Below are 42,247 nucleotides of genomic sequence, written 5' to 3' on the forward strand. Positions count from 1 at the left end.
ATTTGCGAAATGTAGTTTCTCTTGGAGGAGAAATGGAATGTAGCAAATAAATAAACCACCTGCTATGCGGGTGGTGGAAAGAGCTTAAGCGATGTGCAATGATAAGCTCCTTTGTTATAATAATGATGGTCTGCCAACCACATTAAAAACAAAGGAGTTGTCCGTATGAACAACAATAACAGTTTATCACATACTACATGGAATTGTACGTATCATATAGTTTTTGCACCAAAGTATAGAAGAAAGGTAGCGTATGGAAAGTTAAGAGAAGATATTCGCGATATTATTATAATGCTTTGTAAAAGAAAAGGTGTAAATATTATAGAAGGAGAAGTATGTCCAGATCATATTCATTTGCTTGTCGAAATTCCACCTAAAATGAGTGTTTCATATTTTATGGGATATCTAAAGGGAAAAAGTACATTGATGATATTTGAGAGACATGCAAATTTAAAATATAAATATGGAAATAGACATTTCTGGTGTAGAGGATATTATGTTGATGCAGTAGGAAAAAATGCAAAGAAAATAGAAGAATATATTCGAAATCAATTACAAGAAGATTTGGAATATGACCAGATGACAATCAAAGAGTATGTTGACCCGTTAACGGGTGAGCCGGCAAAGAGGCCTTATAGGCCGCAAAGCAAACCACCGGCTAAGCCGGTGATTGTGATTTATATAAAGTGTGATAAAATATATTATAATAGTTGAGTATTAAGTGTAATTAAGAAGCTATTTTCGTATTAATTAGAATGAAGAGATGTTTATATGACAACTGTAAGCACAAAGAGTGGTAGAATTATAAAAGTTGTATCCAGAGAAGAAGAGAAAAGTACATTGACAGAATCGGATAATGAAATGGACGAAAGAGCGGTTGAAGCTGTTAAGGCAGCAATAAATAAAGCTAAGATTTGCAAGAAACCTATAGCGGGTTATGACAAAGAAAAGAAACGGGCTTATGTAGAATATGCAAATGGGGAAAGAAAGTATGCAGAATAGAAAACCAATGATTCTTGTATTAGCAGGACCAAATTGCTCGGGAAAAAGTACAATAACCCCTTTTTTTGATAAAGTTGGTAAATATACTAATGCTGATGATGTTGTTGCGACTATAGGAATGAATAATATGGAAGCAGCTGTTATGGTTGACAGGATGAGATTGGTGCTGTTGGTGTAGCAGCATTAAATAAAAAAAGAAGTTGTATTTTGATAGAAATATTAAAAGAAAATATAGAAAAAATCAAGAATAGATTTGATGGTATTTTTTATCAAACAGTATTGGAGTGATAATTTTGAATTTACGGATGAATAGAAAAAAAGCGGTTCAGTATGCGAGTAATTCTCAGAAAATACGGGTGATAACAGAAGATTGGTTTAATAACAATATGTTTTGTCCTTATTGTGGAAACGAATATATTACAAAATTTAAAAATAATAGACCAGTTGCAGATTTTTTCTGTCCTTGTTGTAAGGAAGAATATGAATTAAAAAGTAAAGGAGCTTCAATTAGTAACAAGGTTAATGATGGAGCCTATAATACGATGATAGAAAGAATTATGTCGGTAAATAATCCAAACTTTTTCTTTATGCATTATAACAAAAGTAATTTTCAAGTTGAAAATCTTGTTATGGTACCCAAATATTTTTTTTCGCCAGAGGTAATAGAAAAGAGAAAACCATTGTCAGGTACAGCAATGCGTGCAGGTTGGACAGGATGTAATATTTTGTTAAGGCGAATTCCAAATGAAGGAAGGATTTATATTGTACAGAACGAGAAAGAGCTGCCTATAGAAAAGATAATTGAAAAAGTACATAGAACAGAGTTTTTACGTGGCAGTAAAATGGATGCAAGAGGGTGGACTTTAGATGTTTTGAACTGTGTTAATATGATTGGAAGCAGAGATTTTACGCTTAATCAGGTGTATAAATTTGAAGAAATGCTCGCAGTAAAGCATCCCGAAAATCATCATGTAAAGGAAAAAATAAGGCAACAATTGCAAATATTAAGAGATAATGGAATTATAGAATTTAATGGAAGGGGATATTACAGTAAGGTTTATTGATAGCGGGAGAGCAGATAGAATTTGCTTTTAAAACTATACGTGACCAGTTGATATTTACCAATAAGAGAATTATCTCTATTGATGTGCAGGGAATTACAGGGAAGAGAAAATCATACGCTACAATGCCGTATTCTAAAATTCAGTATTTTGCTATTCAGACACCGGGATTTATGGAGTTATTTCCGGATTCAGAGCTGTTTATAATGTTCAATAACAGTTTTACGGCAAAATTTGAATTTAAAGGTGCAGCAGACGTTGGAAAGATAGGCAGAATCTGTTTAGGATGTTAAGTTTCTAAACAAATCCTGCTATTTTTATTTTAAATAAATTCAAATAAATAAATTTACTACTGTTACGGCTTAGGAATATACTTGTCGTATAAATATATTTTCATTTTTTTTAAAATATTATGCCACCGACAATGTTTACAACAACGGCTGCCAGCCATGCAATAGTGCATTGCAATAATATAACAAGTAGTGCCCATTTTCCGCCAAGTTCACGTTTTATTGATGCGATGGCTGCAACGCAAGGTGTATATAAAAGGCAGAATACGAGAAGTGCCATTGCGTTAACGGGAGAGATGATTCCAAGCAGAAAGGATGTTTTCGGTATAAGCACTGAAAGTGTTGATACAACGCTTTCCTTAGCCATAAATCCGCATATAAGAGCTGTACAAATACGCCAGTCTCCAAATCCGGCAGGTGAAAAGACAGGAGCTATAACACCTGCAATTGAAGCTAGGATGCTTGATTTTGAATCGTCTACTACATTGAATCTGAAATCAAAATTTTGCAATATCCATATAATAATCGTAGCAAGGAAAATTATGGTAAACGCTTTTTGGAGAAAGTCTTTGGATTTTTCCCACAAAAGTTGTGCTACGTTTTTTATACCGGGCATACGGTAGTTTGGAAGCTCCATAACAAAAGGAACAGGCTCTCCTTTAAAGAGAGTTCGCCGGAATATTAAAGCAGCAGCAATGGCAAACAGTATACCAACAAAATAGAGCAGTATCATGACAAGAGCAGCAGTGTCCGGGAAAAATGCTGTTGCAAAAAATGCATATATAGGCAATTTTGCGGAACAGCTCATAAAAGGAGTAAGGAGTATAGTCATTTTTCGGTCACGTTCCGAAGAAAGTGTACGACTTGCCATTACACCGGGAACAGTACATCCAAAACCTATAAGCATTGGAACAATACTCCTTCCTGATAAACCTATTTTTCTCAGAAGTTTATCCATGATGAAAGCTACTCGAGCCATATATCCGCTATCTTCAAGCAGAGACAAAAATAAAAATAATGTTACTATAATAGGAAGAAAGCTTAATACGCTTCCTACGCCATTAAAAATGCCATCAATAATAAGTGAGTGAAGCACTGTGTTTACATGGAATGCTGTGAGTGCATTATCGACAGTATTTGTTAAAAATTCGATGCCTGTTTCAAGAAGATTTGAAAGCGCAGCACCTATGACATTAAATGTAAGATAAAAAACAAGTGCCATGATAATTGCAAAGCTTGGAATTGCGGTATATTTTCCGGTCAGTATTTTGTCAATATTGCGGCTTCGCGTATGTTCCTTGCTTTCGTGTGGTTTGACAACTGTTTCAGCACAGGTTTTTAATATAAAATGAAATCTCATATCGGCAATTGCTTCTGCACGGTCAAGTCCTCTGTCATCTTCCATTTGTTGTATTATCTGCTCTAATATATTTGATTCTTTTTCACTAAGGTTTAGAGCTTCTTTTATGAGAGAATCACCTTCGGCAAGTTTAGATGCTGCGAAACGAACCGGAATATGAGCTTTTTTAGTCTTATCTTCTATAAGATGCATGATACCGTGAATGCATGCGTGAACAGCACTCCCGTTATCATCAGGGGAACAGAAATCAGTTCTTATAGGTGTCTCCTGATATTTTGTTACATGGAGTGCATGATCGACAAGTTCTTCTATACCTTCGTTTTTGGCAGCGGAAATCGGAATTACAGGAACTCCGAGTAGTTTTTCAATTTCATTTATATGTATGGAGCCGCCGTTTTCTCTGACTTCATCCATCATATTTAATGCTATGACCATTGGAATATTGAGTTCAAGAAGCTGCATAGTCAGATAAAGATTTCGTTCAATATTCGAGGCATCAACAATATTTATGATTCCCTTTGGCTTGTTTTTTAAGATAAATTCTCTGGTGACAATTTCTTCACTTGTGTAGGGAGACATTGAATATATACCGGGGAGGTCTGTTATAAGGGTATTTTTGTGTCCCTTTATCATACCGTCTTTTCTATCGACTGTTACACCGGGAAAGTTGCCTACATGCTGGTTTGAACCTGTAAGCCTGTTAAAAAGTGTTGTTTTGCCGCAGTTTTGATTGCCGACTAATGCAAAGGTCAGAAGTTCATCATCAGGCAGAGGTGTACGGTGTTCACTTTTATGTTCTTTGTTGTATTCACCGAAACCGGGGTGTGGGATTGATTTGTGTGCTTTTGATTTTTTAGCTGTTTTTTCGGTTAGAATAGGTTCAATTTCAATTTTTTTTGCGTCATCAAGCCTTAAAGTTAAGTCATAGCCGTGAAGCTGCAATTCAAGCGGATCACCCATAGGTGCGAGTTTTATGAGTGATAGAGTAGTACCTTTTATAAGTCCCATATCAAGAAAGTGTTGCCGCAATGCACCTTCTCCGCCTACAGATACTATTTTTGCACTATCACCTGCTTTTAAATCGCCAAGGTTCATTTTTGTACTCATGTTATTTCCTCTTTTCTGTCAGTATAAAATACAGTAAAAAAGCTAATAAATTATTTTGTTACTGATAAATATTATCAAAAAGAAAATGCAAGTGCAACACAAATATAAAAGTTTAAAAGAATAAAATGAAATTTTGTGTTTAATTTATTTTGAATTTGTGGTATCATAATTAGACAAGAAATAAAGATCAGGAGGTAATTCTTATGGCAGATATTTATCAGGAGATTAAGGAACTTAAAGAAAAAATCGAATTTTGTTCATATGCCATGAAGTATGGAAAAATGCTTGACATGTCCTCTGATCAGACAGTTAAGGCATTCAGAGTTAAGGGCGAATTGGAAGATGAGCTCAGATTCATGGAATTAAAAAACAAAAATAAGGGCTAATAGAGATTTGTGCAGGGTTACTGGAATTGAAAATTTAAGGAAAAGAAGTTGTATTGAAGTCAAAAAGTGAGAGTGATTGATAGTGTTTATTAGTCATATAGAAATTATTTTTTGGCAAAGTATAATTTGATAATGATTCATATATTATAAAACAACCGGATTTATAAGTTTTCATTTAAAATATGTTTATCTTATAGATTCGGTTGTTTTATATTTTTTGGGCTGAGCAAATTATGTGGGGTGTATAAATAAGGTTAAATTTAAGCTATAAAGCCAAGTTTATACAATCTTTACACCATATGGTTTTAAAGTAACCTGTGTATTGTCAGTCATATTAAAAGTGATTTCGTTTTCAGTTACATTGAGGTAAAATTCGATTGCTTTACCGCTTTCATCCTCTCGTTTATGGTATTCTATTCCGGCAGGAAGAGTAAGATATGTTGTGTTTGTTTCTTTAAGCATTGTCTTAAATAAACCGGACATTGAATCCATATCGATGCGGGCACCAACATAATATGCTTTTCCTTTTCCAAAGTTTTTGCATGTTATTGCAGGTGTTCCGGCATAAAAGTCTTTATCATATTTGGCGAGAATATCGGTATCAGATACACGCAGTATTTCAGCGTAGTCATGAATTATTGCTTTATGACCGTCTGTGAATGTTGCAGAATTTTCATCACTGTCATAATATGTATCAATTTCTTCACTTATAACGCCAAAAAGTTCACTTAGTCCGTCACCCGGGAAACCTCCGAGATAGCAAAGAGTATTGTCATCCACATAGCCTGTAAGATATGTTGCCATAAGCTGTCCACCACGTTTTACAAATGCCTTGAGATTGTCTGATGCGCCTGGCCTAAGCATATAAAGCATTGGAGCGATGACAACATTATAGTCATCCAGGTTATCATCAGATGCGACAACATTCATATCTATTCCGAGTTTTAAAAATTCATGATATATTTGTATACATGTTTTTGCGTAATTTTTAGTTTTATCTGAAAGACCACGCATATTATCAATTGCCCACATGTTATCCCAGTCAAATATAAGAGCAGCTTTTGGTTTGACAATTGTGCCTTTCACATTTGAGAGACTGTCGAGCATGGCACCGACTTCGGCCACTTCTTTAAAAATTCTTGTATCATCAGTACCGAGGTGGTCTACAACTGCTCCATGATATTGTTCAAAGGAGCCGCGGCTTTTTCTCCACTGGAAGTACTGTACTGTATCAGAACCGCATGCCACAGCTTGTGCGCTGAACAGTTTGTGTACTCCCGGGCGTTTGAGTTTATTGTATTCATGCCAGTTTACGAGTCCCGGTGCACATTCCATAAGCATGAACGGCTGATTCTTTTTTAAGGAACGCATAACTGCATGGTCAAAAGAGTTATGCGCCATGGTATCTGCCATTGTCTCATAATTATTATGAAATATCGGGTATGAATCCCAGGAGATAACATCCAGTTCTTTTGCCATTACGCGATAGTCAAGCCCCGGAAAAAGCTGCATGAAATTGGTGGTTATAGGAATATTTGGAGTTCTTTTTCTTATGATGTCAATTTCAGATTTCATATAATCTGTAGTGTTCCATGTAGTAAATCGTTTCCATTCAAGGTTTAATCCCATAACGCTGAATTCACCATTTAAATAAGGTGGTTCGATTTGTGAAAAATCATTGTATGTGTGGCTCCAAAAACCTGTCCACCATGCTTTGTTAAGCTTATTTATATCGTTATCAAATTTATTGGCAAGATAGTCCTGAAATTTCTTTTTGCACAGCGGACAGAAACATTCTCCGCCAAATTCATTAGATAAATGCCACATTGCAAGCCCTGGGTGTTTTCCAACGGTGTCAATTATTTTGTTTATTATAATACCGGTTTTTTCTCTGAATTTTGGTGATGACATGCAGTGATTGTGGCGTACACCGTGATGTGCACGGTGGTCGTCTGCTCCTACACGCATACATTCAGGATATTTTTCATCGAGCCATGCAGGACGGGCACCTGATGGTGTGGCAAGAATTGTATAAATTCCGTTTTCATATAACTTATCCATTATGTCTTTGAGCCAATCCATATGAAATTCGCCCTCTGTAGGTTCATAAGCTGACCATGAGAATATGCCGAGAGACATGCTTGTCATTTTGGCTTTTTTCATGAGTTCGATGTCTTTTTCAAGAATATCCGGTCTGTCAAGCCATTGGTCAGGATTATAATCCGAACCGTGAAGTATACCATTTACCTGCGGGAAAAAAATTTTATTATTCATATACGACCTCCATAGTTTTAAAAATATGTTGCTAAAATTATATCATCCGGCGGCATGAATAACAAATCTATTTTGTAATCTTTTAGAAATAGAGGCACATGGCAAGGTAGCCGCAGCACCAGTGAAGAATTACGCATCCCCATATATTCTGCTGGCGTTCATATATATAACCTAAGGCGAGGCTTAGCATGAATGCACCGAACATAAAATAAAATCCGAAAGGCATATGCATAAGTGAAAAGAGCAGAGATGTAAGGAAAATACTGAAAAAATTTTGAAATCTTACTTTCATCAATGATTTTACACTTGTCTGTATTACGCCACGTGCCAGAAATTCCTGAACAAATGCCGTGAATATATATGTGTATGCTCCGTGAAGTGAGCCGCCGATATAGTAGGCTTTTATCTGATATCCAAGCAATGACAGAACCGCTTTGCTCAGAAGGAGAACACAACAGGCAATCAACGCCGTCACGACAGTCTCTATAATATTTTTTTTCAATGTCGATATTTTGGGGATTAGACCTATATCACGCATTGAAAAGCTTGTCAGGAACACAATTTCCAAAAAGAGCAGGAAAGTTATAAATTCTATTATTTGTGTATAGACTGATGATTTAAGGTATATATGCAGTGTAAAACGCATAAGGCTCCATGACATCAAAAAAACGCTTATACATAAGATAAGACCTGCAAATATGAATGCACAATCATGTTCGTGTTGTCTTAGATTAAATCTGTCAGTATCATCCTCAATGAGAATGACCATGCCATTGAACGCTGTATTGGGATTTTTATATGGTGAATCGGGATTGAATATTTCGTTTTTTGGCGGATTTAAAAGACTTATATCAATATTAAAGTGGTGAAGTTCTTTTTCCTTTCCAAAACGGTATCTTACAGGTGTTTTTGGGAAAACTTTATGCTTTTCCATGCTGTCACGAAAAAGTTTGTTGAAGGCTCTGTTTTTTTTGTTCTGTAAAAAGAGTTCCGGAAAGGATTGTCCTAAAATATCAGATATTGCTGATATTTTAAGTATTTTACAGCAGGCAGAATTGCAGTATGTTATTCTGCCTGAGGAGTCTAAAGTTATTACACCGTCAGACATGTTTTCAAATATCATATTTTTTTGTTCGGCTGATATAATATCAGGTAATTGTGAAGTCATAGTACCCCTCATTTCTTGTTGGTTTATTTAGTGATGCAAGGGAACAATCCGTGGCATCAGTTTTCGTTATTAAAGTATATCATATTTCTATAGCGAAATTTTATCAAATTCGTATTGTTTATATTGACTTTTTTATAAAAGTATACGAAAATAGGCGTGGTGTTTAAAAATAAACATAAAATTTAGAAATGGAGATGATTAGATGTTTGGTTTTGGTCAGTTGATAGGCATTTTAAAAAAGAGTCCAAAGAAAATCGTTTTTACGGAAGGTGAAGATTCGCGTATCCTTGAAGCGTCATCACGATTGCTTGCGAGCAATTTCCTTCATCCTATTCTTATCGGCAATGAAGAAAAGATTATGAATGCAGCAGAGGAAAGCGGATTTAATATTCGTGGAGCTGAAATTATAGATCCTGAAAAATATGAAAAAATGGATGAGATGGTTGAAATACTTTGTGAGCTCAGAAAGAAAAAGGGCATGACACCTGAAAAAGCAAGACAGGTTCTTTCACAGGCAAATTATTTTGGAACTATGCTTGTAAAGATGGGAGTTGCAGATTCACTTTTGGGAGGCGCAACATATTCAACAGCAGATACTGTTCGTCCGGCACTTCAGATAATAAAGACTAAACCCGGACATAGTATTGTTTCTTCATGCTTTATACTTGTAAGACCAAGCGCTACAGGTGAGAATGAAGTTATTGCTATGGGTGACTGTGCAATCAACATTAAACCATCAGAGGATGAACTTGTCGAGATAGCAGGGGAAGCTTCAAAATGTGCAAAGATTTTTGGCGTTGATCCACAGGTAGCTTTTCTGAGCTATTCTACACATGGTTCCGGAAAGGGAGAGGATGTAGACAAGATGTGCAATGCTGCACGCAAAGCAAAGGAGAAATATCCGGATCTTCCTATAGATGGAGAACTTCAGTTTGATGCGGCAGTATCACCTAGAGTTGCAAGAACAAAATGCCCTGACTCAAACGTTGCAGGTCATGCAAATACATTTATATTCCCTGATATAAATGCAGGAAATATCGGATATAAGATTGCACAGCGTATGGGTAACTTTGAGGCATATGGTCCGATATTACTTGGACTTAATGCTCCTGTAAATGATTTGTCAAGAGGCTGCAATGCATCGGAAGTATATTCTATGGCTATTATTACAGCAGCATTGGCAAACAATATTTAGTATTATAGATAATAGGACTGTTTTATATGAAAGATAAATTTTTCCTGACACATATGTTACCTATATTAAATGCTCATATTGCAATATTTGATGAAAATGGAATACTTATAGAACAGCTTTCGGATTCGAGAAAAGAGGATATTATGCTCTATTCACAGATAGTTAAGGAAGCAGGAAAAGATTTTCCGTACATAGTTGTTGTAGATACAGGTATTGTGGTGTGTGCTATGTGGAATGAGGATGAATCTGAGTTTATAGTTATAGGAAAGACGGCAATGTTTTCTTCATTTGAAAACAAAGGTTCAGATATACGTGTATGCTCAAAAGGAACCTATACATCGGCGGTTATTCTTATATGGAATGAGCTTACCGGAAAAAAGATTGGAAAGTATGATTTGTGGAAAAATAACATAAGCTTAGATAAATCGGTGGAGGTTTATGTTACAGAAAGCATATTTGAATATCAGGAGAACGGCAGTACTCACAATCCATATGCACAGGAACTAAGAGAACATGACAGCATAAGGCGAGGAGATCTCAAAGGACTTAAAGAGAGTATAGATGAAGTTTATCCGGGAGAGCTTGGAAAACTTGCTGAAGATCAGGTGAGAAGCTTGAAAAATATTGCTATAGGAGTTATTACATGTGCCTCGAGATGTGCTATAGAGGGCGGCATAAATGCAGAAGCGGCATTTTCAATGGCAGACGGATACATCAGATATCTTGAGGAAGAACTGGATGATCCGATAAAAATTGAGCACCTTGTAAGAGAAGCCGAATATAATTTTACAAGAGATGTTCGTAACCTGAACAATAACGATATAAATAATCCATTGATACATCAGGTTAAAGATTATATATTTGCGCATATACATGAGCCTCTTATGGTGAGAGACATAGCAAAATATATAGGTGTGTCACCGAATTATCTTTCAGAACAGTTTAGTCAGTTTGAAGGAGTAACCTTAAAACAATATATAATTGACGAAAAGATAAAATCCAGTGAGTATCTTTTGAAGTATACGGATTATTCTTTGCAGGAAATAAGCAGTTATTGTGCATTCAGCTCTCAGAGCAGATTTAGTGTTTATTTTCAAAGAAAGAATGGAATAACGCCAGCTAGATATCGAAAAAAGCATCAAAATGGGAGAAAATGAAAAAGCAGAGTAGAAAATGTAGTAAATTCATTAAAAAAAGTATATATTTAAACACTCAATGGTGGTATAGTAGCGTGAAAGCTGTTAAAAGTTTTTTGTATTATGAAAAGGAGTGTTTATTATGAACAAGATTAACATTAAGTTTAATGATGTAACTGATGTAAACAAATTTGTTCACATTCTCTCAAAGTATGACGCTGATTTCAATCTGTATTGTGGAAGCTATTGTGTAGATGCAAAGTCATTACTTGGTATTATGACTATGGATCTCAGAAACAGCATGTGGATGACAGGAAACTGTGAACCAAACGAAGCAAGCCAGATTATTCGTGAATTAGGGGACGTTGTTGCAGCATAATATATTTTGAAAGATAGTATTAAGAAGATATGAATATAGATTAAAAGCGGCAGGAGACTCCGTATACATTTTTAGTGTATACGGAGTTTTCTTTTTACAAATGTAAAAAACTGTGATAGAATAAAAAGAAGTTTTTTCATTGAAAAAATTGAGTATTCGATTATTGTGCAAAAGAAATTTGCAAAGATAAAACGGATATAACGTACAGAAAGAAAAATCGGCATGGAGGATTAGAGATACTATGAAAAAAAGGTTTTTATCGGTTGTTTTGGCATTAATATTGTCGTTGTCATTTGCCGGCAATGCATTTGCAGCGAGTTATCATGAGAATGATATCGAAAAGTATATTATCGGACAGCTTTCCAATGCAAAAATTCCCGGTGGAGAGATATCTATAGTAACTTCGGGGAAAGAAGTGTACAGTGCTTCTTTTGGAGATGTCCCCGAAACAAATTCAGATTTGAAAATAGGTTCATTGAGTAAAATATTTACATCTATCTCAATTTTACAATTGATTGATTCAAATAAGATTTCGCTTGACACAAATATTGTAGATGTTATATCAGGTTCAGGGAATGTGCCTGACATAACGGTTGAGGAACTCTTAAAGCAGACAAGCGGATATACAACAACTCAGAAAATAGAATCAGAAAATATTCCGGAACCTCTTGGCAAAAAAGGAGAGTATCAGGAAGCAAGAATAAACTATGCGATTTTAGGAAAGATTATCGAGGAGGTTTCGGGTGACAGTTATTCAGATTATATTCAGAATAAAATTTTGAAGCCTTTACAGCTTGAATCGACGTACACAACTGATGATATGTCGGGAAAAGATGTTGTTTTGGGTCATGACAATTTATTTGGTCTGCCAATCGCCAAAAAAGCTGAAAAGACAGATAATGATGAGTGGGATGCGGTGCCTGCGACAGGAATTGTTTCCGATGCAAAAGACATGGGAAGTGTATTAAGCATGTTTCTTGCAGCCGGAGGAAAGACATTGTCATATGACCAGATAGAAAAAATATATGCTGATGGTACTGATTGCGGCAATACAATTTTTGCCACTAAAGGAACATCAGGTCTTGGCTGGATAAAGACAAAAGTAGGAAAACAGGATGTATATTATGTTTCGGGCGCGATTGACGGTTATATATCTTCTGCATTTCTTGTTCCGGGACAGGATTTGGGAATTACTATGCTCTTTGATACATCGGATGTGGTTTCGGGAAATGATGTTATTGAAGAACTTATGTCAAATGTTATATGTCTTGCAATAGGAGAAAAAGCAAGAACAATTGATTCAAAAGCTGTTATGATGCCGCATATTGAATTTGACATAGTGTACGTTATTGTATTTTTGGCATCGCTTGTTCCATTTCTTATGATGAGCTGGTGGTACAGAAATACAAGAAAAAAAGGTATCGGAATTATCAGAACAATTGTTGATGTGGTTGTTCATATCGGACTGCCTATAGCAATATACCAATATGTTCCGGTGATTATAGAAAATATACTCGGGGATGACCTTGGTTCATGGTTTATGATAAAGAAGTTTCTTCCTGAGTGTTACTATGTAACACTGCTGGTTATGGCAGTTCTGTTTGCAGGAATTCCGGTAAAAGTGATTTCAGCTATTGTTGCAATAAAGAAAGGACCGTTAGAGGAAGAAGAATATTTATCAGAAGAACTTGGAGAAGAAAACTCTGAAAGAGAAAACAAGGATGATTCTTTAGAGGAAAAACAGGAAGATAATAGTGACGTCGGTGAGGATGTTTCAGAAGATACTGAAAATGCCGAAAAAACTGATTCAGAAGATATTGAAGATGTTGAAAAAACTGATTCAGAAAGTGCTGAAAATGACGGTGACAATGTTGAAAGTCAGAAAGAAAATCAGGCTTTAGTTTCAAAAGATGAAGATGAGTCTGAAAAAGTACAGGATGACACAGAAGAGGCAGCAGCGACACTTGAAGAAGAGCCGGAAGAAATTGTTAAAGAAGAAAATGAGACAGTCGAAGAGACGGAGACAGTCGAAGAAACAGAGTCAGCCGAAGTTGTAAAAGAATTCAAGACAAGAAGACAGAAAAAAGAAGAATATGAGAGCAGTTTTGAGAGAGAGGCAGTAAAAGCTCTTGAAAACAACAGCTCTGATGAGAATCAGACAGATATTGACAAGGATTTATCAGGTATAAAAAAGGATTCTGACATGCAGACTGCTGTTCCGAAGATTAAAAAAAGATATAATCCTCAGAAAGGAATGCCTGTCAAAATAGTTGTAGAGCCTGATGATGACCTTGACAACTAAAAAAGATTGTGATAATATCTTTTTCAATTAAGCAATCCGTGGCATTAGTTGGGGGCAAAATATCTTTTGACCCCAACATCATATTATCAAATAATAAAAGGAATGGCTGTGACGAGGAGGAGTACATATATCAGAGACTCTGTAGAGAGGGAACGGATGGTGAAAGTTCTTGTGTCTTGTATATGGAAGTAGCCTTTGAGCTTTGGACTGAAAGCGGAATTTATTTTGTGTGCAAGTAGGCTTCAACGGATTTTTCCAACGTTATATGGAAAACGATATAAAAGATATGTGTTTTATAGATTTATAAAACTATAGTCTGAGTATCGGCAGAGTGCAGATTTCATCTGAAATTAGGTGGTACCACGAAAATATTCGCCCTAAATTGACATTTGTCAGTTTAGGGCTTTATTATTTTATAGGAAACTTCTCGTTTCCTGGTTTTGTTGTTATTACATTGAATGCACACTTCGGTGTACAATGAAGATTTATTATGAAAGGTTTGGTGTTTAAATATGATTAAGGGAACTGAATTATTTGTAAAAGCATTGAGAGAGGAAGGAGTAGATACTCTTTTTGGTTATCCGGGAGGTCAGGCAATTGATTTATTTGACGCTTTGTATGACCAGGATGACATTGAAGTTATTCTTCCGAGACATGAACAGGCACTTATACATGCGGCAGACGGCTATGCAAGATCAACAGGAAAGACCGGTGTTTGTCTTGTGACGAGTGGACCGGGAGCGACAAATCTTGTTACAGGTATCGCAACGGCAAACTATGACAGTGTTCCGCTTGTATGTTTTACAGGACAGGTTCCGCTTAATCTTATGGGAAATGATGCGTTTCAGGAAGTTGATATCGTAGGTATAACAAACAGCATATGTAAATATAGTGTAACTGTCAGAAAGAGAGAGGATCTTGGAAGAATTATCAAGGAAGCTTTTTATATTGCGCGAACCGGAAGACCGGGGCCTGTAGTTGTTGATATTCCAAAAGATATACAGGTTGCGATGGGAAGTGAAGAATATCCTGAGGATGTAAATATAAGGGGATATAAACCCAGTGAAGGTGTTCATGTAGGTCAGATTAAAAAAGCCGTGAGCATGATGAAAAAAGCAAAAAAGCCATTGTTTTTGCTCGGTGGAGGTGTAAATCTGTCGGGAGCAAATGAAAAAATGAAAGAGCTCGTTGAGATGACAGGTATACCTGCTATAACAACTATCATGGGGAAAGGTGCGATTCCTTCAAAACACAGATTATATCTTGGAAATATCGGAATACATGGCAGTTATGCGGCAAATCATGCGGTAAGTGAGTGTGATCTTCTTATTTCCATTGGTACAAGATTTAATGACAGAATAACAGGAAAGATAAGCGAGTTTGCAAAAGGTGCGAAAATTGTTCATATAGATATTGATTCAGCTTCGATTTCAAAGAATATTGTTGTAGATATTCCTATAGTTGCTGATGCAAAACTGGCGATAGAAAAGCTTATAGAATACGGCACACCGCTCAAGATAGAAAAATGGGTGGCACAGACTCTTGAATGGAAAGAAAAGTATCCTATAAATATGAACAAATATGAGGGACTTACACCTGAAAAGGTTATAAAATATATAAATGATAATTTTGAAAGACCTATTGTAAGTACAGATGTAGGACAGAACCAGCTTTGGACAACACAGTTTTTTGATATTGAGACACACAGACAGCTTCTAACGTCAGGCGGACTTGGAACAATGGGTTACGGATTTCCGGCTGCAATCGGTGCAAAGATAGGAAATCCTGAGCGACCTGTTATTGCAATATCAGGTGACGGTGGAATGCAGATGAATATTCAGGAATTTGCAACAGCTATGGTCTATGAACTTCCTGTCATCGTTGTGGTATTTAATAACGGGTATCTTGGCAATGTAAGACAGTGGCAGCAACTTTTCTTCAACAAGAGATATTCAAGTACATGTCTTACATACAGAAAAAGCTGCAATCGTGACTGCATGAATAAAGATAAATGCTGTCCGAAATATATACCTGATTTTGTAAAACTTGCTGAGAGCTATGAGGCGAGGGGAATAAGAATAACCAAAGAGGAAGAGATAAAGAAAGCATTTGACTATGCACTTGAGTTTAAAAAAGGCCCTACACTTATTGAGTGTGTTATAGAGAGAGAAGCAAATGTTTCACCTATGGTGCCTACAGGAAAGACACTTGACGATATGATAATGGATTGTTAAGATTTGTAAAATTAGATTTATGTTGTGTTGATTGTGCAAATATAACAAATAATACCGCCGGCACGCTCTCGCTATGTTGTCGCTCGTAGCAGTACATAAGTCAGTAAAAGACACTGACTAAGTACTGACGGCGACAAGAATGCCGGCTAACATTATTCGTTATATTTGCACAATCCAATTGCATTTAATGATAATTTCACAAAATATGGTTTGTATATTAACTGATAATAAAAGATAAGAAAAAATAGAGAAATAGGAAGGATGATAGTAATATGGAAATGAAAAAACGTTGCATTTCACTTTACGTTGAAAATCAGATAGGAGTTCTTGCAAAGATTTCCGGACTTTTTGCGGGTAAATCTTATAACCTTGATACACTTACGGTAGGAGAGACAGAAGACCCTACAGTTTCAAGAATGACAATAGAGATGACTATGGATGACGTGACTTTTGAACAGGTAAAAAAGCAGCTTAACAGAAATGTCGTTGTAATAAAGGTAATGGATTTTTCTGATATTCCGATACAAAAGACAGAGCTTTTATACATAAAAATACACAGTTGTACTGAGAAAGATAAGACTGAAATATTTAGAATAGTTAATTCATTTGACCACCTTGAGATAGCTGACTACGGAAAAAAATCTGTTATTGTCAGATATGTAGAGACAGAGGGAAAAGTAAATGATATAATAGAGCTGTTTAATAAGACTTTTATAAACAGAATAGAAGTAGTAAGAGGCGGAAGTGTTGCAATAGAATCGGTTTCTACTACGACTAAATAAGGAGAGGGAAGGATGTTAGGTTCAGCTTTGGGGAATGTAGTGGGAACATTATATTTTTTGTTATATCAGTTTGCAGGAGTGTTGATTGCATTTACCGTTTTTAAGAGGGAAAACAGATGGTTTAAAGTACTGTTTGGCAGTGTTATGGGAAGTTTTTTAATTCACTGGCTGCCTACGCTCACGGCATTTCTGATGAATTTTACGCTTGCAGCACATATAAGTGCACTAATGCTGCTCGTTCTTATTTTGGTGGCAGTATTATATTTTGACAAAAGATTTTTTAGTAAAAATAGTGAAGTTTCACAGAATAATATATTGTCAGGAAAAGACGGCAATTCAGAGAAAACAAATCTTTGGCAGCGTATTATAAAAACGATAAAGGAAAAACCTGTACTGGCAGTTTTCGTTGTGCTTTACTGTTATACCGTAAAGGTGTGGAGCCATCATGTACTTACATTTAAGAATGGTGCAGTATATGCGGGCCAGTGTACTTATGGTGACATGAACATGCATTTGGGGTTTATAACAAGCATTGCGAACCAGAAGACATTTCCTCCTGATTATTCGATACTTCCTGGAACAAAGCTTGCATATCCGTTTTTATCGGACTCTATATCATCAAGTGTGTATATATTTGGTGCATCACTTAAATGGGCATACATTCTTCCGATGCTGTTTGCACTGATGCAGGTAATGTTTGGAGCCTATGCACTTATGGATTATATACTTTCTGACAAAAAGAAGACATTTCTTTCATATATACTTTTCTTTTTGAATGGTGGTTTTGGATTTGTATATTTTATAAACAAAGGTTTTGCAAGCCAGAATTTTAAGAGGATATTTACGGAGTTTTATCAGACTCCGACAAATTATACTGATAAAAATATTATGTGGCATAATGTCATAGCTGATATGCTCATTCCGCAAAGAGCAACATTATTTGGCTGGGCTATGCTGTTTCCGATTTTGTATCTTATCACGAAAGCAGTCAGGGAAGAAAAAAGACAGTATTTTTATGTGGCAGGTGTGATTGCGGGAGGATTACCGCTTATACACACACATTCGTTTCTTGCACTCGGAATACTTTGTGCAGGATTTGTCTTACTTGAATTGATGCAAAAAAGTGATAAACAGTTTCCGGTACCGGTGCGTATAGTTGTTCTTGCCGGAGTGCTTTTGGGACTTGAATATATAAGCCGCAGAAAGACTTCGCAAAATCCGTTATCAGCAAATGCACTTTTTGCCATAGGAATAATTGTTATAGGTGTATTGATTGTTGCTATTGTTTATCAGGTAGTGCATAGTATCAAACAGAATGGAGAGCTGACTGAGGATTTGAAAAAGCTCATGAAATGCTGGGGAAGTTTTCTTGTCATTGTACTTGTGCTTGCTCTTCCTATATTATTCAAATTTACATTTAGTCAGGCGACAGGGGAACAATTTACAAGGGGAAGTTTCAATTGGGCTAATGACACACAGAGCTATCTGCTGTTTTCAGTCAAAAATTTTGGAATTATGTTTATAGGAATGTTGTTAGTATATGCATTTGGCAATAGAAAGCAGCTTCGGCTTGTAATTCCTCCTACATTTCTGTGGCTTATGTCAGAATTTATAGTATTCCAGCCAAACACATATGATAATAATAAGCTTATGCTTGTAAGTTATCTCTATTTTTGTATAGCAGTTTCAGATTTCCTGTTTGATATTCTTGCAAAGATAAATATAAAAGTGGTAACAGCAGTAGCAGGAACGGCAGCAGGCTTTGTGGGAATATTTGGAGCCGTACTTACACTAGGAAGAGAGTATGTATCCGAATATGAACTTTACAGTAAAGGATATCTCGAAGCGGCAGAATATATTGAAAAAAATACACAGCCTAAGGATATGATACTTACGGCAACGAATCACAATAATGTGGTAGCGTCACTCACAGGAAGAAATATAGTTTGCGGTTCAGGTACATTTCTCTATTTCCATGGTGTTGATTATGCCCAAAATGAGGCAGATGTAAAAATAATGTACGAAAACCCGTCTGAGAGAGAAAAACTTTTAGATAAATATAATATAAAATATATTGTATTAGGCCCATATGAATATGGATATAGCATACCTGATTATGATGAAATTATTAAAGTACATAAGATTGTGTTCGAGAAGGACGATGTTATTATACTAAAGAGATAAGCTGCAGGGGTGTTGTCTGCGATAATACAAGAGGTTAGAAGATGGAGGGAAATGGAATAGTATGGTTTTTGTATGTACGTCATTGATGATACTTTTTGCAATTTTGTGGGTGATAACATTTATTACGAAACTTGCAGGAGGAAACAATATACTGGCAAATACTTTTGTGCCTAAGGGTGAAAAAGCAACAAAAGAAGAAATCGTAAAAGTATTTTTGTATGCACTTTTATTCAGAATAGGAATTTATATTGTCGGTGTAGTAATATCAATGATATTTTCAGAAGAGACAGGTTTTACATTTTCTGATTTTTTGTCAAGCTGGAACAGATGGGATTCACAGCATTATATTGATTTGGCGAGTAAAGGCTATGCAGACTGCGTGGAAAACGGACAGCATCTTTTTCTCGTATTTTTCCCACTCTGCCCGTGGCTTCTTAAAATAATTCATTTTATTATAAGAGACTGGCAGCTTGCATTTCTCATACTTTCGACAGTAGCATATTGTGTGGGTGCAGTATTCTTTTATATTTGTATATCGGAGGAATACGGAAAGAAAACGGCACAGAAGGCACTTACACTTGTGAGCGTGTGGCCATTTGCTTTTTTCTTTGGCGGAATGATGACAGAAAGCCTGTTTTTTGCAACACTTTCGATAGGTTTCTATTTTATAAAAAAGCACAATTGGTTTGCTGTGGGTTTGACAGGTCTGTTTTGTTCGCTTTGCAGAGTGCAGGGAATACTACTCTTAGGAGTTGCCGGTGTTGAATTTCTGCAGACATATTCACCGGTAATTATGTTGAAAGAGAAAAAAATCGCTCTGTTTTTTAAAGAGGTGTTTACAAAGGGAATGTATTTGTTATTGATACCTGTAGGAAATCTGATATATTTTTATCTGAATTATAAAGTAGAAGGAAATCCGTTTAAGTTTCAGGAATACCAGAAAAATCACTGGAATCATGAGGTTACATCTTTTTATAAAGGATTTGGAGATGTGTGGAAATATTTTAAAGACGCAGGTACGACAAACAGTATGAAAATGAGCATATGGATGCCGGAGGTTATCATAGTTATACTTGTTATTGTGGTATTGTTTTATGCACTTAAAACACAGCCGCTTAAGTATACGGCGTATCTGTGGGTGTATACTATGGTTTGTTATGGAGTGACTTTCCTTATAAGCGGTGGAAGATATATGCTTTGTGCACTTCCGATATTTATCATTGCAGGTGATTTTTTTGAACAGCATGAAAGGCTTTACAGGCTTGCGGTGATATTGTCAACGGCATTTATGGCAGTTTATATGGCAGGATATTTTAATGGAAAACAGATAATGTAAGAGTACAAAATAAAAAATCCTTGACAAATCAATTTACAAGGGTATATACTTTTAAAAAGTTAAATAAATTGAAACCGTTGATGTGGAGATAAAAATAAAAGAGGCGCTTACAGAGAGCAGGGGATGCTGAGAACCCGCAGAAAGCTGTTTATTAAATGGACCACTGAGGGCATAGTCAAAGGAATTTTATTCCGAGTATTCTATGACGTGAGGGCATGCGTTAGTTGCCGGGAATATGTTAGTATTTCGCTAAGAGTGTGGGCAGACCATAAATCAAGGTGGCACCGCGGTATTATTATTGTATAACCGTCCTTGGATATTATTATTTTTTTAATAGTAATATCCAAGGACTTTTTTGATTACCTTGAATGAAAGCTGTTAAGGAGGAAAAGCATGATTACATTTGAAGAAGCAAAAGAATTATCAAAGGGGTACAAAGTTGTACCAATCAGCATGGAAATTATGTCGGATATAAGAACACCGATGCAGGTGCTTCGTATTTTGAAAGGTGTAAGTTCACACTGTTATATGTTGGAGAGCGTGGAAAATCAGGAGAAATGGGGAAGATATACATTTCTTGGATATGACCCTAAGTTGGAAATTACATGTACTAACGGGGTGATGAAAGTTAAGAACGGAAAGACTGAGATAAGCGAAGTTAAACACCCAGGTGAGAAGATAAAAGAGATTCTAAAAGAATACACAAGTCCTAATATAAAAGAACTTCCGACATTTACAGGTGGTCTTGTAGGTTATTTCTCATATGATTACATAAAATACAGTGAGCCAAAGTTAAACCTTGACGCAGATGATGAGGAAGGCTTTAAAGATGTTGATTTGATGCTTTTTGACAAAGTTATAGCATTTGACAATTTCAGCCAGAAGATAATTGTTATAGCAAATGCAAAAACTGACAATTTAGAAGAAGATTATAACAAATGTGTTGATGAGATAAATAAGATAATAGAACTTATAAAAACAGGAGAGATGGTTGACGTTAATCCGGGAAAGATAACATCTGAGTTCAGACCGTTATTTACTGAGAAAGAATATTGCGAGATGGTTGAGAAAGCAAAGCATTATATATATGAAGGAGATATTTTCCAGGTTGTACTTTCAAACAGACTGGAGGCAGATTATGAGGGAAGCCTGCTTAATGCATACAGAGTATTAAGAACAATAAATCCTTCTCCGTATATGTTCTACTTCAGCAGCGATGACATAGAAGTGGCAGGTGCTTCTCCTGAAACTTTGGTAAAACTTGAGGATGGAGTTCTTCATACATTTCCTCTTGCCGGTACAAAACCGAGAGGAAAGACTAAGGAAGAGGATGATGAGCTTGAAAAAAAACTTCTCAGTGATGAGAAAGAGAGAGCTGAACATAACATGCTTGTTGACCTCGGAAGAAATGATATAGGAAAGATAAGCAGATTTGGAACTGTCGAAGTTGAAAACTATATGGATATATTGAGATATTCACATGTAATGCATATCGGTTCGACAGTAAAAGGTGAGATAAGGGACGACAAAACAAGTCTTGATGCCGTAGATGCCGTACTTCCGGCAGGAACACTTTCGGGAGCACCAAAAATTCGTGCGATGGAGATAATAAACGAACTTGAAAACAATAAGCGCGGAATTTACGGCGGTGCGATAGGATATATAGATTTTACGGGAAATCTTGATACATGTATAGCAATAAGAACAGCTTTTAAAAAGAATGGAAAAGTTTTTGTACGTTCGGGTGCAGGAATTGTTGCAGACAGCGTACCTGAGAGTGAGTATAACGAATGTATAAATAAAGCAAAAGCAGTTATGAATGCTGTTTCAATGGGACAGGAAGAAATGTAAAAACATATGCGTGTTTTTTCTTGTATGCAAAAAAGGAGGTTTATATGATATTACTTATAGATAATTATGACAGTTTTTCTTACAATCTGTTTCAGTTTGTGGGAACTATAAATCCTGATATAAAGGTGATAAGAAATGATGAGATGACGGTTAGTGAAATAGAAAAGCTTGCACCAAGTCATATACTTATATCGCCGGGACCCGGAAAACCTTCTGATGCAGGGATATGCGAGGATGTTATAAAATATTTTAAGGGAAAGATTCCGATTCTTGGTGTCTGCCTTGGTCATCAGGCAATATGTGAGACATTTGGGGCAGAGGTTACATACGCACCGAAACTTATGCATGGCAAACAGTCAGAGGTTAAGCTTGATGATACCTGTAAAATTTTTAAGGGAATAGGAGAAAGAGCAAAAGTTGCGAGATACCATTCTCTTATCGCAAAAAAAGATACAATACCTGATGAACTTACAGTTACGGCTGTCACCGACGATGGAGAGGTTATGGCTGTAAAACACAGGGATTATGAGATATATGGTGTTCAGTTTCATCCTGAATCAATAATGACACCTGATGGAATGAAAATGCTTAAAAATTTCTTTGAATAAAATGGAGGGTTATTATGATTAAAGAGGCAATAAATACACTTGTAAATGGTGAAAATCTTAATGATGAAGTAATGACACAGGTAATGGAAGAAATCATGACTGGAGAGGCAACAGACGCACAGAAAGCATCATTCCTTACAGCACTCAGCATAAAGGGCGAGACAATCGACGAGATAACAGCAGCAGCGAAGGTAATGTCATCAAAATGCACACCTTTTCACAATGATGGAGATGCACTTGAGATAGTGGGAACAGGCGGAGATAAAGCTAATTCATTTAATATATCAACACTTTCGGCAATAGTGGCTGCGGCAGCAGGTGTTCATGTCGCAAAGCATGGAAACAGAGCTGCATCAAGCAAGTGCGGAACAGCTGATTGTCTTGAAGCACTCGGAGTAAAGATTGATATTGAACCAAATCAGAGTGAAAAATTGTTAAAAGAAGACGGAATATGTTTCCTGTTTGCACAGAAGTATCATCCGGCAATGCGTTTTGTCGGTGCAGTAAGAAAAGAGATGGGAATCCGCACAATGTTTAATGTACTCGGACCTCTTTCAAACCCTGCAAGAGCAAATATGCAGCTTATGGGTGTATATGATGAAAAAATTGTAGAACCGCTTGCACATGTACTTAAAAATTTAGGTTTGAAAAAGCTTATGGTTGTTTACGGAATGGATTGTCTTGATGAAATTTCACTTTCTGCACCTACAAAGGTATGTGAATATAGAGACGGTGAGTTTAAAAATTATGAGATAACACCGGAGCAGTTTGGATTTAAGCGTTGCACTAAAGATGACCTTGTCGGTGGGGAGCCGGCATTAAATGCACAGATAGCAAGAGAGATTTTAGATGGAGTGGAAGGACCAAAGATGGATGCGGTTCTTTTAAATGCAGGAGCTGCAATCTACATTGCAACAGATGGAATTACAATAGAACAGGGAATTGAAAAGGCAAAGGAAATGATAAAGAGTGGAAAGGCTAAAGCTAAACTTGAACAATTTATAGCTGACAGCAACAAATAAAACAGTCTGAAAACAAGACATACTTTTTAATTGAAAACAGATGCTTAGAAAGTGTTTAACAGACAAAAACAGAAATGGAGAAAACATTGAATATATTAGAAGAAATTGCGGCAAAGACAAGGGAGCGTGTAGCCGAGGCAAAAAATAAAGTTTCTCTTGAAGAGATGAAACAAAAAGCCGAGAGTCTTAACGCTGATACGGGATTTCCGTTTGAAAATGCCATTAAAGAGGGAAGTCTTTCTTTTATATGTGAGGCGAAAAAAGCTTCACCGTCAAAGGGACTTATAGCAGAAGATTTTCCTTATGTCGAGATTGCAAAGGAATATGAAAAAGGCGGTGCAAGTGCCATATCGGTACTTACCGAACCATTCTGGTTTATGGGAAGCAATGAGTATTTAAAGGAAATAAGGGAAGAAGTAAATATTCCTATTATAAGAAAAGATTTCACTGTTGATGAGTATATGATATATGAAGCCAAGGTTATCGGTGCAGATGCGGTATTGCTCATATGTGCCATACTTGATGATGAAAGCCTTAAAAAGTATATGCAGATAGCAGACAGTCTGGGACTTAGTGCTCTTGTTGAAACCCATGACGAAGAGGAAGTAAAAAGAGCAGTAGCGGCAGGAGCAAGACTTATAGGTGTAAATAACAGGGATTTAAGGAATTTTACCGTTGATATAAACAACAGCTTAAGACTTAGAAATCTTGTGCCTGAAGATATTACTTTTGTTTCTGAAAGTGGTATAAAAGGCGAGAAAGAGATTAGAGAGCTTGCCATGGGAAAGGTTGACGGTGTACTTATCGGTGAGGCGATGATGCGTGCCGGGGAGAGCCGTATAGAGACTTTGAAATCACTTATAAAAGTAGGACATGTCTAAAATTGATATGATGAAAACCGACTGAAATATTCAGTCAGATTATGGAGGATAAAAAGGATGAGTAAAGGAAGATTTGGTGTTCACGGTGGGCAGTATATACCTGAAACACTTATGAATGAGATACAAAAACTTGAAGAAGCATATGAATTTTATAAGAAAGATGAGCAGTTTAATAAAGAACTTGATACACTTCTTAGAGAATATGCAGGCAGACCGTCACTTCTCTATTATGCTGAGAAAATGACAAGAGATTTAGGCGGAGCAAAGATTTATTTTAAAAGAGAAGATTTAAATCATACCGGTTCACACAAGATAAACAATGTACTTGGCCAGGCACTTCTTGCAAAGAAGATGGGCAAGACAAGAATTATTGCAGAGACAGGTGCAGGTCAGCACGGTGTCGCAACAGCGACAGCAGCAGCACTTCTTGACCTTGAATGTGAAATATACATGGGTAAAGAAGATACAATTCGTCAGGCACTTAACGTATATCGTATGGAACTTCTTGGAGCAAAAGTTCATCCTGTTGAAACAGGAACAAAAACTCTTAAAGATGCCGTAAACGAATGTATGAGAGAGTGGACTAACAGAGTTGATGATACTCTCTATGTTCTCGGTTCGGTTATGGGACCACATCCTTTCCCTACTATAGTAAGAGATTTTCAGAGTGTTATAAGCCGTGAAGCCAGAGCGCAGATACTTGAAAAAGAAGGCAGACTGCCTGATGTCGTAATGGCTTGTGTAGGTGGTGGAAGTAATTCGATGGGAATGTTCTATGAATTTATCAATGACAAAGATGTAAAGCTTATAGGGTGTGAAGCGGCAGGGCTTGGAGTTGATACTGACAGAACGGCTGCGACAATGGCAACAGGTACAGAAGGAATATTTCATGGAATGAAATCATACTTCTGTCAGGATGAGTATGGACAGATAGCACCTGTTTACTCAATTTCAGCCGGACTTGATTATCCGGGAGTAGGCCCTGAGCACGCATACCTTAAAGATATAGGAAGAGCTGAGTATGTTCCTGTAACTGACGAGGAAGCTGTAAATGCATTTGAATATATTGCAAAAGAAGAGGGAATTATCGCAGCTATCGAGAGTTCACATGCGGTAGCACATGTGATGAAGATAGCACCAAAGATGGATAAAGACCAGATAATAATATGTTGCCTTTCAGGACGTGGCGATAAGGATGTGGCAGCAATTGCAAGATACAGGGGGATTGATTTACATGAATAGAATAAGTAACGCATTTGAAAATAAAAAAGCATTTATACCTTTTATAACAGCAGGAGATCCAAACCTTGAAAAAACTGAGGAATTTATTCTTGAGATGGAGAAAGCAGGAGCAGCACTTGTTGAGATAGGAATACCGTTTTCAGATCCGATAGCAGAGGGACCGGTTATTCAGGATGCAAATATAAGATCGCTTTCAGGCGGATGCACAACAGACAAAATTTTTGAAATGGTAAAGTCACTTCGTACTAAAACAGACATACCACTTGTATTTATGGGATATGCAAACTCACTTTACAAGTATGGTTATGATAAATTCTGTGCAAAATGTCAGGAAGTAGGAATAGACGGACTTATAATACCTGACATCCCATACGAGGAAAAGAATGAACTTGCACCGATAGCGGAAAAATACGGAATGTATCTTATTTCAATGATAGCACCTACATCAGAAAAACGTATCCGGATGATTGCAAAAGAAGCAAAAGGCTTTATCTATGTTGTGTCATCAATGGGTGTAACAGGTGTCAGAAGTGAGATAAAAACTGATATTGAAAGTATAGTTAAATCAATAAAGGAAGTTACGGATACACCGGCAGCAGTAGGGTTTGGAATAAACACACCGGAGCAGGTAAATAAATATACAAAGATAGCAGACGGTGCGATAGTCGGAAGCGCAATCATAAAAATTGTGGCAAAATACGGAGAAGAAGCAGGAAAGTATATCTATAATTATGTAAAAGAAATGACAGGCGGACTTGCGCAGCAATGAAGCAATCCGTGGCATTAGTTAGGGTCAAAATAGTTTTTGACCCCAACATCATAATATAAGAATTAAATTAATAGATTTATAAAAACCGGCAGGCTAAAAAACAGTCTGTCAGTTTTTTTTGTATATTTATGATATAATTATTTTAAAAAACATATATGAAATGGAGCTGAAAATATGTCTGATTTACATGTAATAGTTATGGATATGGATGGTACACTTCTTAATGACAATAAAGAAGTGAGTGAATATACAAAAAATGTTTTGCGGCGACAGAAAGAAAAGGGAATGAAGATTGGCATTGCATCGGGGCGTCCTATACTTGGAGTCAGGAGAACTGTAGAGAATTTAGGGCTTTCTGACATTATACAGTTTATGGTTGCGTCAAACGGGGCGGAACTTTATGATGTTTCTGACGGAGAAGAAAGAGGTTTTTTTAAACTCGATGTAAATACAATTTTTGAGATAATTGATACATATAAACATTTTGATTTAAATCCCTATGTTTATCAGGGAGGGGATTGTTATGCGGTAAGAAACGATTCTACTATTGAGAGGGCGGCGAAAAATAATTTTCTTGGGATTCATCTGTGTGATATGAGAAAAGAGGTCACAACCCCTCAAAGTAAACTTGTATTAAGTACGCCCCCTGAAAAAATGAGTGATGTGGAAAAATTTTATGAGGCACATAAATCTGAAAAGTATCGTGCATTTAAATCACAGACTGATATGTTTGAATTTGTCCACCCGGAGTTGTCAAAAGTATATGGGATTAAATATTATTGTGAAAAATATGGATATGATATTTCAAAAGTTATTGCATTTGGAGATACTACAAATGACCTTGAAATGGTTGACGAGTGCGGTGTCGGTGTTTGCATGTGCAACGGGACTGATGATGTGAAAGCCGTTGCCGATATTATTACTGAGTTCAGCAATGATTATGACGGACTTGCAAAGGAACTTGAAAAATTATTATGATGCAAGGGTCAAAAGCAGATGTAATATTAGGAGTGTATAAAATTTTTTGGATAGAGAAAAGAGGGATGGTATGGTTTGTATAAAGGCAAATTATGAGATTGTTAAAGTTTACCAAAGAATAATAACAGCGATGAGAGAGCGCGTAGAGTGGAACGGGGACATTATTATACGAAAGAATACTATGATACTTGTAGGAAGAGTACGCTCAATGTATTTTGAACTTGCGACAAGAAGAGTTTATTCGGATATTGAAGAATTGGACTTTGACATGGCAAATGCATTTGAAATGGGAAATAATAAACTTATTACCAATATTATAAATATGCTCTTATATCCGTTTGGCAAGTGGGGAGCTATAAAGGGACTGAATGTTGAGCAGGATTACATGGTTCTTGCTGCTCTTTTTTCGCAGATTTATAAAGAGATAGATGTAGAGACATATTTTACAAAGACAAGTTTTAAATTTTTTATAAACGGTATTCAGATTACATTTGAAGATGCAATGGAAAAGTGTATTGATTACATACAAAAACAGCGTGATATAAAGAATGAAGCCGAAAAACCAAAAGAGGGCAGCGGTAAAAACGAGACAGAAAAAAATACTAAAGAGGGTAGCGGTAGAAACGAAACAGAAAATAATGTTAAAAAGGATGGAGGCATAAACAGGGCAGATGAGGACAACGAAGATACAGCCGGAATAAATGTCGAAGAGGAAAGAAAAGGTGCGGGTTTGTGGCACAATATGAAATGGAGTTCTGGAAAATTTCAGTTTAACCGTGAAGATGTTGATAAAAAATATACAAATTCCCACAGGATAGGAAATAATTTTTACATGGTTCCGTATGAATGTCCGGATTGTGGGGAACATCTGCATATGGTTGTCTATCCTCAGAGAAAAGAAAATGTCATAGATACTGATGACGGGCGTGTTTACATAACAAGAGCTTATACATGTGACAACTGCAAAAAATTTTATACAGCAAAGCCGGGGAAACTTTTAAGAGAAGGTGATGCATATGTTCTTGATTTTGACAATGATGAATATGCGGCAAGAGATTATGTACTGCTTTTAGGAAAAAAAGGTGCAAAAACGGGAAACTGCAATTTTAATATGTATGAGGCAGATTATGAAAAGAATGTATCGTCATTGGGAAAAAGACTTAGTGAGCGATGCAGAAAAATGGAGCTTTTGACAGATGAGGAACTTGAACAGATACTTGCCCAGATGGATGAAGGATTCTTTTCTGATTATGAAAAGGAGAGATTTCTTGCGATAATAGAGCAGGAACTTGAGTATCGTGAAAAGATGCGAAATAAAAAAATGGGAGAGTTTGGCAGAAGAAGCGATGAGAGGGAGGATGATAAAGAGGAAAATGAAGAGGAAAATGAAGAGGTAAAGGATGATAATTCGTTTGCCGGAGAAGGTTTATCAGAAGAGAATACAGAAAAAAGTAAAGGCAAGGGTATATTTTTCGGAAGAAATGCTAAGAAAAAGGAAAGTAAAACATTGTCTGAGCCTGATTTAAAAAATAAAGATACTGAGGAAAGTAAAACCGTCAGTGAAAAAAAATCAGTATCAGGAACAGAAAATAAAACGATAAAAGAATGTGATAAAGAAAACATTAGGGAAAATGAGATAATAAAGGATAATTGTAAACGTGATAATAAAGAAATTGAAGAAACAAAGGAAAACGAAACAATAAAAGAAAACGAAACAATAAAAGAAAATGACAGTCATGAAGATAACGCAACTGAAATAAAAAGAACAGAGCAAAATCAAAAAGAGGAAAATATAAAAAACGGTGAGTCTGCTAAAAAGGAGTCTAAAGTAAATGATAAAAAGCCGGCAGACAGCAAAGCGGCAGACAGCAAAGCGGCAGACAGCAAAGCGGCAGACAACAAAGCGGCAGACAACAGGGCATCATTTTTTGACAGGATAACAGATGAGAGCAGGACAGCAAAGTATTCAGACATAGTGGAGAATATTAAGAAAGTTAGGGCATCAAACGGAAGTGAGCAGGAGAAAAATCATTATATTGAAGTGCTGACAAAGCTTTGCAAGGCGGCAGCAAAAAGAGAAATAGAATATATGCTTTCACATCTTCCGGGAAATATAAATTTTGACAGATATAAAAGAACAAAAGAAAAACTTATGACATATACGCAGATAGATGTCAGTCCATATATAAAAATTGTTGATACAAAACGTGATAAAGTTGAGTTTGATGAATTAAATAAGCTTGTGGGCAGTGTTGACAGAGATAACAGGAATGATTTGCTGGAAATGATGGAGAAAATAAAAAACGGAGAGTACGAGAAACGTAATTCTGACAGATTTGTGGAGGGACTTAGAAAGCGTGTTTATGCGATTGATGAGGCAAAACTCAGAGGAATATGTCCAAATCCCGATAATATAACATTTGATGAGGGCGTTAAGGCGCTTAAAGAAATTGAAAAAGGAATTTTTCTGCCTGAACTCAAATCAAATATGCTCCAGCTTATAGACAAGAAACTTACGGCACTAAAAACGGAGGAATGTGAGCTTCTTGTAAAAAAACTTAAACGTGACCTTGACGGAAAAATATCAGACATGTCAAAGCTTCATTTTTATGACATCAGGAAAATGAGAGAGGAAGATAAAGGTGATAAGGAAATTTCGTTTATAAAGGTTGCAGTAAGCACATACGCTTATGCGACAGGCACATATGAGTATCCGGTTGTCATATGTGATTCATCAATGTTTGGAAGCGGAAAAGAGGGATTTATAATTACACCTGACCATGTATTTTACAAGGGACTTATAAAATCAGGTTCTATAGAGGTGAAAAATATAAATAGGGTATTTTCAGAAAAGAAAGGTCTTATGATTGAGCATTCTTCAAAAGGAAATGTAAAAATGCCGTGTACACTTAATAAGAACGATGAAAAAAACATGGCAGAGGTACTTGATGGTTTTGTTGATTATCTGAAAATGAAACCGGAATCAAGAAGTATTGAATATATGTCAAAGCAGGAGCATGAGGTGAAGTGCTGTTACCGCTGCGGCCACGTATTTACAAAGGGTAACATATGTCCAAAATGCGGAAGCAGATTTGAACAATAATAGGACTTAATCGGTTGACAATCGTCATGAATATGGTACAATGTAGTAATGAAAACTACATGAGATGGAAATTGACACAAAATTGATTTGAATTTAAATAAATGATTAAGACGGATGCACCGTTTAATAAATAATTTGAACAAATCGGAATATGGAGGATTTGCCATGGATTATCAGATAATCAGTGACAGCTCTTGCGACCTGAAGCAGAGTTTAAGAGAAAAATACGATATAGAAGTTGTACCTTTTTATATATCATTTGACGATAAAAATTATCAAAAGGAAGTGGATGAAATTGCAATAGATGATGTTTACAGGAAAATGGTTGATTTTCCAAAACAGTATCCTAAAACTTCACTGCCATCAGTACAGAATTATGTGGATGCTTTTACTCCTCATGTGAAAGAGGGCAGAGCTGTTATTTGTGTATGTATTACGACATCTTTAAGCGGTTCATACAATTCAGCGTGCAATGCAAAAGAGATTGTTTGTGAAGAATATCCCGATGCAAAGATTACGGTTATTAACTCGCTCGGTGCGACTGTATTGCAGTGGCTTTTTGTAATAGAAGCGGCAAAATTAAAGAAGTCCGGAGCAACTTATGAGGAAGCGGTAGAAAAACTTACATCACCGGAGTACCTTGCAACAGGAAGAATATTTTTTACCGTAGGAAATACGGATTATCTTAAACATGGCGGAAGAATAGGGAAAGTGGCAAGTATAGCGTCAAGTGCATTGAATTTAAAACCAATAATTACGCTCAAAGACGGTTCAATAGACGCATCCGGCATAGCGAGAAGCCGCAAGAAATCAATACTTAAAACATATGATTTATTAAAAAACTATTTTGCAGAAAATGGCGAAGACCCAAATGATTATGTTTATGCTGTAGGGTATGGATATGACAGGGAAGAGGGACTTGAATACAAGAAAGAGTTTGACAAAGTTATGAGTGAATTGGGACTCAAAGAGGAAACTAATATCGCGCATATCGGTGCAACAATATGTGTTCACACAGGGCCTTATGCCATAGGTGCAGGTCTTATTAAGAAAATTATTTAAAAAAATTTAGGAATATTATTTAAGAAAAAAACTTGAAAAAATCCTGACATGATGTTATAGTGTGTTAGGATTTTTTTGATACGGAGGTGAATTTCATGGACAGTAATGACAGTTTTGGACGAAGTATTAACAACAGTGTTTTATATCGTGAGCAAGTGGCATGGCTGTCGCATGAGATTTTTAGCCATGTTTATAAATGATGCACATTTTGTTGAAATAGTGATGTGATTTCATAAATATTGTTCATGTAGAAAGCACTGTTTAGGGTGCTTTTTTATGTTATAGAAAACATACGTTTTGCGGAGGTGTTACACATGAACAGAAAATATTTTGATATCATAAACATTATAAGAAAGAATAAAAATGACAATGAAATTTTGGAATGTCTGTCAAATTATCATGAAAATGATATAGCGGATATAATAGCACAGCTTACAGCAGATGAGCGAAAAAGAATATACGGTCTGCTTGGTTTTCAGAGAATGGCAGAGATATTTGTATATCTGGATGAACCGGAAAGATATTTGGAAGAAATTTCGATTGAAGATGCGGCAAAGATAATCTCATTTATGGATTCGGATGATGCGGTTGAAATTCTTGAAAAGCTTGATACAGATACAAAAAATGAGATAGAAAAAAGACTTGATGATGACGCGGCGGCAGACGTGAAAATGCTTCTCTCATATGATGAAGATGAAATAGGCAGATATATGACGACGAATTATGTCTGCATAAAGAAAGGGCTTTCGGTAAGACAGGCGATGAGTGAACTTGTCCGTCAGGCCGGTGAAAATGACAATATAATGACTATTTATGTTGAAGACGAGTTGTCGAGGTTTGCCGGTGCAATAGATTTGAAGGATTTAATTACGGCTAGGGAAAATGATAACCTTGAAGAGATAGTTATCAACTCTTATCCTTATGTGACAGACCATGAGTTGCTTGATGAATGTATAGAACAGATTGTAGATTATTCGGAAGATTCAATTCCTGTATTGTCAAAGGAAAAACAGCTGTTAGGCGTAATAACATCGGAAGACATTGTTGATATTGTCGATGATGAAATGGGAGAAGATTATGCTAAACTGGCAGGTCTTACAGCAGAGGAAGATTTGAAAGAGACAACTGTTCAAAGTATGAAAAAGAGACTGCCATGGCTGATAATACTTTTGTTTTTGGGTGTTTTGGTATCATCAGTTGTGGGAATGTTTGAAAATGTGGTAGCGGTACTTCCGATAGTTATATGTTTTCAGTCACTGGTACTTGACATGGCGGGAAATGTCGGAACACAGTCACTTGCTGTTACTATACGTGTTTTGATGGATGAAAATCTTACCGGAAAACAAAAACTGTTTTTGCTCGTTAAGGAAATGAGAGTTGGTCTTTTAAACGGTGGAATACTCGGTGTTATGGCACTTACATTGCTGGGAGTATATATCCATATGTTTAAAGGATATAGTCTTATGGGAGCGTTTGCAATTTCAGGATGTGTAGGTGTTTCACTTATGGCTGCGATGTTGATTTCAAGTATGGTGGGGACTGTAATTCCAATGTTTTTCCACAAGATTAAAATTGATCCGGCAGTGGCATCGGGTCCACTTATTACAACGGTAAATGACCTTGTTGCCGTTGTAACTTATTATGGTCTTGCGTACATTTTTTTGATACAATTGTAATATATAACAAGTATCCGGATTTGGAAAGAAGGTGAAAATTTTGACATTACAGCAGCTAAGATATGTGACTATGGTTGCAAAAACGGGAACGATTACCGAGGCAGCAAATAAACTGTACATTTCACAGCCAAGCCTTACGAGTGCGATACATGAACTTGAAAATGAGATGAATATTGTCATTTTCAGAAGAACCAACAAAGGTGTAAGCGTAACAAAGGAGGGCGAGGACTTTTTGGGATATGCCAGGCAGGTGCTTGAGCAGGCAGCAATTCTAGAAGATAAATACAAGAAAAATTCAGGCGGGAAAAAACAGTTTTGTGTTTCAACACAGCACTACTCATTTGCGGTAAACGCATTTGTAGATTTGATAAAAAAATATGGTCAGGATGAATATGATTTTTCGATAAGGGAAACCCAGACATATGAAATAATAGAAGATGTTGCGAAAATGAGAAGCGAACTGGGAATACTTTTTCTGAATGATTTTAATGAGACAGTCATAAATAAAATTTTAAAAAGTCATGAACTTGAATTTACGCAATTATTTGTGGCAAAACCGCATGTGTTCATAAGCAGAAAACATCCACTTGCAGATAAAAAGATAATTACGAACAGTGAACTTGAACTGTATCCGTATCTTTCGTTTGAACAGGGAGAGCATAATTCATTCTATTTTTCGGAGGAAATTTTTTCGGCATCTGAGAGAAAGAAAAATATACGAGTGAGGGACAGAGCAACACTGTTTAATCTGCTCATAGGACTAAACGGTTATACAGTTTGCAGTGGAGTTATAGACAAAAAGTTAAACGGTAAGGATATAATAGCTGTACCGTTAGCGGATGAGGGGGATATGCGCATAGGTTATATTATGCATAAGAAAGGTATGCTTAGCAGGCTTGGAGAGACTTACCTTGAGTCTTTGAAAAAATATTTAGGATGATTTTTTATCACTTGATATAGTTTAAAACTATGGATAACCTCTTTCTTTATGTATTATACGATTGCGGGAAACTTAATTATAATAAACGTACTGAAAAGAAGCTGTTTTTCTCAGAGATTGAAGGGGAGCAGTTTTTTGGAGTATTTGGGATAGAGATTGCTTAAATGGAGGTTAGAGATGAAAACATCAGTTATTGGTTTCCCGAGAATCGGAACATTGAGAGAGCTTAAATTTGCTTCTGAAAAATATTTTAGAAATGAAATTGATGAGGAGCAGTTGAAACAGACAGCGGCTGAATTGAGAAAGACACACTGGAACCTGCAGAAAAGTGCAGGCATTGATTTTATTTCAAGTAATGATTTTTCATTTTATGATATTGTGCTTGACACAGCAGTATTGCTAAATATTATACCGAAGAGATATAAAGAACTGGGGTTGTCAGAACTTGATACATATTTTTCGATGGCAAGAGGATACCAGGGAGAACATGGTGATGTTAAAGCACTTGCAATGAAGAAATGGTTCAATACAAATTATCATTATATTGTGCCGGAAGTTGAGGATGATACACAGATAAAACTGTCAGGCGACAAGCTTTGGAATGAATATGACGAAGCAGAGGAACTTGGAATTGTAACTAAACCTATGATTACAGGTGCATATACAATGTTAAAATTGTGCAGATATACAGGAAATAAATCGGCAGCAGATTATGTAGACGATATTGTGAAGGCATACAAAGAACTGTTACAGACATGTGGGAAAAAGCAGATTGCATGGGTTCAGTTTGATGAGCCGGCACTTGTACTTGACATGAGTGACGAGGATAAAAAATTATTCCATGAAATTTATGATGCGTTGCTTGCTTGCAGTACAGATACAAAAATATTACTGCAGACATATTTTGGAGATATACGTGACATTTATGAGGATGTTATAAAAATGTCATTTGCAGGAATCGGAATTGATTTTATTGAGGGAAAACAGTCGTATGAACTTGTTTCAAAATTTGGTTTTCCAAAGGATAAGGTGCTTTTTGCAGGTCTTGTAAACGGTAAGAATATCTGGAAAAATCATTATGACAAAACATTAAAGATTGTAAATGAATTAGCAGATAAATGTATTGACACAGTGATTTCAACATCATGCTCGCTACTTCATGTGCCATATACATTAGGGAATGAAGAAAAGCTTTCAAAAGAGTATACTGCATATTTTTCATTTGCTAAGGAAAAGCTTGTTGAACTTAATGAGCTTGGAAAGCTTGCAGACAAGAAAAATTATTGTGATGATGAGGTATACAAGAAAAATCATGAACTTTTCAACGGAAACAGAAATTGTACAAATGCAAATGTAAGTGAGCGTCTTTCAAAGGTTAAAGAAGATGATTATATAAGACTTCCAAAGAGAAGCGAGCGTCAGAAACTTCAGAAGGAAGAATTTAAGCTTCCTGAACTTCCAACTACTACAATAGGTTCGTTCCCGCAGACAAAGGATGTAAAGGCAAACCGTTCTGCATTTAAGAGAGGGGAAAAGACAGAACAGGAGTATATTGAATTTAATAAGAAGAAGATTGCCGAATGTGTAAACTGGCAGGAAGAAATCGGAATTGATGTACTTGTGCATGGCGAATATGAGCGAAATGACATGGTAGAATATTTCGGAGAGTCGCTTGGAGGATTTTTGTTTACGCAGAAAGCATGGGTTCAGTCGTATGGAACAAGATGTGTTAAACCGCCTATCATATGGGGAGATGTGTACAGAGATAAGCCTATAACAGTAGAATGGTCAGTCTATGCACAGTCGCTTACAAAGAAGCTTATGAAAGGTATGCTTACAGGGCCTGTTACAATACTTAACTGGTCATTCCCTAGAGAGGACATATCTATAAAAGAGTCAATATCACAGATTGCGTTAGCAATAAGGGATGAAGTTCTCGACCTTGAAGCAAATGGCATAAAAGTGATACAGATAGATGAGGCGGCTTTAAGAGAAAAACTCCCACTTAGAAAAACAGACTGGTATAAGGAATATCTTGATTTTGCAATACCTGCATTTCGCCTTACACATAGCGGTGTAAAGCCTGAAACACAGATACACACACATATGTGCTACAGTGAATTTACAGACATAATTCCTGCGATTGATGATATGGATGCGGATGTAATTACATTTGAGGCATCACGCTCAGACCTTCAGATATTGGATTCACTCAGGGAAAACAATTTTGAGACAGAAGCAGGTCCCGGAGTATATGATATTCATTCACCTAGAGTACCGTCAGTCGAGGAGATAACAAATGTATTAAAACTTATGCTCACAAAGATAGAAAGAGATAAACTTTGGGTAAATCCTGACTGTGGATTAAAGACAAGAGGAGTGAAAGAGTCGGATGCAAGTCTTAGAAATATGGTGCTTGCAGCTGAAAGATTAAGAGAAGAAGCATAAAATGATTTGATGTAACAGTAAAAAAGTATATAAAAGTAAAACTGCTTGGGTTGTTTGGAATATAGGAAAGATTGTAGTGTGGCAGAGAGTTTCGCTTGCGGAACTCTCTGTTGACGTTTATAATAAACATAATTTAAGTTACGGATATTCAGGAAAATTGTATGATACATCTGATATTACTAATGATAATGTATTGGGAGTTTTTGATTATATATTGAGAGGGGAAAATGTATGCGTAAAATAAGTATAGGAAAGCAGGATTATGAATCGTTAATAACATCAGGATGCTTTTATGTAGATAAAACATATTTTATAAAAGAATGGTGGGAATCACAGGATGATGTGACACTTATAACCCGACCGAGAAGATTTGGAAAAACATTGAATATGAGTATGTTGGAATGTTTCTTTTCAAATAAATATGCGGGCAGAGGTGATTTGTTTGAGGGGTTGTCGATATGGAATGATGAAAAGTACAGACAGCTTCAGGGGACATATCCGGTGATATTTATTAGTTTTGCAGAAATTAAGGCGAATAATTTTAAAGATACAAAAAATGACATGGTATCGGTTATAAATGATGTTTATAAACAGCATTCATATCTTCTTGAAGATGCGATATTAACAGATGCTGAAAGAAATTTATTTAGACAGCTTGATGATTATTCAAAAAACACAAATGTAAATAAAGATATATCAAATGAGATAATATATAGGTCTGTTAAAGATCTTGCAGCAATTTTATATAGAAAATTTGAGAAAAAAGTGATAATACTTCTTGATGAGTATGATACACCTATGCAGGAAGCATATGTAAACGGATTTTGGAATGATATGGTTGGATTTATACGCAGTTTTTTCAATTCTACGTTAAAAACAAATCCATATCTTGATAGAGCCATAATGACGGGGATTACAAGGGTATCAAAAGAAAGTATTTTTTCCGATTTAAACAATCTTAATGTGATAACAACGACAAATGACGAGTATAATACAAGCTTTGGCTTTACGGAAAGTGAAGTCTTTGCGGCATTGGATGAGGCTGGCTTGCCTGAAAAAAAAGATGATGTGAAGCTTTGGTATGACGGATTTACTTTCGGAAAGCATAAGGATATATACAATCCGTGGTCTATTACAAATTATCTTGACAAGAAAGAATTTAAGACGTATTGGGCTGATACAAGTTCCAACAGTCTTGTTGGAAAGCTTATTCAAAGAGGTTCACCAAAAATAAAGAAAGCTATGGAAAAACTTTTAAACGGGGAATATATAACAGTTGGTATTGACGAACAGATAGTATTTGACCAACTGGATAATGATGAGGATGCAATATGGAGCCTTTTATTGGCGAGTGGTTATCTGAAAGTAGACAGTATGGAAATTTGCGTAAGCACAGGAGAGCAGAAATATGAACTCAGCCTCACCAACTTAGAAGTCCGTGTTATGTTCCAAAAATTGATAAAAGGCTGGTTTATGACAGGAGATGATTCATCTAATGAATTTATAAGTGCATTGATAGATGGTGATTTAGAAGCGATGAATTATTATATAAATGAAGTTACGCTCAATGTATTCAGTAGTTTTGATGTTGCAGGAAAGGATGAATCAAGAATACGACCTGAAAACTTTTACCATGGTTTTGTATTGGGACTTATGGCAGGACAGAGAAATAATTACATTATAAAATCAAACAGGGAAAGTGGTTTCGGTCGTTATGATGTTATGATGATTCCGAAACATAGTACAAATGAAGCAGGAAAGAAACTTCCGGCGATTGTGCTTGAGTTTAAAGTGAAGAAATCGAGCGAAAAAACTCTTGAAGAAGCGGTGCAAGCGGCACATAGGCAGATAGAAGAAAAAAGATATGATGAAGAAATCTTAGCACTTGGTATAGAAAAAGAAAGAATAAGGCACTACGGATTTGCATTTGAGGGGAAAAAGGTGCTTATAGGGTGATTGAAAATTTATATCAATCTCTGCGTTAAAGTGGCCACAGCGAAAATAATTCAACAGAAAAAATGATTGACAATCCCCCTGATACCATTATATAATCAATCTAGTTATGCAAATGCGACGACGGAGAGAAGTAGCATGATTTATCATTCAAAGCGAGTGAAGGACGGTGAGAGCTTCGCAAAGTGAATTCATGTGAATAACACTCTATCAGCAGCGAACTGAAAACAGCGTACCGTATATAATAAGCTGGCAGTAGGTGAGCCGTAAGCTGCGCGACAGACAGCAAGAGAGTGACTGACAAGACAGTAATTCGGGTGGTACCGCGGACAAATATTATGTTCGTCCTGAACTTTTAGTTTGGGATGGACTTTTTTATTTTTAGGAGGTAAAAATGAACGTAGGAAATATTTATCGTGACAAAACATTAAACGATATCAGTGAAAACAATGTTGGTGAAACATTAAGACTTGCCGGATGGGTTGAAAATATCCGTGACCATGGCGGTGTGTCATTTGTTGACCTTAGAGATATGTATGGTGTGATGCAGGTTGTTATGCGTGACACAAAACTTCTTGAGGGTATAAGCAAAGAAGATTGTATTTCTGTTGAAGGTGTTGTAGAGCATAGAGATGAAGAGACATACAATCCAAAGATACCTACAGGAACAATCGAACTTGAAGCACATAAGGTAGAGGTACTTGGAAGAGTTTACAGACAGCTTCCTTTTGAGATAATGACATCAAAAGAGACAAGAGAAGATGTTCGTCTTAAATATCGTTATCTCGACCTTAGAAATGCAAAAGTTCGTGATAATATGATATTCAGATCAAATGTCATAAGTTTTCTTCGTCAGAAGATGACAGACATGGGATTTTTAGAAATTCAGACACCTATCCTTTGTGCATCATCACCTGAGGGTGCGAGAGATTATATAGTGCCATCACGTAAGTTCAAGGGAAAATTTTATGCGTTGCCACAGGCACCGCAGCAATATAAACAGCTTCTTATGGTGTCAGGTTTTGATAAGTATTTCCAGATAGCACCTTGTTTCAGAGACGAGGACGCAAGAGCAGACCGTTCACCGGGAGAGTTCTATCAGCTTGACTTTGAGATGAGTTTTGCAACACAGGAAGATGTATTTAAAGTAGGTGAGGAAGTGCTTACAGCAGCATTTGAAAAATTTGCACCTGAAGGATATGAAGTAACACAGGCACCGTACCCTATTATCAGCTACAAGCAGGCAATGCTTGAGTTTGGTTCAGACAAGCCTGACCTTAGAAATCCACTTCGTATCGTTGACGTTACAGATTTCTTCCAGAGATGTACATTTAAGCCATTCCACGGAAAGACAGTTCGTGCAATCAATGTTCATGCAAAACTTTCAAAAGGTCAGCATGAAAAGCTTCTTAAATTTGCTCAGTCTATCGGAATGGGCGGACTTGGTTATCTTGAGGTTCTTGAAGATAAATCTTACAAGGGACCTATCGACAAATTTATTCCTGACGATATGAAACAGGAAATTGCCGATATAGCAGGACTTACACCGGGAGATACAATCTTCTTCATTGCAGACAGAGAAGCACAGGCAGCTCTTTATGCAGGACAGATTCGTACAGAACTCGGAAACAGACTTGATCTTATTGAGAAAAACAGTTATAGATTCTGTTATATAAATGACTTCCCTATGTATGAGTATGACAATGAGGAGAAGAAATATATCTTTACTCACAATCCATTCTCAATGCCACAGGGCGGACTTGAAGCGTTAAATACAAAAGAACCGTCAGAAATTCTTGCATATCAGTATGATATTGTATGTAACGGTATTGAACTTTCATCAGGAGCAGTTCGTAACCACGATCTTGATATAATGGTTAAGGCATTTGAGATTGCGGGATATACAGAAGAAGACTTAAAAGAAAAATTTGGAGCACTCTACAATGCATTCCAGTTTGGAGCACCACCACATGCAGGAATGGCACCGGGCGTAGACCGTATGATAATGCTTCTTCGCAATGAGGAAAATATCCGTGAAATAATACCATTCCCAATGAACGGAAATGCGCAGGATCTTATGTGTGGAGCACCAAATGAAGTAAGTGAACAGCAGCTTCGTGAAGTTCACATCAAAGTAAGACAGTAATAAAATTTGTGCATCGAAAAATTTGGACTTTTGATTTATGATGTATAAAATTTAAGTGATAGCATTGGGTGCGTAAAGAAAAAAGAAAACTGTCACATTGCAGATATTATTTGAATATTTGCGGTGTGGCAGTTTTTTATTTTAAAAAGGAACTTTCTGCTTTTTATAAAAAGAATAATGTATAATCATTGACAATAAAAAAATGTAACACAATGGATATTGTGTTACATTTTTTTGTTACACATTATTTATCGGCAGTCAATTTGGAAACTTTAGCATTTTTTTAAAATATTATCAAAAAATGAAAGGATAGATTTATAAAAATGAAAATTACTCAGCCGATACGTGATATTGCGGAATTAAAAAAGATAAAAAGATATTACCGCGAGGTGAAACCAAATAAAAGGAATTCACTTCTTGTTGTATGTGGACTTAACACGGCTTTGCGCATTTCTGATATTTTAAAACTTCGGTGGAAGGATGTGTATAATGAAAATTTGCTGTCGTTTAAATCACATATTGATGTTAAAGAACAGAAAACAGGTAAAAAAACAACTGTTTTTATAAATAAAAACTTAAAAGAAGCATTTGCTTCGTTTCTTAAAGATATAATTGCGAAGAAAGGAAAATTGTGTGAGGTGATGGAACAATTTATTTTTCTTGGTCAGAAATCCACTGATAAGCCTATCAGCAGGATTCAGGCATTTCGCATAATATCAGAAGCAGCAAAAAAATGTCTGCTCAGTCATAAAGTGAGCTGCCATTCGCTCAGGAAAACATTTGGGTATCATGCCTGGAAAAAAGGGGTGTCTCCGGCACTTCTGACAAGCATTTATAATCATTCTTCATATAAAATTACGACAAGATATCTGGGAATAGACCAGGATGACAGAGACGAAGTTTTTGAACTCGTGAATTTGTAGTAAAAAATATAATGATGCAAGGGTTAAATTACTTTTTAATTCTAACGTCATATAATAAATAAAGCTGTTTTATAGACGCAAAATTTTTAATTTACAGTTTTAGCTGTGTGTTGCACTGCAGAGGCGGGCAATAATAAAATTTAAATTTTGGGTCTGCTTGTTGTGTAAAAAATCTAATATTAAATAATTTTATAATAATAATTTCAATTTTCCCGGATAATTCAATTTCAAATTTTTTTCAGATTTAAATCCCCAAAAGAATCAATTTTATTTTCCATTAAAAAATGTAACACAATGTCTATTCTGTTACATTTCCATTTACAAGGCAAGGATATGGCAGTTTTGGATTGTAAATAATGTTTCCTTAAGTGCTTATTTTAATTCAACCTGATGAAAATAAAAAATCGGACAGAGTGCTGAATTAAACAGACTGCCGGACAACGAATACA

Annotated in this window: 32 protein-coding genes, 1 pseudogene and 1 other annotated feature; of the genes and pseudogenes, 30 read left to right on the forward strand and 3 right to left on the reverse strand. The window is 36.1% G+C overall.

What is annotated here, in order from left to right:
• Positions 1 to 165 precede the first annotated feature (165 nt).
• From tnpA to ACZLXV_RS11165, 5 genes and pseudogenes are all read left to right on the forward strand, one after another.
• Positions 166 to 630, forward strand: a pseudogene (gene tnpA, locus ACZLXV_RS11145) (IS200/IS605 family transposase); the annotation flags it as partial.
• 141 nt (positions 631 to 771) lie between these two features.
• On the forward strand, positions 772 to 1,002 hold the full coding sequence (locus ACZLXV_RS11150) for a hypothetical protein (protein WP_482383477.1): 231 nt from the start codon (positions 772 to 774) through the stop codon (positions 1,000 to 1,002).
• Positions 992 to 1,180 carry a hypothetical protein gene (locus tag ACZLXV_RS11155; protein WP_482383478.1) on the forward strand — a complete coding sequence of 63 codons (189 nt, stop codon included), beginning with the start codon at positions 992 to 994 and terminating at the stop codon, positions 1,178 to 1,180. The genes ACZLXV_RS11150 and ACZLXV_RS11155 overlap by 11 nt, the downstream gene beginning before the upstream one ends.
• Positions 1,181 to 1,307: 127 nt before the next feature.
• Positions 1,308 to 2,066, forward strand: a complete 759-nt coding sequence (locus tag ACZLXV_RS11160) for a DpnI domain-containing protein (RefSeq protein WP_482383500.1) — start codon at positions 1,308 to 1,310, stop codon at positions 2,064 to 2,066.
• Positions 2,063 to 2,356, forward strand: coding sequence for a PH domain-containing protein (locus tag ACZLXV_RS11165; RefSeq protein WP_482383479.1), 294 nt, complete (start codon positions 2,063 to 2,065; stop codon positions 2,354 to 2,356). Before ACZLXV_RS11160 ends, ACZLXV_RS11165 begins: the two co-directional genes overlap by 4 nt.
• Before the next feature lie 109 nt (positions 2,357 to 2,465).
• On the opposite strand, the gene feoB is transcribed toward ACZLXV_RS11165, so the two are convergent.
• The gene (gene feoB / locus ACZLXV_RS11170; RefSeq protein ID WP_482383501.1) at positions 2,466 to 4,808 is read right to left on the reverse strand and encodes a ferrous iron transport protein B; all 2,343 of its coding nucleotides are present in this window, start codon (positions 4,806 to 4,808) and stop codon (positions 2,466 to 2,468) included.
• Between the two features lie 215 nt (positions 4,809 to 5,023).
• Here feoB and ACZLXV_RS11175 point away from each other — a divergent pair, with 215 nt between their 5' ends.
• The gene (locus ACZLXV_RS11175) at positions 5,024 to 5,206 is read left to right on the forward strand and encodes a hypothetical protein (protein ID WP_482383480.1); all 183 of its coding nucleotides are present in this window, start codon (positions 5,024 to 5,026) and stop codon (positions 5,204 to 5,206) included.
• Between the two features lie 279 nt (positions 5,207 to 5,485).
• Here the strand turns inward: ACZLXV_RS11175 and ACZLXV_RS11180 are convergent, their stop codons facing one another.
• Positions 5,486 to 7,480, reverse strand: a complete 1,995-nt coding sequence (locus tag ACZLXV_RS11180; RefSeq protein WP_482383481.1) for a beta-galactosidase — start codon at positions 7,478 to 7,480, stop codon at positions 5,486 to 5,488.
• Positions 7,481 to 7,562: 82 nt separating this feature from the next.
• On the reverse strand, positions 7,563 to 8,648 hold the full coding sequence (locus tag ACZLXV_RS11185; RefSeq protein WP_482383482.1) for a CPBP family intramembrane glutamic endopeptidase: 1,086 nt from the start codon (positions 8,646 to 8,648) through the stop codon (positions 7,563 to 7,565).
• Positions 8,649 to 8,850: 202 nt separating this feature from the next.
• On the opposite strand from ACZLXV_RS11185, the gene pta reads away from it, so the two are divergent.
• The 24 genes from pta to ACZLXV_RS11305 all read left to right on the forward strand — a co-directional run bounded on the left by pta (position 8,851) and on the right by ACZLXV_RS11305 (position 41,798).
• Positions 8,851 to 9,843: a phosphate acetyltransferase gene (pta, locus tag ACZLXV_RS11190; protein WP_482383483.1), complete on the forward strand. Its 993-nt coding sequence runs from the start codon at positions 8,851 to 8,853 to the stop codon at positions 9,841 to 9,843.
• Positions 9,844 to 9,869: 26 nt separating this feature from the next.
• A complete protein-coding gene (locus ACZLXV_RS11195) occupies positions 9,870 to 11,000 on the forward strand; it encodes a helix-turn-helix domain-containing protein (protein ID WP_482383484.1) in 1,131 nt (376 codons plus the stop codon).
• A 121-nt stretch (positions 11,001 to 11,121) separates the two neighbouring features.
• A complete protein-coding gene (locus ACZLXV_RS11200; protein WP_482383485.1) occupies positions 11,122 to 11,358 on the forward strand; it encodes an HPr family phosphocarrier protein in 237 nt (78 codons plus the stop codon).
• 241 nt (positions 11,359 to 11,599) lie between these two features.
• Positions 11,600 to 13,660 (forward strand): serine hydrolase, encoded by a 2,061-nt coding sequence (locus tag ACZLXV_RS11205; RefSeq protein WP_482383486.1) that lies wholly within the window; start codon positions 11,600 to 11,602, stop codon positions 13,658 to 13,660.
• A 99-nt stretch (positions 13,661 to 13,759) separates the two neighbouring features.
• Positions 13,760 to 14,043, forward strand: a binding site (T-box leader).
• Positions 14,044 to 14,172: 129 nt separating this feature from the next.
• A complete protein-coding gene (gene ilvB, locus ACZLXV_RS11210; protein ID WP_482383487.1) occupies positions 14,173 to 15,894 on the forward strand; it encodes a biosynthetic-type acetolactate synthase large subunit in 1,722 nt (573 codons plus the stop codon).
• A 272-nt stretch (positions 15,895 to 16,166) separates the two neighbouring features.
• Entirely contained in the window at positions 16,167 to 16,676 is a 510-nt protein-coding gene (ilvN, locus tag ACZLXV_RS11215; RefSeq protein WP_022225659.1) for an acetolactate synthase small subunit, read from the forward strand.
• Between the two features lie 12 nt (positions 16,677 to 16,688).
• Complete coding sequence (locus ACZLXV_RS11220) at positions 16,689 to 18,860, forward strand: hypothetical protein (RefSeq protein WP_482383488.1); 2,172 nt, start codon at positions 16,689 to 16,691, stop codon at positions 18,858 to 18,860.
• A gap of 61 nt (positions 18,861 to 18,921) precedes the next feature.
• Positions 18,922 to 20,196, forward strand: a complete 1,275-nt coding sequence (locus ACZLXV_RS11225; protein WP_482383489.1) for a hypothetical protein — start codon at positions 18,922 to 18,924, stop codon at positions 20,194 to 20,196.
• Positions 20,197 to 20,589: 393 nt separating this feature from the next.
• On the forward strand, positions 20,590 to 22,047 hold the full coding sequence (gene trpE, locus ACZLXV_RS11230; RefSeq protein WP_482383490.1) for an anthranilate synthase component I: 1,458 nt from the start codon (positions 20,590 to 20,592) through the stop codon (positions 22,045 to 22,047).
• A gap of 44 nt (positions 22,048 to 22,091) precedes the next feature.
• The gene (locus ACZLXV_RS11235; RefSeq protein WP_022225663.1) at positions 22,092 to 22,655 is read left to right on the forward strand and encodes an anthranilate synthase component II; all 564 of its coding nucleotides are present in this window, start codon (positions 22,092 to 22,094) and stop codon (positions 22,653 to 22,655) included.
• A 14-nt stretch (positions 22,656 to 22,669) separates the two neighbouring features.
• Positions 22,670 to 23,677, forward strand: coding sequence for an anthranilate phosphoribosyltransferase (gene trpD / locus ACZLXV_RS11240; RefSeq protein WP_022225664.1), 1,008 nt, complete (start codon positions 22,670 to 22,672; stop codon positions 23,675 to 23,677).
• An 86-nt stretch (positions 23,678 to 23,763) separates the two neighbouring features.
• Positions 23,764 to 24,558, forward strand: coding sequence for an indole-3-glycerol phosphate synthase TrpC (gene trpC, locus ACZLXV_RS11245; RefSeq protein WP_022225665.1), 795 nt, complete (start codon positions 23,764 to 23,766; stop codon positions 24,556 to 24,558).
• 57 nt (positions 24,559 to 24,615) lie between these two features.
• Entirely contained in the window at positions 24,616 to 25,800 is a 1,185-nt protein-coding gene (gene trpB, locus ACZLXV_RS11250; protein ID WP_482383491.1) for a tryptophan synthase subunit beta, read from the forward strand.
• Positions 25,793 to 26,569 carry a tryptophan synthase subunit alpha gene (gene trpA / locus ACZLXV_RS11255; RefSeq protein WP_022225668.1) on the forward strand — a complete coding sequence of 259 codons (777 nt, stop codon included), beginning with the start codon at positions 25,793 to 25,795 and terminating at the stop codon, positions 26,567 to 26,569. Before trpB ends, trpA begins: the two co-directional genes overlap by 8 nt.
• A 174-nt stretch (positions 26,570 to 26,743) precedes the next feature.
• On the forward strand, positions 26,744 to 27,547 hold the full coding sequence (locus ACZLXV_RS11260) for a Cof-type HAD-IIB family hydrolase (protein ID WP_482383492.1): 804 nt from the start codon (positions 26,744 to 26,746) through the stop codon (positions 27,545 to 27,547).
• A 46-nt stretch (positions 27,548 to 27,593) separates the two neighbouring features.
• Positions 27,594 to 30,650 carry a hypothetical protein gene (locus ACZLXV_RS11265; RefSeq protein ID WP_482383493.1) on the forward strand — a complete coding sequence of 1,019 codons (3,057 nt, stop codon included), beginning with the start codon at positions 27,594 to 27,596 and terminating at the stop codon, positions 30,648 to 30,650.
• 165 nt (positions 30,651 to 30,815) lie between these two features.
• The gene (locus ACZLXV_RS11270) at positions 30,816 to 31,712 is read left to right on the forward strand and encodes a DegV family protein (protein ID WP_482383494.1); all 897 of its coding nucleotides are present in this window, start codon (positions 30,816 to 30,818) and stop codon (positions 31,710 to 31,712) included.
• 314 nt (positions 31,713 to 32,026) lie between these two features.
• Positions 32,027 to 33,388 carry a magnesium transporter gene (gene mgtE, locus ACZLXV_RS11275; protein ID WP_482383495.1) on the forward strand — a complete coding sequence of 454 codons (1,362 nt, stop codon included), beginning with the start codon at positions 32,027 to 32,029 and terminating at the stop codon, positions 33,386 to 33,388.
• A gap of 40 nt (positions 33,389 to 33,428) precedes the next feature.
• The gene (locus tag ACZLXV_RS11280) at positions 33,429 to 34,328 is read left to right on the forward strand and encodes a LysR family transcriptional regulator (protein ID WP_022225674.1); all 900 of its coding nucleotides are present in this window, start codon (positions 33,429 to 33,431) and stop codon (positions 34,326 to 34,328) included.
• Positions 34,329 to 34,505: 177 nt separating this feature from the next.
• Positions 34,506 to 36,776: a 5-methyltetrahydropteroyltriglutamate--homocysteine S-methyltransferase gene (metE, locus tag ACZLXV_RS11285; RefSeq protein WP_482383496.1), complete on the forward strand. Its 2,271-nt coding sequence runs from the start codon at positions 34,506 to 34,508 to the stop codon at positions 36,774 to 36,776.
• Positions 36,777 to 36,852: 76 nt separating this feature from the next.
• Positions 36,853 to 37,020: a hypothetical protein gene (locus tag ACZLXV_RS11290; RefSeq protein WP_482383497.1), complete on the forward strand. Its 168-nt coding sequence runs from the start codon at positions 36,853 to 36,855 to the stop codon at positions 37,018 to 37,020.
• Entirely contained in the window at positions 37,008 to 38,732 is a 1,725-nt protein-coding gene (locus ACZLXV_RS11295; protein ID WP_482383498.1) for an AAA family ATPase, read from the forward strand. The genes ACZLXV_RS11290 and ACZLXV_RS11295 overlap by 13 nt, the downstream gene beginning before the upstream one ends.
• A 391-nt stretch (positions 38,733 to 39,123) precedes the next feature.
• Positions 39,124 to 40,875 (forward strand): aspartate--tRNA ligase, encoded by a 1,752-nt coding sequence (gene aspS, locus ACZLXV_RS11300; protein ID WP_022225678.1) that lies wholly within the window; start codon positions 39,124 to 39,126, stop codon positions 40,873 to 40,875.
• A 323-nt stretch (positions 40,876 to 41,198) separates the two neighbouring features.
• On the forward strand, positions 41,199 to 41,798 hold the full coding sequence (locus ACZLXV_RS11305; protein ID WP_482383499.1) for a tyrosine-type recombinase/integrase: 600 nt from the start codon (positions 41,199 to 41,201) through the stop codon (positions 41,796 to 41,798).
• Positions 41,799 to 42,247: the final 449 nt, after the last annotated feature.

It is taken from the genome of Butyribacter sp. (assembly GCF_056818865.1).

What these genes read in the sequence shown, in the direction of transcription:
- ACZLXV_RS11150 (WP_482383477.1), top strand. Translation starts at nt 772, where the DNA reads ATGACAACTGTAAGCACAAAGAGTGGTAGAATTATAAAAGTTGTATCC.
- ACZLXV_RS11155 (WP_482383478.1), top strand. Translation starts at nt 992, where the DNA reads ATGCAGAATAGAAAACCAATGATTCTTGTATTAGCAGGACCAAATTGC.
- ACZLXV_RS11160 (WP_482383500.1), top strand. Translation starts at nt 1,308, where the DNA reads ATGAATAGAAAAAAAGCGGTTCAGTATGCGAGTAATTCTCAGAAAATA.
- feoB (WP_482383501.1), bottom strand. Translation starts at nt 4,808, where the DNA reads ATGAACCTTGGCGATTTAAAAGCAGGTGATAGTGCAAAAATAGTATCT.
- ACZLXV_RS11175 (WP_482383480.1), top strand. Translation starts at nt 5,024, where the DNA reads ATGGCAGATATTTATCAGGAGATTAAGGAACTTAAAGAAAAAATCGAA.
- ACZLXV_RS11180 (WP_482383481.1), bottom strand. Translation starts at nt 7,480, where the DNA reads ATGAATAATAAAATTTTTTTCCCGCAGGTAAATGGTATACTTCACGGT.
- ACZLXV_RS11185 (WP_482383482.1), bottom strand. Translation starts at nt 8,648, where the DNA reads ATGACTTCACAATTACCTGATATTATATCAGCCGAACAAAAAAATATG.
- pta (WP_482383483.1), top strand. Translation starts at nt 8,851, where the DNA reads ATGTTTGGTTTTGGTCAGTTGATAGGCATTTTAAAAAAGAGTCCAAAG.
- ACZLXV_RS11195 (WP_482383484.1), top strand. Translation starts at nt 9,870, where the DNA reads ATGAAAGATAAATTTTTCCTGACACATATGTTACCTATATTAAATGCT.
- ACZLXV_RS11200 (WP_482383485.1), top strand. Translation starts at nt 11,122, where the DNA reads ATGAACAAGATTAACATTAAGTTTAATGATGTAACTGATGTAAACAAA.
- ACZLXV_RS11205 (WP_482383486.1), top strand. Translation starts at nt 11,600, where the DNA reads ATGAAAAAAAGGTTTTTATCGGTTGTTTTGGCATTAATATTGTCGTTG.
- ilvB (WP_482383487.1), top strand. Translation starts at nt 14,173, where the DNA reads ATGATTAAGGGAACTGAATTATTTGTAAAAGCATTGAGAGAGGAAGGA.
- ilvN (WP_022225659.1), top strand. Translation starts at nt 16,167, where the DNA reads ATGGAAATGAAAAAACGTTGCATTTCACTTTACGTTGAAAATCAGATA.
- ACZLXV_RS11220 (WP_482383488.1), top strand. Translation starts at nt 16,689, where the DNA reads ATGTTAGGTTCAGCTTTGGGGAATGTAGTGGGAACATTATATTTTTTG.
- ACZLXV_RS11225 (WP_482383489.1), top strand. Translation starts at nt 18,922, where the DNA reads ATGGTTTTTGTATGTACGTCATTGATGATACTTTTTGCAATTTTGTGG.
- trpE (WP_482383490.1), top strand. Translation starts at nt 20,590, where the DNA reads ATGATTACATTTGAAGAAGCAAAAGAATTATCAAAGGGGTACAAAGTT.
- ACZLXV_RS11235 (WP_022225663.1), top strand. Translation starts at nt 22,092, where the DNA reads ATGATATTACTTATAGATAATTATGACAGTTTTTCTTACAATCTGTTT.
- trpD (WP_022225664.1), top strand. Translation starts at nt 22,670, where the DNA reads ATGATTAAAGAGGCAATAAATACACTTGTAAATGGTGAAAATCTTAAT.
- trpB (WP_482383491.1), top strand. Translation starts at nt 24,616, where the DNA reads ATGAGTAAAGGAAGATTTGGTGTTCACGGTGGGCAGTATATACCTGAA.
- trpA (WP_022225668.1), top strand. Translation starts at nt 25,793, where the DNA reads ATGAATAGAATAAGTAACGCATTTGAAAATAAAAAAGCATTTATACCT.
- ACZLXV_RS11260 (WP_482383492.1), top strand. Translation starts at nt 26,744, where the DNA reads ATGTCTGATTTACATGTAATAGTTATGGATATGGATGGTACACTTCTT.
- ACZLXV_RS11270 (WP_482383494.1), top strand. Translation starts at nt 30,816, where the DNA reads ATGGATTATCAGATAATCAGTGACAGCTCTTGCGACCTGAAGCAGAGT.
- mgtE (WP_482383495.1), top strand. Translation starts at nt 32,027, where the DNA reads ATGAACAGAAAATATTTTGATATCATAAACATTATAAGAAAGAATAAA.
- metE (WP_482383496.1), top strand. Translation starts at nt 34,506, where the DNA reads ATGAAAACATCAGTTATTGGTTTCCCGAGAATCGGAACATTGAGAGAG.
- ACZLXV_RS11295 (WP_482383498.1), top strand. Translation starts at nt 37,008, where the DNA reads ATGCGTAAAATAAGTATAGGAAAGCAGGATTATGAATCGTTAATAACA.
- aspS (WP_022225678.1), top strand. Translation starts at nt 39,124, where the DNA reads ATGAACGTAGGAAATATTTATCGTGACAAAACATTAAACGATATCAGT.
- ACZLXV_RS11305 (WP_482383499.1), top strand. Translation starts at nt 41,199, where the DNA reads ATGAAAATTACTCAGCCGATACGTGATATTGCGGAATTAAAAAAGATA.